Genomic DNA, 57,671 nt, shown 5'->3' on the forward strand with positions numbered 1-57,671 from the left:
TAGTGTTATTACCTATACCGTTAAACAATTCTTTTTGAACATATGGTATTAACGCTATACACATAGTATATAATAGTGAAAAAATAAGTTCTATTATAGTTGATGTTTTTATTTTTTCCAAAATTTTGATTTTAAATTTCATAATTGCCTCCTATTATATATAATGTTTTGCTTATTAATTCTCATTAGAATAAATATATTATAACACATTTTTTTCAAAAACAATATTTACTTACTTTTTAAATTTATTAAACGTCACTTAGCTTTATTTGTGCAAATAAAAAACTCTTGAGCCACGACCCAAGAGTTTCTTCATATAATTAAATCTATTATCTTCTTCTTCCAAAAAACATATTAACTATCCAAATTAGTACAACTGCACCGACAACGCCAACGATTACGTCATTAACGAAGCCTCCCTTTGCCTCAAAGCGTGCGATTTTGGCAATCCATCTGCCGATGCCGCCGCCTATAAGTCCAGCTAATATATTTTTAATCCAGCCCATTTGTTTATCGACCTTCATTATTAATGAAGCAATCCAGCCAGATAGACCGCCAACTATAATTGAATACATAATATCTCCTCCTTACTTTATTCTTACCCAAAAAATGATAATTTATTTACAAAACGCTATATTTATGATAATATTTTCTTGAGGTGATTAAATGATTGACATAAGTAGAGCGAATAATTTAAGTAAAGAGGATAAATACAAGCTTGCGATCGAGATGATTAGGCGTCAATTTCAAGAGGAAACGAATTTTATAGCAAATCTTGCGAATACGGCTGCCATCATATATCACTTGATTGATGGCGTGTCATGGTCAGGCTTTTACCTATATGACGGAACTAATCTTGTGCTTGGTCCCTTCCAAGGCAAACCTGCTTGTAACAGGATAATGCCCCACAAAGGAGTTTGCGGCACTGCTTACTCAAACAAAAAGACTATTGTCGTCGATGATGTTAATAGCTTTGCTGGTCACATCGCTTGTGATGCTATGAGCAAAAGTGAAATTGTCGTTCCTATATATAATATGACTCGTGGCGTTGGCGTTTTGGACATCGACTCGTATGAATATAGCAATTTTGATGCTATTGACAAAGAGTATTTAGAAAAAATTGTTGATTATATTGTAAAGCATAGTGACACGTCACTTAGATAAAATTAATATTGAAATTTTTTATAAATAAGCGATTTTTTATAGAAATATTTTATACTTATTGATTATTCATAGAGTTTTTGTTACAATGGCTAATGGAGGGATAAACTAATGAAAAGAAAATTTTTAGTATTGTTATCAATTTTAATCATGGCTTCACTAGTAATAGTTGGCTGCGGTAAAAAAGATAACAACGAAGAAAAACCAGCTGAAGAAAACACTCAAACTGAAACAGCTGAAAACACAGAAGAAAATAAAGAAGAAGAAAATAAAGATGCTCAAAACTTTGAAGGCAAAACTTTAAATGTTGTTGCTACAAGTGATTCTTATGTACCTTTATTTGATAAGTTTACTGAGAAAACTGGCGCTAAGGTAGAATTCTTATCTATGTCAAGCGGTGAAGTTATTTCAAGAACTAAGGCTGAAGGCAAGCCAATGGCTGATCTTTGGTTCGGAGGCGGACTTGACGCTTTCATGGCAGCAAGAGATGACGGTCTTCTAGAAAATTACACTTCTGATGTAACTGCTACTGTTCCTGAAGAATACAAGGACAAAGACGGCGCTTACATCTCTAAGGGTATCACTGTTGTTGGCTTCATCGTTAACAACGCTATCCTTGAAGAAAAAGGCTTAGAAGCACCTAAGACTTGGAAAGATCTTGCTGATCCTAAGTATGAACACTTAGTTATCATGAGTAACCCAGCTATATCAGGTACTAACTATGCAGCTCTTAAGGGCTTACTAGACATCTACGGAGAAGAAGAAGGCTGGAAAGTATTTGAAGGCATCAACCATAACATTGACTTCTACTCAAAGAGAGGTAAAGACCCACAAGAAAAAACTGTTCAAGGAGAATTTGCCATCGGTATAATTCCTGCTGATAAAAAAGCATTTGACGCAGCTAAAGACAATAACTTAACAGTTATATATCCAGAAGATGGCGTTTGCTGGGTACCAGAAGGAGTTGCTATATTCAAAGGTAGCGAAAACGTTGACGTTGCAAAGGCTTTCATCGACTTCATGTTAAGTGAAGACGCTCAAAAGATGATCGCTGAAATCGACGGAAAAGACTCTAACCAACTTATCGTTCCTGGCATCCAAGGCTACGACCTAGGTTTACCAAAGGACAGACTAGTTAAGGAAGATCTATCAACATTCGGCTCAGACAGAGAAAGAATATTAGAAAAGTTTAACGAAATTTCAAAAGGTAAAACTGAAGACAAATAAGTTAAATAATACTATAGTGTGATAGTTTTTACTGTCACACTATTTTTTTACATATTAGGCATGGTCCTAAATTATTGATATAGAGGAGTTTTTTATGAAAAAGATTAAATCATCTAAGTTAATAGACATAGCACTAGCATCTGTGCTATCGGCACTAGTCGTGATCTTTATACTCATTCCATTCTTGGCAGTTTTTAAAGAGAGCTTTTTTGTAGATGGATCTTTTTCGTTTGAACACTATCAAAAAATTCTCTCAAACAAAAAACTTATCATAAATACATTTAAGATGGGCGCCTTGACTACCGTAGTCGCGACACTTTCCTCATCTTTCGTAGCTATATATTATTATCTATCGAAGAAAAAAATAAAAACGCTAATCATACTAATACTTTCAATCACGCTGATAAGTCCGCCCTTTGTCTCATCGCTTAGCTATATAACTCTTTTTGGCAGACGCGGGATAATCACTTACAAACTCTTGGGTCTAAACATGAACCCTTATGGCATGTGGGGCATAGTATTTATGCAGGCTCTATCGGATTTATCGCTAAACAGTCTTTTGCTCATAGGTTTTCTTCAAAGTCTTGATAAAAATATAATTAATTCGGCAAGAAGCTTGGGAGCTAGCACTAATGACATAATCATGGATATAATTGTTCCAGCGATGAAAAATGGTATCAAAGCTGTCATGATGCTTAGCTTTTTTAGAAGTGTAGCAGATTTCGGTACTCCAGCCATAATCGGCGGCAATTACGAAGTTTTAGCTCTTGAAAGTTATTTCGAGGTAATTGCCAATGGCAATCTTGGCAGAGCGGCTGCCATGAACGTGTTTATACTAGTTCCAACACTAATTATATTTTTATTTTCATCAAAGATAGTTAAATCTGGTACACTCGCAAGCGGCTCAGCAAGTAAAGAAGAGGTTCCTCTTAAAAGAAATGGTATTTTGTATTATATTATAAGTGCCTTTGCAATATTTTTTATTTTTTGGATAGTATCTTTATATGCGTCAATAATTTTAAACGCTTTTACTAAGATGCGTGTCGGCGAACTTGTATTTACTCTTGATAATTTTAAAGATACCAAGGTTTTTATAGGCGGAGTCGCACTTAGAAGTATTATTTATAGTATAATTTCAGCTATTGGCGGCACTTTTATAGGTCTTTTGATCGGCTATTATTTAATAATTAAAAGGTATAAATATATGAAGGTCATTGATACGATAGCAAATCTGCCATACATCATACCAGGAACATTTTTTGGTCTAGGTTATCTATTGTTCTTCAGGTCGCCTCCTATTGCAATAACTGGAACAGCGGCGATAGTTGTGCTTAATGTTTTATTTAAGCAGCTACCATTCTCTACAAGGGCATCGGGTGCAGCAATGCTTGACATTGACACGAATACGCTTAACTCGATTAGAGACTTGGGCGGCTCATCCATAAACGAAATTACTGACGGAGTTTTGCCTCTTTCAAAAAATTCTATAATGATTTCGATGATTAATGCATTCACAACGACGATGACAACTGTCGGAACAATAATTTTCCTTGTATATCCTGGCAAAAAACTGATGACGCTAGTTATGTTTGACGTTATTCAAAGCGGAAAATATGGCGTCGGCTCAGTTATTGCCTTCTACATCATACTAATTTGCCTTGCTTTTAACGTTAGTTTAAGGCTATTGATGAGCAGAAATTTTAGAGAAAATATTAAAAATAAATTTAAAAAAATATTTTTAAGAAAGGATGTGAAGTAAATGTTTTTAGAAGTGAATAATATTTCCAAAAAATATGATGACAAATACGCGATAAAGGACGTGAGCTTCTCTTTGGAGGAAGGCAAGTTCCTTTGTTTGCTTGGACCATCTGGCTCGGGTAAATCAACTATACTTCACTCAATTGGGGGCTTTATCAAGCACGATGGGGACATAGTTTTAGCTGGCAAGAGTATAAAAGACCTTTCACCTGAAGATAGAGACGTTTCGACCGTTTTTCAAAGCTTCGGCCTCTTCCCTCACATGAACGTTTTAAAAAATGTTATGTATGGACTTAAATTTAAGGAAAAAGATAAAACCAAAAAAGAAAAAGAAGCTGAAGCTAGAGAAGTTTTACGCGTCGTAGGCCTTTCTGGATACGAAAAAAGATACCCATCGGAGCTATCGGGCGGAGAAAAACAGCGTGTTGCTCTTGCAAGAAGCCTTGTAATTAGGCCAAAACTCTTACTTATGGACGAGCCACTAAGCTCTCTTGACGCAAAACTTCGCACTGAAATGCAATTTGAGATAAGACGAATACAAAGAGAGTTTAACATAACAACCATATTCGTAACTCATGACCAAAAAGAAGCCTTTGTTATGGCAGATGAGATTATCATCATTAATCATGGTGAGATAGCTTCCCAAGGCACTCCAAAAGATATTTACAATCATCCTAAAAACGAATTTACTCTTGATTTTATCGGCAATAAAAATATTATCAAGGGTAAATATGTAAGGCCTGAAAAAATTCGCCCTGATGCAAATGGCGAAGAATTTATTATTAAAGACATAACTTTTAATGGCGAGACAATTGAACTTGATATAGAAAATGATGAGCATAAGCTAGAGATGCTAATTTTAAACGACGACGTCGATTATAAACTTGGTGATAAAATTAAGGTTAAATATGAAATGGAGGACATAGATGAGAGTACTACACGTCTTGACACAGCTTCCTGCTAAAACTGGTAGTGGTGTTTACTTTGCAAATTTAATATCTGCCTTTAAGGCGGCTGGCACTCAAAACGCTGCCATATACGGCGCTGAAGAAAAGCACAGAGACTTAATCGATGTAGATGCGGATGTGATAGAAGAAGTTTTATATGACACAGATGAAGTGCCTTTCCACATCTGCGGTATGAGCGACATCATGCCATATAAGTCGACTGTATATAGCGAGATGAGTGAAGATATGATAGATACAATGCTTAATGCCTTTCGCAAGAGACTTATTAAGGTAAAAAATGAGTTCAAGCCAGACATAGTTATCTCTCACCACCTAATGTTTTTGACAGACCTAGTTCGTGAAATTTTTGATAATGTAAAAGTCGTTGGCATCAGTCACGGAACTGACATGAGACAAATTATACAGCACGAAAGATTTTTAAAGAGGCTTACTCATCTTAAGAGCCTTGATCAAGTTTTGACCGTAACACCAGCTGAGCACGAGCAAATCGAAGAAATACTTGGCATAGCTAAAGAAAAAATTCACTTAGTTGGCGGCGCTTATAACGACAAAGTCTTCTACCCTAATAAAAATCATAAAAATGATGGCAAGATAAGACTCATGTTCGCTGGCAAAATCGTTGAATCAAAAGGCGTTTTTGCCCTAGCAGCGACACTTCCATATTTAGAAAAAAATCATGACAATGTTGAGATGCACATCATAGGAAACGCATCAAAAGAAGATAAAGAAAAGATGATGATGGAGGCAAATTACTCCAAAAATTTATATATAAGAGACGCTGAAAATCAATTGCTTATGGCAAAAGATTTAAGACGCTCAGATATATTCATCTTGCCGTCATACTTTGAAGCCCTTGGTTTAGTTGCGATAGAGGCACTTGCCTGCCACAAATTAGTAGTCGCTTCAGAGATAGACGGACTAAGACAATTGCTTGGAGAAAAACTTGTAAATAGCGGAATAATCGAATTTACAAAGCTTCCTCGTATACGTGACGTTGATAAACCATATACAGAGGACATACATGCCTATGTCGAGAGACTTGCCGCAAATATAGAAAAACAAATAGCTAGACTAGATGATAATTTATTTACAGAAGAAATATCAAAAGATTTGCATGAATATTCATGGGCAAATTTAGGAAAAAGAATTCTTGGGATAATTAAATAATAATTAAATAGTTACTCACAGATAAAAACGCCTCATTATCGAGGCGTTAATTTTTTCTTATTTCAAAAAAACGCTAGTTTCTGAAATAAGAAATATATTTTCCATTCCTTATTTCAAATAATCAACATTTTCTGAAATAAGAATCATTTTTCTCTTCCTTATTTCAAATCAAAACAAAAAAACAGAGTACGAAAATCATACTCTGCTATATGTTTTAATAAAATTTCTTTATAAATTTTATATATAAATATTTTTCTTTTATATTTTTTGAAAAATTATTCTTCTAGTGCTTTTACTATGCCATCTAATTCATTCTCGATAAGTATATCTGCTTGACCAAGGTCTATGTACCTTGTGTTTTCTGGTTTTAGTGCTAGTGCCGCATAATCTTTCACGCCAAATTTCTCAGCTAGTGCCGCTGCTTTTGGCGCGCCAAAGATGTAATGCTTCTTTTGGCACTCGTCGCAGATGAAGTAAGCCATGTTCTCAACTAAGCCATATACCTTGATGTGCATTAAGCCAGCCATCTTAAAGGCTTTTTGTACTATCATATCAACAAGCTCTTGGCTTGATGTAACTATAACTAGTCCGTTTAATGGATACAATTGATATATACTTAGCTGTATATCTGATGTTCCTGGCGGCATATCAACTAATAGATAATCAAGTTCGCCCCAGTTAACGTTTTGGTAGAATTGTCTTAGAACGCCCATCAGCATAGGTCCTCTCCAAACGAGTGGATCTGTTTCGTGCTCCATAAGTAAGTTCATTGACACGACTTTTACTCCATTAGCCGCTTCAGCTGGCTCGATGTTTACGCCATCTTCAGAATAAATCATGCCATGAAGACCGTAAGATGCTGGTATCGACGGTCCTGTAAGATCCGCGTCAAGTATACCAACCTTGTAGCCTTTTTTTGCTAAAGCGTTCGCAAGTAGCGTTGTTACATAGCTTTTGCCAACTCCGCCCTTTGCGCTCACGACACCTATTACCTTATTTATCTTTGATTTATCATTCGCTTGTAATTTTTCAAACGCGCATTTATCTTTGCATGCCTTGCAATCACTATCACAGCTCATCTAATCCCTCCTATAGTCTATACGCTATAGATAAAAACGCTTTTACGCCATTCTCTATAGCCTCGTCATTAAATTCATACGCCTCGTCGTGAATGTCCTTATGATCCTCTCCCACACCAAGTAGGAAGAATAATTCTCTCGCCTTGCGCCTATAGTAGCCGAAGTCCTCACTGCTTCTGATTATCTCTTTTCTCTCTTCAAATGGAAGTCCATCCGCATCTATAGCTTTCGTAAAAGAATCATAAAGCTCTTCGTCGTTCACGACCGATAGAAACTCATCCGTACTATTTAATTCTACCACAAAACCCATCTCTTCTAAAGTGTTTTTATATTTATTTTCAAAAATATTTTTAAGTTTTGATAGGTCATCGTCCTTATATGCTCTCAAGGTTAAATCTAGCTCCAAATTTGCTGGCGACACGCCAAAATTTTCTCCGCCAAGCTTTACGCCAACAACGGTTATGAAAATGTTATCAGAAAATTTTTCGCCTTGAAGATTAAAATCTTTGTAAGCGTCTTTTTTAATAAATGGCTCTATATCTTTAATAATTTCGCTGCAAGCGTATATCGGATTTAGCGAATTTTCTGGTATAGACGCGTGCGACTGCCTTCCCAGTATATTTAATTTTAAGCCAAAGGACGATAAAAACAATAGTCCTTTCTTTGTAGATATAGTTCCCGTCTTGATTCCAGCGTAATTATGAAGGCCGTAAGCCTCAGTGATTTTGTATTTATCAAAAATCTCAAGAGCATCAAGCGCTCCATAACCAGTCTCTTCAGCCGCTTGAAATAAAAAATATACGTTCTTATCAAGCTTAGCCATATCCATTGAAAGTATAGTGCCAAGCATTATCGCCATGTGTCCATCGTGACCACAGCCGTGAAAGCGTGTCTTTTTGCTATTTACAATGCTATCCATATCACAACGCAAAACTATTGACTTTTTGTCCTCGCCCTTAAAATATCTATAGAGTAAATAAGATTTGTCCTCCACAAGCTCAAGACCATTGACATCTTTTAAATCATTTTTAATAAAAGCTCTAGTCTTATCCTCTTTAAAAGCCTCCTCGGGCATCTTGTGAAGCTCTTTTCTAAAACGAATAAACTTTTCTATATCCATTATCTATTTATAGACGCAGCCATAAGTTTAAATGTGTGTCTATCTCCTCTTAAAGTTCTTGAAAGTTCAAAAATATTCTCACAAATGGCAAGTCCGCCGTAACCAGAGTCGCCTATATGCTGAATGTCAGCGCCTAAAATTTTATTTCTAAGTGCAATGTCCCTAATGACTTCCTTTGGCGAACTTTCTTGCGAAGTGCCGATGGTAGTCATCACAAGAGCGCCGTTTTTGTGCGCAAGCTCTACGATAGCTCTTACGTCTTCATCGAAAACGCCTGGACATGTGCCAACAGCTGGTACAGAAAGTACATCAGCGCCGGCAATTAAAAAGCCTTCATAAACATCATGGTCAGCAATCTTTTCATCAACGCCCGATGAATGCATCTTGCCAGCAAAGATAAGTCCGTGGAAATATTTTTTCGCAAGTTTTATCGCCTCGTTAATACCTTCGTTGTCAACGCCAGTACCAGGGTTTCCAGTAAACATAACGAAGTCGAAGCCCATCTCATCAAGCTTTTTAATATTTTCTTCGCTCGCCTTTCTTCCCTCACTGATATTTTTCTTTTCACTAAACATATTCTTGTCTTGAACTGGTTCTAGATTTAAACCGATAGGTCTCTTAACAAGATTTTTTAGCTTTTTAATGATGTCGTCACCACTATAATCAAAGCCCTTGATTTTCTTTTCATTTACATCAAAGAAATTTAATAAAATTAGGTCAGCGCCAAAAGCCTTAGCAAGCTCAGACGATGTCACGCCATAAGTCGCAGGCTCTTGAACCACAACATTCTCAGACAAAACTATCCTCGCTTCACAAGACTTAATCGCTTGTTTCAATTCATCTTTATTTAAATTAATGATCTCGTCACCACTAAGATCAAAAAATCTCTTTAGCATATAATCACCTCTTATATATATGTACCCATTATGATAAAAAAATAGGTGAAGATTTCTCTCCACCTACAGTAATATTATCTATATTGCAACTTTTCTTTCTAAATATATAGTCTCTACATTATTTAATTTATTCATAATGTCTTTATCATGTGTAATCATTATAATTATCTTTCCTTTATCATGTAGATCAGATATAAGCCTTGAAATTGCTTCTTTATTCTCAAGGTCTAAGAAGTTTGTTGGCTCATCTATTATATACACACTCTTATCTGTTAATAGTGATAAATCAAATTGCGCCTTCTTTCTTTGTCCTGACGACATCTTAGATTTGTCCTCAAGCACGCCAAACTTTGATATCAAGTAATCTGCTGGTATATAAACTATGTCTGAGTATGAAAGGTCTTTTAATTCTTCACCGTTAATATATATCTTGCCCTTATATCTCTTGTTATAATTAAGTATTGCCTCGACTATAGTTGTCTTGCCAGTACCATTGTCCCCGCAGATTATATTGATATGTGATGCATCAAAGCAAGCGTTGACTTTTTCGTTCAAAATAGTATTATCTTTACTTAAACACTCAAAATCTTTTAACTCTATAATTTTTATCTTATCATCTTTATACTTAGCAGCTTCTATCTCTAAAAATTCAGCAAAGTTATTGATAGCTGGTTTATCACTTAAATACTCATTTCTTATATCAAATAGCTCTTGCACTGGTCCCCAAAACTGTGAAACGTACAGCTGTGAAGCAAAGAATGCACCTATACTTATACTGCCATTGAAAACAAAGTAGCCTGATAGTATGGTCATCATAAGTATAACGCCATTTAAAATAAAATATATCATCCAATTTTCAACTAAGGATTGTAATTTGAATTTTTTAAACAAAGTGTTCTTATACTTTTCTAAATAATCTTTAATATTAAATAGCTGCTTCTTATCTAAAAGCCTTTCAGACTTGTTTATCTCGTACTTGTCCAAGATGTAGCCATTGATATTTTGTGTGTTTTGAATATTTTCTTCAGAATAATCAGAAATTTTATCACCAAGCTTGTATGAAACGTAAGCACCTACTGGCACACTTATAAGCATGACAAAGGCAAGTGGCACCGATATAGTAAGCATAATCACAAAGATGAAGACCATCGTGATGAATTGAAAGACTACATTGACTGGCGTCTTGAATATGTATTTACTAACAGCATCAAGATTATGTGTGATCTCTTGATTTATCTTGTCACGGCTAATATTATTAGTTTTGAGATTGTATCTTAATAGATTATCATCAAGTTTTTCATATATGTTGATGGTCGAGCGAGTACTTGCCTCTCCCTCAATGATGTCAAAAAAGTACATAACTCCCTGTCCTGCCACAAACAAAATTATATTGTATATAGCGTATAAAATCATCTTGTCAAAGTCCTTCGCAACTGATGCATCTATAAATACACCAGATAGATATGGACTTAAAAGAAAAGTTATTTTATATAGTATATATATTATGATGTAGCTAAATAAATCTTTATTCGAAACATATTTTCTTAATTTCCACATAGTTTATCACCCCCAAGCCTATATATATGATATCATGAGCTTAAATAAAGTGCAATACCTTTATTTATTCAATAAAATAGGTGAAGATTTCTCTCCACCTATAATTAATTTATTAAGCACAAACTTCATTCATAAATATTACGCCATCGAACTTCTTTAGATATTCTTCGTCGTAATCGTGTGTAATGACAAGTCTTAGTACGCCTTCAAGGTTTGTAATTATCTTCTTTACTTCTCTTGCGTTGTCTGGATCAAGTCCTGTCGTTGGCTCATCTAGTATAAGTATCTTTGGTTTTCTAATCATGGCTCTGGCTATGGATATTCTTTCTTTTTCTCCGCCAGATGCTTGAAGCACATCAAGTGTACCCTCTTTTTCTTTCTTTGCTAAGCCTTCGAGATTTAATTTCTTAATTATCTCTTTGTATTCTTCGCTCTCTTCTTTTATAGAGCTGTCATACATTGTGATGTTATTAAATAAACTGTCTTTAAATATCATGGCTTCTTGTGGTACTACTGCGACGCTTTGGAACAAGGACTTTTCTGATATTTCGTTTAAGTCTTGTCCATATACTGTTACTTCTCCTTTGTATCCGTCAAGCTCTTTTGTCAATAGTCTTGCAAATGTTGATTTACCGCTACCGCTCTCGCCTATAACTGCATAAGAGCCTCCGTCAGCTAGTTCATATGAGAAGTTTTTAAATATATCTCTATCGCCAAAGGCAAAGCTAAAATTATTAACGCTTACTCCATCTTTCACTTTTCCTGCTTCTAATGCTAAGGCTCTTCCCTTTGGAAGCTCTTCGTTACTCTTAAGCATATTTAAGAATTTATCTCCAACACCTTTAGTCGATTTTATATTGTTATACGTCTCTATGGCATTTCCAACTGCGTCTGAAACTGATGTTATGAAGAACATTGACATAATTAGGTCACCTGTAGTAACTGTTCCTTTTAGTATTAATAAAGCACCTAAAGATAATATTACTAATTGGCTCAATAAACCTACTCCACGCATCGATTGATTAAAAATATTCATTTTTATATTTGACTCTTTTATTGTCGATAAGTTTTTACCTAAGACTCTTAGATATCGATTGATAAAAGTTTCTTCATTGCCTGATTGTTTTATAGGGTGTGAGCCAAAAACAATTTCTTTTATTCCGCCAAATTTTTCTTCATTTGACTTAGAAACTTCCATTTGTAGCGCTTGCAACTTTTTAGTAACAAACTTACTTATGAAGAATGGTAAAAGTGAAAATACTAAGCTAAGTGCACAGAAGTATGGACTTATAAGGAACAAAGCTACTAGGAAAACTATGGCTTGTATTACATAGCTTGCAAAATGGCTAAGAGTTAAAAAATAATCTCTTCTAAGTATGTTTAAGTCTTCGTTCATTAAATTTATGTAATAATCATTTGATTTCTTGTCATATATAGCTGTTGGCATTAAAAATACTGCTCTGCAATAATCTCTATTTAATGATAAAGCAACGTTATTTGAAAAATTGTTGCTTGAATTAAGCATAAGATAAGAAGTAAAAATCCATAGAACTATAAATAAAAGTGCATATAAAGAACTTTCTTTAATAATTTCAAAGTTTCCTACTCCTGCTGCGTCAACAACTTTACCCATATTTCTTGTTATAAAATAAAATGATATAGTGCTTAGTAGTGCAAATAAAATTGACAGGATCAAATATTTTAAATTTGCTTTAATGTACTTCTTCATAAATTACCTCCTAATAATAAACCTCTCTTCTTTAAAGTCATTATATCTATATTAACCCACCCAATATTATTTGTCAAGTTTATATAATTTATTTTCATGCTAAAGCAAAAAATGGAGCCTCATCATAAGGCTCCATCCATATACATAATACTAAATTTTATAAATTTTTATCCATTTGGAAAGTTAATTTTGAAGTGAACAAAGCTCTTGTTGCGTAATCTTGTAATTGTTTCTTTGTTTCTTCGATGAAGTAAGTTGCTGTCTTTTGGTTTTCTTCTGTCAAGTACTTCATAAGTTTTTTGTCGTCTAAGCCCTTTGCTCCTTTTTGAATTTCCATAACTCTTTGTCTACCATAGATTGCCATACGTTGTAAGAACTCATGTGTATCTCTATTGAATAACTTGTAGTGTTCTTCTGCGTAGTATGCGAAGACTTTTGCTAGCCAGTAAGCGTTATCGATGTCCATCTTTTCAGGAACTGTTCTGTATTCTTTTGGTGTGTCTTCTACGTAGTTAAAGAATGGTACGTATGGGTTGAATGCTGTTGTTCCGAATGATAACCAAGTTACTCCTCTAAGTTTTTCATCTAGGTCTGGATATACTTGTAAGATGTGTGAGTGAGCTGTTCTTGAAAGTGAGATGCATCTGAATCTCTTCTTTTCTTGCTCTGTTCCTTGCCAACCTATTGGGTCAAATTCAGTTTCATTATAGTGTGAACCTAAAACTTTAGCGCAGTCTTCTACTGAGATCTTTCTTGTAGCTTTCTTAATAAATGGTATGTCGCCGCAAGTTGGGCCCAAGTCGCATGAGGATAATAATTTATGTGCGTACCAAGCTCTTGGTGTATTATAAACTCTGTCTAGCTCTCTATATGTGCCGAAAACTTTTCTAAAGTTAAATCCTTCGAAGTCTGGATTTAAGTTATTTTCTTTAACAAATTCTTCCATACCTTCTGACCACATATAATTTTCTTTGTCATTAAAGTCTATTTGTTCGATGCATACGTGGTTTGGAGCAACTGCGTAGCAATCATCAGGTATCCTAACTGCTACCCAATGATGTCCTGTAGGTATCTCCATATACCAAGCTTCGTCTTTGTCAGCAAATAATATACCATTGCCTTCAGCTGAACCATATTTCTTGATAAGTTCACCTAAGAATTTAATTCCGTCACGAGCTGATTTTGCATATGGTGTAACTAAATCATTTATAGCGTCTTCTGCGATACCATCAAGTACTAGTGGGTCAAGAGCCAAAACTCTTTCGTTGCCGTATAAGCTTTCAGTCGAGCTAACTGCAACGCCTAGTTCGTTAAAACCTGCTTCAGCATATTGGCCTGGTTCGTTCTTGTCATCTGATGGGATAGCTGTATATCTCATTGCGCCCTTTGGCAATTTAACTTTAACCTTTGTGTTATCTGATTCATAAGTGCTTCCATTTGGTTTATCTTCATGAACCACAAATTTCTTTAAGTTTATAGCGTCATGATAATCTTCATTTCTCGCGATGATGATAGTTCCATCTATAGACGCTTTTTTACCAACTAATATAGTTGTACACTCTGTTTTTCTCATTAAATAACCTCCTTTATTTACACACATAGTTTTGCCTATATATTTATTATACATCTAAATATATTAATACGTCAAGCGAAATATCCCTTTATCTTGATAATTTTTTAAAATGACCTAGACGTAAAAAGAGTAGGCATAGATGCGCCTACTCTTGTAAATATCTTATATTGTACCTACTAGGTCCATGCCTGGTGTAAGTGTGTCTTCGCCTGGCATCCAGTTTGCTGGACAAACTTTGTCTCCGTGTTCGTTAACGAATTTTGAAGCTTCTACCTTTCTTAGTAATTCCTTAGGGCTTCTGCCTATACCCATGTCATGGATTTCATAAGCAGTGATAACACCGTCTGGATTGATTACGAAAGATCCTCTGTATGCTTGACCTTCTTCTTCGTTTAAAACTCCAAGCATTCTAGAAAGTTCAAATGCTCTGTCAGCAAGCATAACGTATTTAGCTTTTGAAACTGCTGGAGATGTTTTTTGCCATTCCATGTGAACAAATTCAGAGTCAGTTGAAACTGAATATACTTCGCAGCCAGCTTTCTTAAAGTTTTCATATTCTTCAGCAAGTGCTTCTAGTTCTGTTGGGCATACAAATGTAAAGTCTCCTGGGTAGAAGAAAAGTACGCTCCAGTGACCCTTTAGGTCTTCGTTTGTTACTTGAAAGAAGTCCTTACCAGCTTGAAATGCATTTACCTTAAATTCGTCTAATTTTTTACCTATTAAATTTGTCATTTTTACCTCCTTATTATAAGCTTTTTTCGCTCAGTTCATATATACCCAAAAGATATAAATAAATAACAAAAATATTATATCAACTTTATCCATTTTATGGTAAAATATATATAAGAATTTTAAGGAGGCGCATACAATGATTAATCTGAGTGATTACAAATATAAGTACTTAATTTTATATATATACGCCATATTTTTATTCATAACAGGCTTTGCCTATAATACACCCGATGAAATTTATGCCGGTTTAAAACTAATATCCGTCTCATCCGCATCGCTTGTGACAGACTATATGAAGCTTGCAAACATCGGCGCCGCCCTTGTCAATAGCTCCATCGTAACACTATTTTCAATCATGATGATGAATATTAGAAAGATAGATTTAAAAGGGATACATATAGCAGCAGTCTTCGTTGTATCAGGCTTCTCTTTGTTCGGTAAAAACCTATTCAACTCAGTACCGCTTATGTTTGGAGTCATGACATTTACAAGGCTATATAAGATAAAGGTCGAGGACAATATCGCAAATGCTCTATTCGTTACATCACTTGCCCCTATGGTGACAAACGTCTACCTCTTAGTCGGCGGAGCCTTTGGCGTTGTCTGCGCATTTTTCGCAGGTTTTTTAGTTGGCTTTATATTTACACCACTGCTAAAGCCATTCAAGGCATTTCATAAAGGCTTTAACCTTTACAATGGCGGCTTCACAGCGGGTATCATCGCTATGTTTTACTCAGGATTTTTAAAGACCATAAACATAAATCTCCCACAAAAAAGTATAGTCTTAAGCGGCTACAACGATAAATTCATGCCACTAATCATGCTAACATCAATACTTTTCATAGCCTTGGGACTTTGTGAACAAGATGCACTAATAAATTATTTTAAACTGCTTAAAAGAACTGGACCCATGCTTCAAAATTACGAGGCAGAATTTGGTAGCGGTGCTTGCCTAATAAACGCAGGCACACTAGGCATAGTATCAACACTTTATGTTCTACTTGTCGGCGGCGAGCTAAACGGGCCAATCATCGGAGGTATACTGACAATCATGGGCTTTGCCTTCATCGGTAAAGACATAAGAAACGCACTGCCAATATTTTTAGGCATATACGTTGCGAGCCTGATCAACGTCTACAACCCGCATGACACAGCACTTTTACTAGCAAGCCTTTTCGGCACAACACTTTGTCCAATCTCAAATTACTACGGTAGCTTCGCAGGCTTCTTGGCAGGTTTCTTGCACATGGCGCTTATAAACAACGTTGGCGGCCTTCATGCAGGACTGAACCTTTATAACAATGGCTTCTCCGGTGGCTTTATCGCCGCCTTCATGGTACCACTACTAGATACCTTTTATAAAAGGCCAAAGTATTTACAAGTAAAAAATAAAAAATAAATGAGAAGCATTAACTTGAATTAAATATAAATATGAAATATAATATTGTTAAGATAAATTTATTATGGAGATGATTTTATGATAGAACTAGCAGCCAAAAATTATAATATAGTAGAAGATTTAGAGGTCGCTAAGCCATTTTTAAAATGGGCTGGAGGAAAAAGCCAATTATTAAAAAATTTTAATTTATATTATCCAAAGTTTGATTTGAAACTAAAAAAATATGTTGAACCATTTGTAGGTGCTGGTGCCGTTTTATTCGATCTTCTTAATAAATTTACCTTTGAGGAAATATATATAAGTGATATGAATAAAGAGTTAATAAATACATACATTAACATACGTGATAATCCTAATCAGTTAATAGTTATTTTAAACAAACTTGAAATTGAGTACAAAAAACTAAATAATGAACACAGAAAAATATATTACCTGAACAAACGTGATGATTATAATAAATTAATTATTAACACAAATAAAAGTACAAATATAAAAAAGGCAGCCTTAATGATGTTTCTAAATAAGACTTGCTTTAATGGCCTCTACAGAGTTAATAGGAAAGGCATGTTTAATGTGCCTATAGGCTCTTATAAAAATCCAAAAATTTGTGATATTAAAAATATATTAGCTGTATCTAATAAATTAAAAAATGTAAAAATACATTGTGATGACTACAAAAAATCATATGACTTTATAGATGAAACTACATTTGTTTATTTAGATCCACCTTATAGACCACTTAATAAAACATCAAGTTTTACTTCCTATACTGAAAATGATTTTGATGATAAAAAACAAATTGAACTTGCTGAATTTGTAAATAAAATAAATAAGAAGGGCTGTAAATTTATGCTAAGTAATTCAGACCCAAAAAATATTGATCCAAAAGATAATTTTTTCGATGATCTATATAAAGACTATGATATTATTAGAATTGATGCAAGTAGAATGATTAATAGCAAAGCAAGCAACAGAGGGAGAATAAAAGAACTTTTAATAAAAAATTACTAAAGAGGTGTGTTATGGAAAAAAGAGATTTCAATAATTGGTTAAAAACATTTAAAAAAAGCATATCAGACTATTCTTATTATATTGACTTTGAAAAAGTATATAAAAATGTTGATAATATAAAAATACAACTTAATATATTAAATTCATTAATTGGTTCTAAAGATATAGAAAATGATTTTGAAAATTTAATAAAAACGTACCCAGAAGTTTTAAACTGTATTCCTATACTACTTGCAATAAGAAGCCATGAGATATACGCCATAGATAAAGATGGAGAATATGTTTATAATTTTAATAAAGCCAATCTATCAATTGAGCAATATAAAATATTTATGAGAAAAACGGGATTATTTAAACTTATTAGTAATCATTTAATAAGTAATCTATTAGATTATGTTACAGGCGTTGAAACAGGATTAGATTCTAACTCGCGAAAAAATAGAGGAGGACATCTCATGGAAAATCTTGTAGAATCTTATATAAAAAAAGCGGGATTTATTAAAGGTGAAAATTATTTCAAAGAAATGTATATTAGTGATATTTCAAAAAAATATAATCTTGACCTTTCCAACATATCTAATAAGGGCAAAAGTGAAAAGCGTTTTGACTTTGTTGTTAAGACAGAGTCTATGTTGTACGCTATAGAAACTAATTTTTATGCATCTAGTGGCTCAAAATTAAATGAAACAGCAAGAAGCTACAAAACATTAGCCTTAGAGTCAGCCCCAATAAATGGATTCTCTTTTGTATGGTTTACTGATGGTTTTGGCTGGAACAGTGCTAAAAATAATTTGGAAGAAACATTCGATGTAATGGATCATATATATAATATTAAAGATCTAGAAAGCGATATAATAAAAAAGGTATTTATATAGTTATGAAAAATAATATTTTTAAATATGATGTAAACTTAGTGCCACTAACAATTGAAAATAAAGAGCAAGATATTTTCAGAGATGAGCTCAATAACATACCATATCTATTATATAAAGTTGAAGATTTGTCAAATGGAAGCGTAATTGCAATAAATAAACCAGGCGGGAAAAAAATTATAGAAAGTTTTCGCAAAATGACTTGATGGTTTTTATATTTAATAAAGAAGAAAAAACCTTATGGTTAATTAGTCATGACGAAATTAGTGATGATATCCAAGAAAAATTTGAGTATAACGAAAAACAAGCAAAGTTACTCTTAGAAGCTCTTTATAATGTTTGCTGTGGTAATGAACCAGATAGAATTATTAAAAAATTAAAATTATATGATACCGTCGGACTGCCTGTAGAAACTTTATTAAAGGCGTATAAATGGATATGGGGCCAAGAAGATTGCAATTATCCAAAAGGAAAAGGAAGATGGCTTTCAATGGATGGTTTAATGAAAAAATTTAATTTGAGTTATGAGGATTTTAAATAATGACAAACACAAAGATTAAACAGTGGGAACCCGAAAATTTCGAACTACAAATGACAACACATTGGTCATTTCCGCAAAGAGGGAACTGGGCGACACACGATGCAAAATGGAGAGGCAATTGGTCGCCATATATACCAAGAAATATAATATTAAGGTACTCTAAGGAAGGCGACTTAATACTTGACCAGTTTGCTGGTGGTGGTACAACTCTTGTGGAAGCAAAACTTTTAAATCGCGATATAATAGGAGTCGATATAAATGAGCTTTCTATTGAAAGGTGTAAAGATAAAATTAACTTTGATTATGAAAAAGCTAAAGGAAGAGTGAGAATCGAAAAGGGTGATGCTAGAAACCTTAAATTTATTAATAATGAAAGCATAGACTTAATATGTACACATCCGCCATATGCTGATATAATTAAATATAGCGAAAATATAAATGGAGATTTATCATTATTAAAAACAAAAGATTTTTTAATAGAAATGGAAAAAGTAGCCGCTGAAAGTTATAGAGTGCTTAAGAAAAATAAATTTTGCGCCATACTTATGGGTGATACAAGAAAACAAGGAAATATGGTTCCTATGTCATTTGAAGTAATGAAGATTTTTCAAAATTGCGGATTCACTTTAAAAGAAATTGTTATTAAAGAGCAGCATAACTGTAGAGCAACAGGCTTTTGGAAAACAAATAGTATAAAATACAATTTCTTGCTAATAGCTCATGAATATTTGTTTATATTCAAAAAATAAAATTTACATGAAAAACAAAAATAAGCAGGTGTACTAAAATGTGCATCTGCTTTTGTATTAAATCAAATTTATTTAATTCTTATCAATTTTTTATTCTTTATCTCATATACTTTATCAGCAATTTTTTCTATGCTCTCATTATGTGAGACTAAAATTACTGTTTTATCTTTTGTAAAATCTTTTATGCAATCTATGACTAGTTCTGAATTGTTTTTATCTATATAATTAAGCGGCTCATCAAAGATAAATACTTCTCCTGTGCTTTGAAAAGCTCTTTCAAGCTCTATAAGCTTCTTCTCTCCACCAGATAGATTGTTCATACTTGAAGCAAGAACTGTATCTAAGCAAAGATTGTTTTTCTCTAAGGCTCTAATTATTTTTGTATCTTTATTTACACTTTTATTTGAAAACATATTGATGTTTTCTTCTATATTTCCATAGAATATATCTGCTTTATCTGGAACTAGCCTTATAATTTTATTTAATATGTTTGATTCTTTATCTACTTCACAGCCATTTAAAAATATTTCTCCACCATAATCAGTCTCAAGACCTGATATAGCTCTAAGTAGGCTTGTCTTGCCTGAGCCATTGCTTCCCTTTATCAGTATCTTCTCGCCTTTTTTTATCTCTAAATTAATTTTATCTAAAATAAGTTCATTGTATTCTATGGATAAATCTTTTAGCTCTAGGCTTTCAAAATCTTTTGCTTCTTCATCTATAAATTTACTTTCAAAATTAATTACACTATCCAATCTTTCTTTGTGCATTTCATACAAGGACTTCTCTCTTGGATATGACATGTAAAACTCAATCGGATTCCAAAGCTTTGATACGTATTGACTGAATAAAATCAAGGTACCTATGCTGACTGAGCCTTTAAAAACTAAAAAGCCACCGAAGATGTATATGATTAGGTCGAGCACATTTAAAAGTCCGTTCGACATAAAATAATCATAAACTATATCAATCTTGAGTCTTTCAAAAACTTTTTCAAGATACTTATCCAAACCCGCTTCATTTTTTATAATTGTATCTTCACTAGAATTAAATGCTTTTATCGTGTAATTATAATTATAAAACTCTTCGATATTGCCATTGAGCTTTTCGTTTGCTTCTTCTATATCCTTGTTAACTACAGCTTCTTTCTCGCTCATCTTGTTTTGTATGAAGTAAAATATCGGTAGTATTATGAGTATAGATGCGCTCAGATAAATATTTTCTCTAAGCATAAGTATTATAATTAAAACCAAATAAATGCCTTTAACAATTCTTTTGTATGGTATTTCAATTATAAAGCTTCTGATGCCTTCAAGATCTGAATTAAAAAGCTGTATGATAGATCCTAAAGATTTGCTCTTTAAATTATTTAAGCTTTCAAAACCAAGATAATTGTAAAATTTGCTCCTAAGCCTTCTTAATTCCTTCTCTTCATAATAAATCATGAAGTAATATGAAAGAGCTAATGTGCTTATAAAAGCTAATATCAAAACCCAAAATATTATAGCATTAAATTTGAATAAAGTATAATCTTTATCGCTGACTGCATCAACTATCTTTTTAATAAAGATAGGTACTGCAAGTGATATGAGCATATTTATGCTTTGAAATATGTAATATAAATACTTAATAAGTTTATTATTTTTCTTCATATAAATCACCTCTTACTGTGAACTAATTTAATTATATACCTTGTCGATAATTTTATCAAGATTAGCACAAAAAAAGATAAGCTCAATTGAACTTATCTTATAATTTATCTTCCGCCATAAAATTTCATCTTTATTAATCTAGCTAGGCTTGTTGGAACAACTTTTTCGTCTGTGCCAAGTATCATGGTAAGTGCGTGCTGATTTGCTATGCCGTTTTTTGTGAACTGTATCGAGCAGCTCGCGCAATATGTTGTGACCATGCTATCATAATTTTTTAGTCTAGATAAAAATGCTTTCGCTATCTCTGGTTCGTCGCGGCTCGCAAGTCCGCCTAGGCCGCAGCAAAGAACATCTTTGTAATCGCTTTTGGCGTTTGGCATGAAATATTTTAAATCTTTAAACATCTCTTTATGAACTTTGTCTGGGCATGGGTGGTAGATGTGAAATTCGTCTTCTAAAACCTTGCCTACGCCTAGCTCATGAAGCTTTTCATATATTGTTATAACGTTTATGTCTGTGTAATCTTTAAAGAAGTGGTAGCAGTTTGGGCAGCATGTAACGACTCTCTTTACTTTTTTCTTAAGTAAAAGCATTTTGACGTGGTCTATGTTTTTTTGCGCTCTATCTTTGTCACCGCTCTCAAAAACTGGCTTACCGCAGCAGTCGATTGAGTAATCGCATCCATCTTCTCTAAATATTTCTATCATCTTCTTAGTTGTTTCTGGAAAGGCTCTTGGAAAAGCGCAGCCAAGCCACAAGAGATCCTTGGTCTCTTTATTTGAGTTATTTCTAAATTTATATAGGGACTTCTCAAACTTCATCATGCCGAAGCCCTCATTTTTCCTATGTATTAGTGAGATCTCTCTGCCATCTAAATCAACGGGACAGACCTCATAGCATCTACCGCATAAAAAACATGAGTAGGCTAAGTCATCTCTAGTCGCAAATTCTGCTAGGTCAAGGCCGTACTTCGTTAGAAAATCGCAGTTTTGTGTGCATAGCGAGCAGTCGAGGCAGGTTTCTTTGACATATTCTAAATAATTTTTATTATCATCTTTCATCTCTGTATCTCCTTGTGATCTCTTCAATCGGGCACGCAAGCAAAAACATAAATTTTAATTTTTTCATTAGTATTATGGTTTTAAGTATACCCGTCTGTTCAAATCGTCTTGCATCTGTCGTAACGTATGAGTCTATAGCCTTTATCTTTGTTCCTTCTTTTTTGAGTCTCCTAGACATTTCGTAGTCTTCCATAAGTGGCAGCTCTTTGAACATGCCCATGTCTATGAATTTCTCGCGCCTAAATGACATAACTTGGTCGCCATAGGCAATATTATATAGCTTTAGTCTTAGATTTGATCTAAAGGCAACGACTTTCATTAAAAATCTTTTGCTGTTAAATTTTATCTTAATGGCTGCAGCGCTGTATTTATCAAGTGCCTTATCCATCTTGACTATGGCGTCCTTATCTAAATAAGAGTCTGCGTGCAAAAACATTATTTTTTCTTCTGTAGTTTCTTTAAAGCCTGTATTCATCTGAATTGAGCGTGATTTTGCGCTCATAACTATCTTAAATGGAAATTCCTTATTTAATTTTTCTAAAACTTTAAGGGTTTTGTCTCCGCCATCGGCATAAGCTATATAGACTTTGAAGTCTCCATCTAAGCTATACAAATGCCTAATGAAGCGCTCTATGCTTTTTTCTTCCTTATATACTGGAACTACTATTGCTATCATTTTTCTTATTAACGTACTTTGTTAGTAAAATGGAAATAATTACAAGAGCAAGCATTATTAAAACTGCAATCAAAAACTCTTTTGATTTGTAATCTTTAATCTTGTCGCCTAGGTTTAAGTAAACAAGCGTTCCTGGTGCAATGCCTACGAATGAAACTATCAAATATTTCCAAAATCCTATATCTGTTAATGGATAGGCATAATTAAGTATATTGTATGGGATTATTGGCGTAAGTCTCACTAAGAATAGTCCTGATGCGATGTTCGCGTCTTTAGAAAAATATCTATCGTAAGTTTTTTTGCTCACATGTTTATGCACCATGGCGCTAACAAAGTCTCTGCCAATGTATCTTGCGATGACAAACATAATTGACATATTTAAAATCGCTCCGACCATGGTCAAAAGGCTTCCCTTTACAAAGCCAAATAAGGCTGCGGCTATAAGTGCAAGGACTGGCACTGGGAAGAAAAATACTGGAAGTATCGCAAAAGCTGCCACGTATAAAACTTCTGATAGCTCTCTTCGCTCTTCGATGAAGGCCTTGAGCTTCTCCATGGGCACGTACTTTATAACTAGAACGGAGCCTATTATTATAATTAATAGGCTCAGTATCTTAATTGGATTTATTTGCTTTTTTCTTGTCATTATAAATTTTACCTATCATGTAAACTAAAGCACTTAGAGCAACTACACACACTATAGAAATAAATATAGTTTTTGTAGAGCCAGCCAAATTGCCTAAGTATGAGTAAACGATAGTTGCTGGTAATTGTCCAAGGCCTGTTGCGATGAAAAAGTCCCAGAATTTTATAGGTGTTAGGCCTGCTGCGTAACTAACTATATCGAAGGAAACGAAGGGTAATAGTCTACAGATAAGTATTGAGTTTTTGCCGTATCTTTCGAAAAATTCGTCAACTTTAGCAAGTCCAGTCTTAGTCGTAATCTTTTCAACAACATCTCTACCAAGTGTTCTAGCGATGTAGAAGCATAGTGCTGCTCCTACCATTGATGACCAGAATGATAGAAGTGCGCCCTTCCACCAGCCAAATACAGCTGCATTTGAAAGTGTAATTAGTAGTGCTGGTATTGGTGACAAAATTGATTGAAGTATCATTAAAAAGAACGAAACGACTGCTGCATAAGCACCGTAACCCCTGATTAACTCGATAACTGATTCAAGATTCAAGCTGCCTAATTTTGAAACGAAATTGTTCATAGTCGCGTTAAAGCTTGGTATTGCAAAGTATAAGACTACTGTTAAAACAATGATTGCAATAAGTACTATCTTAGATATTGTTTTTTTCTTCATTATTATTCCTCCAATTGTTAATATTTATTAAGTCATGAAATATTTTCTCGTCTAGCCTAATTTTTTTGCCATCTAAGATAATCTCATCCTCACTTAAAAATTCTACATTTTTGCCAAAGTAATTATATAATAGATCCTCTTTAGTGTCAATATCATCAATGATTCTAAGGCACTTTATACGTGAACTATTAGAATTTTTGATAGTTTCATCAAGTATCATTGATTTATTTATAAAATCTATATTAAGTTTGCCTTTAAGATTTATTTTGGACGCGACTAGCGAATAGCCGCCATCTGATGACGGATTAAAAACTATATCGTTATCATCAAGTGCATCAAAAGCATTTTTTATATCTTTTGCGCTGATGTCATATATGTCTGAACCGATGATAGCGACCTTATCATAAGTCTTAAGAGCCGTGTCAATGGCAATTTCCATCTTTTCAAAAAGATTCGCATCAGCTTGCGCCTTGTATCTTTCATTTGGCAAAAATTCTTTTAGTATATTAACTTTTTCAAAAGGCGTCACATGCACTTCTAAATCCCATTCTTGAGATTTGACATCACTTATTAATCTTTTAATAAGATTCTTGTGAAATAAAACTATATCTTTCTTGGATAAAAAGTCCTCTAGACGCGTCTTTGTGTGCCCTTCAATAGGCACTCTTGTAAATATAATAAGTAAGTTCTTCATATATATCTCCTTAAACGCAAAAAAATGTGTAAAGCAGTATTCGCTTCACACATCTTTTATACCCAATTAATATTTATTTACTTATCTTAATACAGTTATTAAATCAAGTGGCGTATCCAAAACAATATCCGCATCCTTCATAAGCATCTCTTTTGTGCCTACGCCGCACGTGACGCCAACAGCAAGCCCAGCTACTTTACCTAGCTCTAAATCTATTAATGAGTCGCCTACAACGGCTACTTCTTTTCTACTTAGTCCAAAGTTTTTACAAAAAGCATCTAATGATGATGGATCTGGTTTATTTGGATAAAAATCAGCTGCTGCTAAAAAATCTATTTCATCATATACGCCAAGCATCTCAAAACTTAGTTTAGCTTGCTTAAAGCTGTCAGCTGTTATGACAGCTACTTTGATATCAAGTTTCTTTAGCTCATCAAAACATTTTTTAACATCGCACGTCCCCATAATCAATTCTGGGTGCTTAGCCAAATAAGCTAAAAAGAACTCACTTATCTCTTTATCAAGAGCTTCTTTACTTTTGTCAATATATTTACTAAATACTTCTGCTAAATCATCTATAGTCCCTGAGGCAAGTAAAGAATTTTCTCTAATACTGCGGTCTTCATTCACTCCTACTACCTGTCTTATATCTAGCTTATCAGCTTCACTAAGCTCATAATAATCAAAGAGATCTTCTAAACTAAGCCTCCAAATGTCAGTAAATTTTAAAAGCGTTCCGTCTTTATCAAATATTACGCCTTTTATATTATTTTTCATTTGACATCTTCTCCATCAAATCTCCCCAGACTTTCATCTCGTGCTCCTTAGTCTTTCTATTGAAGAAAATGGGATTAGTGTATCCATAAAGATTGCCATCTTCGTCCCAAACATCTACTCTTATCCAGTGGTAAGCGCTGTCTATTTCAATACTGAACATCGACTCTTTAGCCTTTTCATCTTTAACGCACTCGCCATCGATTAGCCAAGATATATGGAGAGCTGATGAATGAAAATTGTTTTCGAGTAACTCCGCTCTTAGGCTTGCTCTTCCAGTGAAGTTTTCATTTTCTCTTGCTAAGCCATTGGCACTAAGCTTTATCTCTTTTGATCTAGTCACAGACACTTCTCCATCCAGCATCGCGTCTTTAAGCGCTTCGGCTGTGTTCTCTTTTGCGTAAACTATGGTTTTTGGATCTCCTAAAAGCGATGGATATGCTGAACCTTCATATTTTTCTTCTGGAAGTAAGTGTGAGTCGCTTCCGCCTATGGATATGACTCTGTAGCCGTCGTTCAATAAGTAGTTCCAGGCTTTTATGGCGTCTTTGATTGCCTTTTTAGATGTCATATATGTCGGGTCATTGATCACTTCCATAAATGTGATTAAGTCAAGCGGAAATGATTTTGCATGAAAGTCCCATGGCGGCATACATGGATGGTTCACTGAAATCAGTGAGTAATCCTTTGCCTCTTTTATTATCCTTACAAGCGCTTCTTCGTCTTCAATCTCATATATTGCATGCTCTGCAAATGGCGTTTTTTCTGTAAATAATAAGTTGATGTGACCAAGGCTAGATGTTATCTCTATACCTGGGTAAACTTTTAAACCCTCATGCTTTGGCCATGTGTAGTGATAGACATTGTGATCCGTAGGCACAAAGAAGTCCAGTCCTTGCTTTATCGCTACATCATTATTGGCTTCTCTAGACATTTTACCGTCTGAATATATGGTGTGAGTGTGGAAGTCCGCCGCATATGAAGTTTTCTTAGGTCCATCGTCCTTCATCATTATGCTATCAAATAAATTTACTTCATTAAATCTATTTTCTTCACTATCTAAATCTCCTTCATAAATTTCAAGACTGATATCATCTGCGTCACACATATTTAGAACGCCATATTCAAGACTCCAAACGCCCTTAGCTATATTAGGCTTAAAGCTTTGGCAGCAAGGCGAACAGCTAGATTGGATAGTTGCTATGTGCCTTTCGCCGCTATCCTTCGCAGCTATTACCTGTGCATAAAGCTTCTTATCTGGGCCGAAAACGTAGGCGCTAAAAAACTGTTTGTTATTGCTCCACTTAATTGTTAGGGCCTTGATATCTTTATCAATAGTGAAATTTACTACGTCATAAGCCTTATTTAACTTTATATTTAAAAATTTCTCTCTTTGCATATATACCTCTCATTAAAAAATAAGCGCCTCATATAGAGACGCCCAAATTATAATCTTACTTATTTAGTACTTCATCAAGTGCTTTTTGAGCTACTTTTTGTGCTTCGTCAAGTGCTTCCTTAGCTGGAACGTTTTGTAATTCAACTTTATCTGCAGCTATCTTTAAAGCGTCTATGATTTGTCCCTTAGTCGGATCTACAAACACTGGTGTAGCTGTAAGTGCTTGTTCATATGGTACCTTTGCATATGGACTTTCTTCTATAAACTTCTTGTACTCTTCGATATCCATAGTACTCTTTCTAACAGGTATATAACCAATCTTCATTGACCACTTAGCAGATATTTCAGGACTTGTGAAGTATGCTATCCATTCATAAGCAGCTTTCTTTTGTTCTTCTGATACAGCTGCTGGAACTAATAAGCTGTGTGCGCCTGCTTGAGCTTTACCATTTTTATCGTGTAATGATGGTTGAGGAATTGAGTCAATCTTTGTAAAATCAAGGTCGCCCTTATCTCCTGATGAGCCAGTATAGCTCATTGCAGTACCATTCATAACGTTATCGATAGTTCTGTACCAATATTCCCAGCCTTGTCCTCCTGATTCAATCTTGGTAGTTTTATTGTCAAAAATTTGCTTTCTAACAAAGTCCCAAGCCTCAACCCATTCAGGCGAGTTGATAGTTACTGTCTTACCATCTTCTGACAATACAGTTCCGCCATTGCTATAAGCAATGTCTGATAGGTTATCTGGGCCCCACATAACTAGGTGACCCCAGTCAGCTATGCCTTTTTCTTGCATTGTCTTTGATGCTTCAAAAACTTTGTCCCAAGATGAATATACATCTTGAGGATCTAATCCAGCTTTTTCAAGTAAATCTTTTCTATAGTAAATAACTTGAGTTGTGCCATAAGCTGGGAAGGCATATACTTTGCCATCGATTTGATCTGGCTTCATGAATACATCTAGATAATCATCAAGAGGTGTTCTTTCGTCGATATATGGTGTTAAGTCAGCCAATAGACCTGCTTCACTCATTTCTTTAATCTTGCTACCTATAAAAACTGCTGGTGCTTGATTAGCTGCAATAGCTGCTTGAACCTTTTGATAAGTTTCGTCGTAGTCGGCTTGTTGAACGCCTGTTACCTTTACCTTGTCTTGTGAATTGTTAAAATCATTAATAATTTCTTCCATAGTTTCTCCAGCTACAGAGCCTAATCCATACCAGAATTGAATTTCAACCGGCTTATCGCTAGCTGTTTCATCTTTCTTTTCTTCGCTTTTCGACTCATTTGCTTCAGCGCTTGTAGTCTTATCTCCTTCGTCCATAGCTTCCTTAGCAGCTGGTGAACATGCTGTAAATACTAGTGATAATACTAAAAGTATTACAGCTAAACTTCTTAATTTTTTCATTTTTTTCCTCCTATAATGATAATTTTAGCCTTTTATGCCGTTGTCACTGATGCCTTTGATAAACCACTTTTGTAATACTAAAAATAATATTAACAGCGGAAGTACCGCAATCGCATTAGCTGCCATGAGCATAGGTAGGTTTTGAGTGAAATTTCCTCTTGAATTAAAGAATATATTTAAGCCAACGCTTATTAGATAATTCTTTTTGCTGTTAGTTATAAGTGATGGCCACATGTAGTTATTGTACATCGCCACAAACTGAATTAAAGCAGTTGTAAGTATTGTAGACTTTGCTACTGGTACCAAAACTCTCCAAAGAATCTGCCAGTTATTTGCTCCGTCCATCTCAGCAGCTTCGATAAGCTCCTTTGGTATGGATGAAAATGTTTGATAAATCATATATATGGCAAAGACGCTCGCCGCGTTTGATATTACGATGCCAGTTAGTGTATCTATTAAATTCATCTTAGCAAGTATTACATAGCTCGGTACATAAGTCGCCGCAGCTGGCAGCATATACGTTAATAGTATTGCCCCAAATAAAACTTTCTTTCCCTTGAACTTAAAGCGTGACAAGCCATATCCCATGAGTATAGAAGTTAGCATTTGAAGTACAACTATCGCGATGGATGTGATTATACTGTTAAAAATATATAGGTCAAATGGTGCTTGCTCTAAAACTCCTCTAAAATTTCTTAAGTCAAAGAATTCTGGAGCTAATTTCATCGGCTCTCTGATTATGCTTTCCGCACTCTTAAATGAGTTTGAGAACATCCATAAAAGTGGGAAGAAGGTAATGATACTTACTATTGTAACTATTATTATATTTACTGATTTAATTTGTTTTTTCATCTTTATCACCTATTTGCAAACTTCTTTTGCAAGATAAACATAAGTCCAGCGAGTATACCAGTAATGACGACCATAATCATGGTTACCGTTGTCGCCTTCCCCATGTTGAATTGCTCGAATGCCATTTGATAGAATAAATAAAGCAGTGTTCTTGTTGATCCTGCTGGGCCGCCACGTGTTAGTACACTGATTTGGTCGTAGGCTTGTATTGAGTTAATTAGGCTTATAACCGCTAAGAACAGTGTTGTCTTTGCTGTCATCGGCATATAGATGTACTTTATCTTTTGCCAAACACTTGAGCCTTCAAGTTCATATGCTTCGAATAAATCCTTTGGTATCTTGCTGATAGCGTCTGCGTAATAAAGCATACACCAGCCCGATGTCTTCCATACGGTTACTATCATTACAGCGATGAGCGCTGTGTTTGAGTCTGTTAACCAGTTTGGTCCACTTATGCCAAAAATAGCTAGCCCTCTATTGATAAGGCCGATATCTGGTCTAAACATCCAGCTCCATACTATAGACATAGCAACCATCGGTGTAATCCATGGTGCGAATAAAAAGCCTTGTATAAGCTCTTTGCCGCGTCTAAACTTATCTATGAGTATTGCCATCAAAAAACCAAAGATAAGTGTCGGAACTACTGTTCCTATACCGAACAACAAAGTATTTTTAAGTGCTTGCCAAAAGGCATCGCTACTAAGTATGTCCTTGTAGTTTTGTGCACCAACAACATTAAATGTCGGGCTGATATAGTCCCAATCTGTAAAACTTAGTAAGAATGACGCTATCATTGGGATGAACCAAAACACCAAAATCGGTATTAGTGGCAAAACTATATAGACAAGAAAGCCTGAAAAGCTTATACTTTTTATTCCACGAACTCTTTTTGCTTTGCTTTTATCTTTTGCTTTGCTTACTTCTCTACTTAACTCCATCTATTGCCTCCCAGAAAATTCTGTTTTGTGTCTTAGCATCAAATAGCAAGATATTTTCTGTCACAAAAGCAATGTGTATCTCGCTTTTTGACTCGATATCAAGCTTCGCATCTGCTCTAAGAGTTATCTCATCTCCATCTAGCTCGCCATGTATATGGTAATCTGCTCCTAATAGCTCTACCATCTTAATCTTTAATGCTAAGTCATCTTCATTATCTGTAATTCTAATGTGCTCAGGCCTAATGCCCATGATTACATCTTTATTGTCAACTTTAGAATAATTTGCAAGAGCCCTTCCTTTGCTATTATAAAGTTTTCCGTATCTAATTTTTCCTTTGATAAAATTCATTGGCGGTGCTCCTAAAAAGCCCGCAACAAAGACATTGCTAGGGTTTTCATAAAGCTCCTTTGGAGTGCCAACTTGTTGAATCACGCCATCTTTTAAACAAACTATCCTTGTAGCCATAGTCATAGCCTCTGTTTGATCGTGAGTTACGTATATAACAGTTGAGCCCAGCTCCCTTTGTAGCTCAACAAGCTCTTCTCTCATGTGTATTCTAAGCTTAGCATCAAGGTTCGATAGCGGCTCATCCATTAAAAAGATTTCAGCATCTCTAACTATAGCCCTGCCTAAAGCTACCCTTTGCTTTTGTCCGCCTGACAGCTCAACCGGCTTTCTCTTTAGGTACTCAGTTAAACCAAGCTTTTCGGCAGTTTCTCTAATGCTTTTATCTCTAGTATCTTTGTCAATGCCGCGTATCTTTAGCCCGAAACCAATATTGTCATAAACATTTAAGTGTGGGTATAGAGCATAATTTTGAAAGACCATTGCAGTGCCTCTGTCTTTTGGTGCTACTTCATTCATTCTCTTGCCATCGATTAATAACTCGCCTTCACTAATATCTTCAAGTCCAGCTATCATCCTAAGCGTTGTGGACTTGCCGCAGCCTGATGGTCCAACAAAGACTATGAACTCTTTGTCTTCTACTTCAAGATTAAAGTCTTTGACAGCGTTATCGATTCCATTATCATACTTTTTATATACATGTCTTAAAGAAATCTTACTCATACATCCTCCTAAATAATTTTCATATCTCATTTACTTGTTTATGATACATTAGCTTTGTTAATGTTGTATGTGCAATATGTTAAGTGTGAGTAAAGTATTTGGTTTTTATTTAATATAATTTTACAAAGAAATACCCTCCTTACTCATTCATCAAGTAAAGAGGGTAGATATCAATTATTCTTAGCTATATCTTATTAAAAACTAATTGTTTAGTGCAAACTCAACTATCTTATCAATTGCGTATGCAAAGTCAGCACGACTCACTTCTTTATCGTATCCAAGTTTGCCATCTTGATTTAATTCTAACAAGCCTTTTCTAACTACGTCTATAACTGCATCGCGGCTCCATGCTGGTAGATAGCTATATGCGCTATAGTCAACGTCAACTACATTAGGCATGTTTATATTATATAGTTTAAGAAGTCCTTCAAGCATAACGGCTAATTCTTGTCTACTTACTTTTTTCATAGGCTTGAATGATCCGTCTGAGTATCCGGCTACAATACCATGTGTCATTGCCCACTTAACTGAATTGAAGTACCAGTCTTTCATTGTGATATCTTTTGCGCTCATACTTGTGTTTATAAACTTATCTATTGATATTCTCATGAAGACTGCAGCTACCATGGCTCTAGTAACTGTTGTGTTTGGCATAAACTTATCTTTTTTAATGCCTGCTAAAACGCCTCTTGATGCAAGATTGATGATTGCATCTCTTCTTTTTTCATTGACTATGTCTGTAAAATTAACTGGCAAGGCTTTATCAGCTACTTCTATTGGACTAAGTTTTGTTTTTTCTATAGGTTTTGTATTTGTTTCAATAGTCTTTGTTTCTTCTTTCTTTTCTTCTTTTTTCTCTGCTCTTGGTCTTCTTGGTATATAGCTATGCTCATCTCTATTATCAGGTTCATATGGCGGTATAATTATAGTATTATCGTTATCAGGATTTGGTTCTGGTTGTGGGTTTGGTTGAGGATCTGGATTTGGGTTTTGAGTTTTTTCTTTCTTAAGTGTTACTTCGTCAACTACTGTTCCATCACTTGTCCTATATGTTACTACTTTAAAAGTATTATCTGTAACAGTTATTTCTGAATAGTTAGGAACTCTTTCTTGGTTTTGTACTGCTGCATAGTCAAATTTTTCTTTTTGTATTCTATAGAATTTTGATCCTGAACCAGAGTTTGCTGTAATGTATAGCGCTCCCTTAGGGTTAATATACTCACTTGGTGCATGTCCTTCTACACCATCTTTCCACTCAACTAATGGATTCGTTCCGTCCATCAAGTGTGTTCTTACATATACGTGATCGTGTCCCATAAGAACTGCATCGATACCATTATCTTTAACTAGCTTTGGAATATATTGTCTTCTATCTAGTATGTCTTTATCAACTGCATGTGTTGCGACTGAATAGATTGCATGGTGGAATGTTAATACTTTCCAGTCTACTTTTCCTTCATATTTTTTTACTGTCTTTTTTACAAAATCGTTGTGTCTTGCAGCATCCCATCCATAAGTAGAGTCTAGTGATATGAATAAAGTATTGTTATAGATGTATGCATAGTCTGCTCTACCTTTTTCGTTTAAATCTGGCAATGCAAAGTGTTCGAAGTATCCACTTCTTGCATAGCCTTCTCCGTCGTGGTTACCAATAACTGGTGCTAAGGTCATTCCTTTTAGTCCAGCTCTATGAATATATTGTTTGTATTGATCTTCGTTGTCGTCATAATCATTGATTTGGTCACCTGCACTTAGCAAGAAGGCAACGTTTTTATTAGGGTCTTGCATTTTTTCCGCCATGATGTTTAGTGTATCATCCCAACCTTGTGCATCGCTTGCTGTGTTGCCACTTGCGCCTATTTGAGGGTCACCTACTAAGAAGAATGAGAAGTCTCCTTCTTTAGCTGTCTTGAAATTTACTGCTTCTGACTTAGTGCCATTCTCTCCATTCCAATATACTAGTTCATACTCTGTATCTGCTTTTAAGCCTTTAATGTTTGCTTTGTAGTTTGCGTAGCCTTTTTTTCTATTGTCTTCGTGTGCATCGCACTCTATGCTTTGTACGCTTTCTGGATTTTTAACTTCTTTTACTTCTACATGTCCTTTATCAAGTGATTCGCTATACCATGTGAAGTTTCTTTCGCTTTGATCCTTTCCAATAGTTAGAACTGGAGCATAAGCTTTTTCTTTTTTAAGTGTTACTTCATCAACTACTGATCCATCACTTGTTCTGTAGGTAACAACTTTAAATGTAGTATCTGTAACTGATATTTCTGAATAGTTAGGAACTTTTTGTTGGTTTTGTACTGCTGCATAATTAAATTTTTCATTTTGTATTCTATAAAATTTTGATCCCGAGCCAGAGTTTGCTGTAATGTATAGTGCTCCCTTAGGGTTAATATACTCGCTTGGTGCCTTACCTTCTACGCCATCTTTCCACTCTATTATTGGCTCTGTTCCGTCCATCAAGTGTGTTCTTACATATACGTGATCGTGTCCCATAAGAACTGCATCGATACCATTGTCCTTAACTAATTTCGGAATATATTGTCTTCTATTTAGTATGTCTTCATCAACTGCATGTGATGCGACTGAATATATTGCGTGGTGGAATGTTAATACTTTCCAGTCGACTTTGTCTTTATATTTTTCAACTGTTTTCTTTACAAAATCATTATGTTCGGCTTCATGCACTCCAAAAGTAGAGTCTAATGAAATAAATAAGGTGTTATTATATACATAAGCATAATCTGCTCTACCTTCATTACCGAATTCTGGAAGTGTATAGTGTTCAAAAAATCCATTTCTAGTAGCATTTTCTCCATCGTGGTTACCAATAACTGGTGCCAACGTCATTCCCTTTAATCCGTCTCTTTCAGTAAAGCCTACGTATTCATCCTCATTACTTGAGTAGCTATTAATTTGATCACCAGCACTTAGTAGGAAGGCAAAATTTGTTCCTTCATCAGTCATTCTTTTCTTCATGATGTTTAATGTTTTGTCCCAACCTTGTGCATCGCTTTCTTTGTTGCCGCTCGCACCTATTTGTGGGTCACCTACTAAGAAGAATTGAAAGTCTCCTTCTTTAGCTGTCTTAAACTTCACTGCTTCTGACTTAGTGCCGTTCTCTCCATTCCAATATACTAACTCATATTCTGTATCTGGATATAGTCCATTTATATGTGCTTTATAGTTAACAAAGCCTTCTTTGCGATTGTTTTCGTTAGCTTCTGCTTTAAATATTTCGCCTTCGCTGTCTCCAAACTCTTTTACTTCTACATATCCAGTAGCATTAACTTTGTTGTACCATGTGAAATTTCTCTCACTTGGATTGCTTCCTATAGTTAATACTGGTGTAGCAAATTCATTCTCAGATGTGGCTTTTTGTGCTTCATCTTCAAATCTGATGTTTTGCATGTCAAAGTAGATGTCTGAACTCTTATCAGAGTATTGGTGCAATTCTACAGCTAGATAGTTTACACCACTTGTTAATTTTCCTTGTAAATCAGAGAATGGTATAGAAACTTCTGCTTTTACAGGCTTACCTACTTTTTCTTTGCATCCATACTCAACACTTTGTGAATATCCTGCATCAGGAACATTGGCCTTATATATAACTTCTCTGTTTAAATAGATGATAACTGCATCATCATAAGCTAAATCAAACTTTAGACTCTTATCCCAAAGTGACATTGTATCTTCTAAATTGAATTTATTTACGAAAAAATATGTAGGAACAGTTTTGCCATCAGCCATGTGGTGTTTTAACAAAGTCTTAGTTGTAAATCCACCTTTAGTATATTCTTGATCATCTTTTGCTCCAAAAGGTGCTTGTCCAGTTTTGGCAGCAGCATCTTTATTGTATTGACCAAAGGCCCACATATTGGATCCTGGAGTTGATGATGGATTTACTCCATCTTCAAAATATGTCCAATTATCATTGAAAGAAACAGTATCATCACTAGTCTCTTCACTTGATTCGTCCTCTTTTTCTTCTGATAGACTTTCATCTACTGGTGAATTTGCTTCTTCTTCATTTGTTTCATTTGAAAGCTTTTCTTCATTATCTTCTCTTATGACTTCTTCATTTGTGACAGCATCACTTGCTTTCAAATCGAATGAAAAAGTACTTAATAAGATTAGAAAAACTAATACTAAGCTTACAATTCTTTTTGTTTTCATTTTTTTCCTCCTTAAAACTTGATATGAATTTGAATAGAATTGATTTATTTTGTTAAAAATTTCCTTATCATGCTCTTATCTTCAATGTTGTATACTAGACTCGAAATGTATGCCGATATAGGTACCATCATAACTACAACACTTGTAGCAATCAAACCATTGGCAAGTTCCATGCTAAAGAAGTTACTGCTAATAAGCTGATTGAATTGCACGCCGTATGACATCAGTGAAAGTACTGTTGTAAGAGAGCTACCTATAAAAGCAAATATAAGTGTATCCACCATGGTAGCGATTATGTCTTTACCTATATTCATTCCTGATTTAAACAAGTCTTTAGAGCCCATATTTTTGTTCAAAGTTTTTATTTCTAGCAAAGCTGAACTTATTGACACGGACACGTCTTTTGCTGCTCCATATGTCGATATTGTAATGCCTGCAAAGAAAAGATACTGTAATTGCATCCCAGTTTTTTCTACTATATAAAATAAGCCTTCAGCATTTGGGTCAACAAAGCCTGTTAGATGTGCCGTTATCGATACCAAATATGATAAAACTGCGACTATTATAAAAGATATAAATATCGAAATTATGTTAACCAAACCTATTAGCGAATAACCAAATATTATTACTGCTGAGTATATGCTTGCTAATAAGATAGTCACTAAGGTAACAAGTATTATTGGTCTTCCTATATATATAGAAGGAAGCATATAAAGTGCTATGATATATATACTAATAATCAGGGCTAATGCACTCTTTAGTCCATTTTTCTTGCCTACAGCATAAAGTAGGAGTATAAAAAGTCCTATGTATATGGCTATAGCAATGCTTCTGTCATAGTTATACACTGTATAATATGGATCAACACCATCTGGTGAATCTATAAGTAATATAATTCTTGTTCCTTTTTTAGCAAGTATAGAGCTAGTGTTGAACAATGTGTTATCAATAATCTTCTCTTCTCCAGCTTCTTTTCCTTCTAGTATCTTAACTTTTAGTTTTTGACTTCCAACATTTAAGTAGTTATACTTTTTACTTAAATCTTCTTCTAAAACTTCTAGAACTTTAGCTTTAACGTAGTGGACGTTTTTGTTATCCCACCTTACTTCTCCAAAATCGACTTTTCTGTAAAAAATATATATTGCTATTAATATCAATATAAGTGCTATGTTTATTATCTTCTTCAATGTTTCCTCCTGTATCTTAGTAATCGTCAATTGATTATTGATAGAGGCTTTTCTCTGTCATAATCCTTGTATATGATACTAGTAATTTGTAAGAGTGAGATTAGATAATTGTAAATTGACTGTAAAATAAATACTGAGTCTTAGATTCAAAAAATATACCGAAGATCTCTCCTCGGTATATCTCTATATTTTTTGTAAATACTAATTATTAAGAACGAATTCTATAATTCTATCTATTGCGTATGCAAAGTCAGCACGACTCACTTCTTTATCGTATCCAAGTTTGCCATCTTGATCTAATTCTAACAAGCCTTTTCTAACTACGTCTATGACTGCATCGCGGCTCCATGCTGGTAGATAGCTATATGCGCTATAGTCAACGTCAACTACATTAGGCATGTTTATATTATATAGTTTAAGAAGTCCTTCAAGCATAACGGCTAGTTCTTGTCTACTTACTTTTTTCATAGGCTTGAATGATCCGTCTGAGTATCCGGCTACAATACCATGTGTCATTGCCCACTTAACTGAATTGAAGTACCAGTCTTTCATTGTGATATCTTTTGCGCTCATACTTGTGTTTATAAACTTATCTATTGATATTCTCATGAAGACTGCAGCTACCATGGCTCTAGTAACTGTTGTGTTTGGCATAAACTTATCTTTTTTAATGCCTGCTAAAACGCCTCTTGATGCAAGATTGATGATTGCATCTCTTCTTTTTTCATTGACTATGTCTGTAAAATTAACTGGCAAGGCTTTATCAGCTACTTCTATTGGACTAAGTTTTGTTTTTTCTATAGGTTTTGTATTTGTTTCAATAGTCTTTCTTTCTTCTTTCTTTTCTTCTTTTTTCTCTGTTCTTGGTCTTCTTGGTATATAGCTATGCTCATCTCTATTATCAGGTTCATATGGCGGTATAATTATAGTATTATCGTTATCAGGATTTGGTTCTGGTTGTGGGTTTGGATTTGGATTTGGATTTGGATTTGGGTTTGGATTTGGATTTGGATTTGGATTTGGTTGTGGGTTTGGTTCTATTGTATTTTCTTTAATCAATACATTGTTTGATGTATAATTTAATGTATATCCGTTAGGAAGGACTCTTTCTAGTTTAATAGTAAATTCTTTATCATAGGCAAAGTTTGCTGTATGATTTTCATCAAGTGCAATTTCTTGTCCATCTTGCAATAGTTTTCCAGTATAAGCATCTTTCATTGTGCTCAAAACTGTTATTTTGTTTCCAACTATAGCTGCTGTAAATTCTGCTTTATCGAGATTTGCTCTCCAAGAAAGTTTTGTATTATTATCTTCTTTGTATGAGTATTCTTGATAAGCAGCTTGATCTTCGCTTGTGAAGGCATCGACTATGTCAACTATTGCACCATCAGCAAAAGTTAATCCGCCTTTTACTGCATCTATAGCAAGTATTTTATCTAAATCTAAGGTATATTTTCCATTCTTTCTATTTAAAAAATTTAAGCCTTTAAGCGTGCTCTTTACACTGCTTCCAATCTTCATGCTTATGCCCATTTTTACTATGCCACCTGTTGGCATCTTGCTAAAATCAATTGCATCTGATGGCTTTGGATTATATTTTAAATCTTTAGTAAAATCATCTACAATTTCTGAAAGCGGCTCTTGAATTTGTTTAAGAATATTTTCAATAGCGCCTTCATCGTTTATCTTCTTAAGTGCATCTTGCATTTCAGAACTAAGTTTTTCATCTCCAGCAAGGTGAGAAAGATATGCATAGTTTGCCAATTCTTCCACTGTAACAGTATCTGTGATCTTAGCTTTCAACAGTGGTCCAGCTAACTTTTGAACGTAGCTTTTGATTAGCTTTTCATCTTTTAATTTATCATTTACTTGTGTCAAGATGCCTTCGATTAAACTAACTAGATTTTCTTTTTTAATGCTTACATCTAGTTTATAAAAACTTGTCTTAATAAATAATACGTCACCTTCTACATGTGCTTCAAATGTAGCATTTGGATCCTTTGCTTTTACGAGCTCTTTAAGTTTTGGAATTATCTTATCATCCAAGTGATCCCATAAGTATTCACTTAATTTTGCATGTCTTTTTTCTGGATCAGGTTCATTCTCTAAAAGTCCAGTTATACTTGCGCTTAAATCAGTAGATATCTTCTTATAAAGCTCACTTGTAAATATTGCTCCACTTGCACCAACAATTAAGTCTTTGTTAATTACATTACGTTTAGCAAATTCTGTTAAATCTGTAATATTTTTTTGACTTCCATCTGAATCTGTATAAGTAACATTTTTAATTAGTTCTGTCTTAACATCTAAAGAATGTTCAGGATCTACAGTATTAATTGCATTTTTAAGTGAGATGTGACGGATTGGACATGGATAAGTTACAGTTGAGCCTGTTTCTATATCATATATTGTATTTCCTTCTTTACTTACTACTTTAGCAATATCTTGTGCATGCATGTGACCAGTGAATACATATGAAACGCCTAAATCAGCAAAGGCTTCTGCAGGCCTTTTACCATCGTAGCACTTTTCGTCCCATTCATTTAATAAGTATTCTTTTAATAGTTCAGGTTCTTTTACAAAGTGAGGAATGTATCCGTGGTGACTTAGTAAAAATACTACGTCATTTCTCTTCTTAGCTTCTATTATTTGCTTCTTGGCCCATTGATATAGGTTTTCTCCCATAGTACCAGCAGTGATGTGTGAAGCGCGTCCATCTGGTGTTACATCTTCTGTGTTAATTGTTGTGTCTATACCAATAACAGTAAGACCGCTTTTGCCTGAGGGAGCATTTTCTAAATCAATGTGCTTTGCGTATGAAGATGAGCCATGACCTTCTTCAAGGTTTGGATATTTTGACATGTAATTTTTATATTCTTCAGAATTGATATATAGCTCTGCTCCTTTGTATAAAGAGCTATACATAGAATTAAACATCTTATGAGTAGTAAGCCCTGCAAGTTCTGCTGTGTCAGTGTCTTTATTATATGTTGTAAAGTCATATCCATCGTAGTTATTGATGTCGTGGTTACCTGGTATTACAAAGTATGCAGCCTTTTTGCCTTGAGCTTCTCTTGCTTTTTTCCAAGTTTCAAGCTTAGAGCTAACATATTCATGAGATTGTTTTTCGCCATCTTTTGTTAAGTCGCCAGCTATCATTATAATTTCTGAATCATTATTCTTTACTAAATTGATAGCTTCGTCAAATATGCCTTGGCTTTGAGTAAATAGCTTCCTATCCGAATGCATAGCTCTTGTGTAAGCATCATTTTCAGCTATAAGTGTCGTTGGCAATACATGTGTATCTGACATAATAGATATCCTTAAGTCGCCTTCGCTTTGTTCTTGCGTGAACTTAATGTCTTCTGCGCGATTAACAGCATCTTTTGCATTTTGCAAATTGCTAAGTGTTACTGAATGATTAGCGTTTTCTATGCTAGTATCATCACTGTCTAATACGATTGCTTCATCGGCATTTTCGCTGCTAGTCTCGCCGCTATTTAGTACAATGGCTTCATTAGTACTTTCTGCTATGACTCCATTGAGTGGAGAGATAAACATAAGTATCGCCACAAGTAGCAATAATGTTCTTTTAAATAAATTCTTCATTTTTACCTCCAGTTAATAAATATTTTCTACGAGACCTATTCTATGAGATAAATATTATAGGAAGAATATATAGATGTAAAAATAATATAAATTTTCAGAAGATAAATGTGTTTTTACCATATTTATAAGTACAATTGAATTTTCATTTACTATTTACAAAGAAATACCCTCCTTACTCATTCATCAGGTAAAGAGGGCACATATAATAAAATCTTATTAATATTAATAAATTTTTGCATTAAAAAAGAGCGATCACTCGCTCTTCTTCATTCAATAGATTAAATACTATTCAGTTACTAATTCGTATTCATAAGTCTTAACGCCGTCAGCATTAACTACGTCAGTGTAACCTGCTGCTAGTAAAGCATCTTGAGCTTCTCCAGATTTTTTACCAGAGTTGCAATATAAAACGATCTTTTTGTCTTTGTCAGCTTCTAGAACTGATGGATCGTTTTTGATGTCATCTAGTGGAACGTTCTTTGCATCTTTGATGTGACCTGCAGCGTATTCGTCAGCGCTTCTTACGTCAACGATAACGTATTTGCCTTCTTGTTCAGCATCGCCTTGTAGTGCTACTACTTCATCACCTGTCATAGTTGCTTTTTCTCCTGTTTGAACGCTATCAGCTTGGTCTGCTGGAACGCTTTCAGTTGCATCAGCATTTTCTGCTGGTTTGTCTTCTGCTTTCTTACAAGCTACTAGTGAAAATGCTAGTACAAGTACTAAAGCTAATGATAATAATTTTTTCATGTGTATTACCCCCTTAAATTTTTACCATAGATATTATACCACTTTTAAGCATAATTGTAAAATTATTTAACATTATCTTAATTTTTTCTTAATAAATACTACTTTAGTAGTATAGTGCTTGCCATACAACTAACGCCTTCTTCTCTTCCTTCGAAGCCAAGTTTTTCTGTAGTTGTAGCCTTTACACTCACTCTATCTATGTTTAATTCAAGGTCTTTCGCAATATTTGCCCTCATTTCATCAATGTGTGGTCTTAATTTTGGCCTTTGCATCATTATAGTCGCGTCTATATTTGAAATAGTGTAGCCTTCTTCCTTGACCATGGCATAAACCCTTCTAAGTAGTACTCTTGAATCAATATCAAGGTACTCATCACTAGTGTCCGGAAAGTGATAGCCTATATCTTCTTTAGCCATTGCGCCTAAGATGGCATCCATAATCGCGTGTACAAGCACATCTGCGTCGCTGTGACCAAGTAGGCCCTTTTCGTGCTCTATCTTTACGCCGCCAAGTATTAAATCTCTGCCTTCGACAAGTTTATGAACGTCAAAGCCATTACCAATTCTTATATCCATTAGAACGCTCCTGTGCTCTTCAGCTTTTTCTTCCAATTAGTATTGAAGATCTCAGCTATAACTAAATCTTCTGGCGTAGTTATCTTGATATTGTCGTAATGGCCTTCAAGCATCTTTACCTCAACTCCAGCAAATTCAACGAGTGCTGAATCATCTGTTGCTAAGATATTTTCTTTTATCGCGTGCTCGTAGCCTCTAAGCAAAATGTCTTTTTTAAAGCATTGTGGGCTTTGCGCTTGCCACAAAAGTGATCTCTTTGGCGTATGATGAACTGTATCGTCTTCGTTAACTGACTTGATTGTGTCTTTAACTCTAACTCCAACAACGCAGGCGTCACAATTTAGAACGGTTTCAACAGCCTTGTCAATAGTCTCAGTCCTTATAAATGGTCTTGCTCCATCGTGTGTTAAAACTATATCAGCATTAACGCTAATGGCTTTGATGCCGTTATAAACTGAATCCTGTCTTTCCTTACCGCCTTTAACAATGTTAACGACTTTAGTAAATTTATATCTATTAACAATTTCGTTTCTTGTGTAATCTATCTCGTCTTTTTTACAGACAATAATTATCTCGTCGATGTACTTTGATCTTTCAAACTTTTCTATGGTATGAGCAAGTATTGGCTTGTCATTTATGCGCAGAAAAGCCTTGTTAATCTTAGAGCCCATCCTGTTACTCATGCCAGCAGCGGCAATTATAACCGAGACGAACTTATTCTCTATCATGAAATTTCCTCCAACTATTCTTTAATTTTCGCAAACATCATCTTACCAGCAGCTGTTTGAAGCACTGTTGTTATCTCAACTTTAAGCTTTTCGCCTATCCTCTTCTTAGCTTCTTCAACAACTATCATGGTTCCATCAGATAGATAGGCAAGGCCTTGGTTCTTTTCCTTACCTGCTCTAACTATCTCAACTTCAAGCTCTTCGCTTGGAAGTATCACTGGTTTAACTGCATTAGCAAGCTCGTTGATATTAAGCACCTCTATGCCTCTTACTTGAGCTACTTTATTTAAATTGTAGTCATTAGTAAGTACTTTTGCGTTCATCATAGATGCTAGTTCAAGTATCTTGTCATCAATCTCTTCTACATTATCTATCTTTTCACTAGAAACTTCTATATCAACTTTTGCTTCATTTTGCATTTGCTTAAGTATATCTAGACCACGTCTACCTCTTTTTCTTCTTTGATCGTCCGCCGAATCAGCTATGTGCTGAAGCTCTTGCAAGACAAACTTTGGTATAACTAGTGTACCCTCGATGAAACCTGAGCTAGCAATGTCTTTAATCCTACCATCTATTATAACAGATGTATCAAGAATTTTATATAGTTCTGTGTCTTTTTTCTTTGATTTTTTTACAGTACTCTTTTGAGTAAATTTCTCACCAATATTTGAGATATCCTTTCTTCTAGTTGTAACTATAATCCCTATATATGGGAAAAGTATATAGAATATAACGGATAAAACCGGTCCAAGTACTGGTATGCCTATGTTCATAGCGAGCTGCGATAGCAAAAATGCTATAACAAGTCCAACTAATAAACCTACTAAACCTAAGATAAGGTCCAAGCTGGTGAACCTTCTTAGTTCAATCTCAACCCTGTCACCAACATTTATAATTTTGTCGAATACAGTATCTGACAATAAATAAAAAATAATTGCAAATAAAACAGATAAAAATACCGATACATAGATACTGTAATCATGAAATGCTGGGACAAGGCTTGTGGCTAATAAACTTACGCCATAACCTGCTGCTGCTCCTATGAGGAACATGACAGCTTTCATAATTTTTTTAAACATTTTTCCTCCTACTCTACTGCCTCGTAGATAATTTTGTCAATTTCTTCGTATGATTTGCCGGAAGATAGTATCATTTCACTAATCAAAATGTTTTTTGTGTCATGAAGTATCTTTTTTTCTCCGGTGGAAAGATTCCTCTTATCATCTAAACTTTTTAAGTTACGGTAAACTTTAGCGACTTCGAAGATGTCTCCGCCCTTCAAAATCTCAGTATTATCCCTAACTCTCTTATTCCAGTTAGTGCTCATCTTTGTCGGTTCTTCTTTTAATACTTCAATGACATCTTTTAACTTATCTTTATCAATGATTGATCTTATCCCTCTTTTTTCCGCATTTTTTACAGGTATCATAACCTTCATAGCGCCAATAGGTAATTTCACAACAAAATAATCTTCTTTTTTGCCTAAGATTTCCTTTTTTTCTATGTCAACTATGATGCCTGCTCCATGCATTGGATAACAAACCATATCTCCTACTTCATACATACTTTTCGCCTCCCCTTCCTTTAGATGATAATTTCATACCTATAGTATATTATATCACAAGAGAGACAAAAAGTAAAGTTTTATAATATCATATTATATAATCTTTGTCAAGCCTTTTATTGATTTTTTTTAAATTTTCAGAATTTTAGTGCATCTATTAGCGAAGAACACTTAATTAGCTCTAATTTTGTGAATTTTGTCGATAATTTTGCTTCGCTGCTAATCACCGCCCTTTTATAGCCCATACGTTCAGCTTCTTTGAGTCTTCTTTCGAGCTGAGGCACTTTTTTTAATTCGCCCGTTAAGGATATATCAGCTATATACACAGTGTCCGAGCTTAATACCTTATTTACTAGCTGTGAATAAATTGCCGCGATTAACGCAAGATTCGATGCGTCTTCTTTAAGCTTAAGTCCTCCCATGGACTTGATTACGACGTTTTTATCAAACATATCAACATTTAATCTCTTCTCCATGATTGAAAGAAGTGTATTTAGTTTTTCTCTAGACATATTCTCGCTTATACGCGATGGATATGGTGTATATGACTTAGTTACAAGTGCTTCTACCTCAAGTATGACTGGTCTAGTGCCCTCCATATTTACGGTGATGGCGCTGCCAGGAAAATTATTTTCTTTTCTCGCAGAAACAAAATACTCGCTTGGATTATCAATAGATACAAGGCCTTTTTCTTGCATATTCATAAAACCCATCTCGCCTGTGGCTCCATAACGGTTTTTGCTCGCAACAATGGTCCTTAGCGAATCATTTTGATAAGTATCCATAATTAAAACGGTATCTACAAGGTGTTCTAGAGTTCTCACACCTCTTAGCTCATCATCTTTTGTCATTTGACCAACAATAAATACTATACGTGGCCTTTGTATATTTTTTGCAAGATTAACTAATTCATATGCGCACTCAACTGTTTGTGTTGGTGAAGCTGGTCTAGATGGCTTGTACTCATCAAGCTCGACAGTTTGTATCGAGTCAACAACTACCATGTCAGCGTCAACTCTAAGGACTTCTTCCTTAATATTGTCAAGGCTCATATCACTAATTATATATAAGTCATCCTCGATAGTATCAAGTATCCTGTCTGCCCTTTGCTTTATCTGGCTCTCAGACTCTTCGCCTGATGCGTATAAAACTTTAAGACCTTTTTTACAAGCATCGTTCGCTATTTGCAAAAGAAGTGTACTTTTGCCGGCGCCCGGTTTTGCTGTAAGTATGGTAACTGAGTCTTTAACTATGCCTTCGCCCATAACTCTATTGAACTCTTCGAAACTTGTCTTGAGCCTATCTGAGTTTGACGAAGTTACAGTTTTTAACTGCATTGCCTTGCTTTTTATGCTTTTTTCTTTTTTTACCTCTTTTTTCGTATCCTCCATGACTTCTTTTAGGCTGCCCCAAGAACCACACTCAGGACATTTACCTAAGTAGCCGCTAGATTCGTAGCCGCACTCGCTACACTTGTACAAGCTCTTCTTCTTTGCCATTTTTAAATTCCAATTCCTTACCATTGTAGTAAATAGTGATGCTCTTGTCCTTAGAAACATTATTTTTCAAAATTTCTTCAGACAATCTATCCTCTATCATCTTCTTAAATGTTCTCTCTAAAGGTCTTGCTCCATATTCAAGGTCAAAGCCCTTCTTAGCGATCTCGTCTTCAACAGACTTGTCGATCTCGATAACTATGCCCATCTCCTTAAGCTTTGCCTTAAGGTCTTCCGCCATCAAATGAACAATTTTTTCTATATCATTTTCTTTTAATTGATTAAATACAACGATGTCGTCAACCCTATTTAAAAATTCTGGTCTAAATGTCTTTTTAAGCTCTTCATTTGCAATTTCAGAAATTTTCTTCTTTTCACTTTTTTCTTCGCTAGATGCATCGCCAAAACCATAAGTATTTTGCTTTTTAAATCTATTTGCACCAACATTACTTGTCATGATTATGACTGCGTTTTTAAAATCTACAGTTCTTCCCTTTGAGTCAGTTAATCTGCCATCGTCAAGTAATTGTAATAAAGCGTTAAAAACATCTGGATGTGCTTTTTCAATCTCATCAAATAATACTACTGAGAATGGTTTTTTTCTAATCGCTTCAGTTAGCTGTCCGCCTTCATCGTAGCCAACGTATCCCGGTGGCGAACCTATAAGCTTAGATACGCTGTACTTTTCCATGTACTCACTCATGTCTATACGTATCATGGCGTTTTCATCGTTAAATAAGCTCTCTGCAAGTGCTTTTGCAAGATAAGTTTTACCCACACCAGTTGGTCCGACGAAGATAAAGCTTCCTATAGGCTTGTTTTTGTCTTTAAGGCCAACTCTCGCTCTCTTAATTGAGTGACTAAGTACGTCTATCGCCTCATCTTGTCCAATTACTTTTGCTTTTAAATTCTTATCAAGATTTAAAAGTTTTTCTTTTTCTTCTTCACTAAGTTTTTCAACAGGAATGCCAGTCCATTTTGAGACAACTCTTGCTATATCGTCAAAACCTATCTTCATGCTGTTTAGCTCTGATTTTTGCTTCCACTCAGTCCTGTCTAGGTCCATCTTATCCTTAAGTTCGCGCTCCTTGTCCCTTAATTGAGCTGCTCTCTCAAAGTCTTGGGCTTGTATCGCTTGAATTTTTTCAGATGAAATTTCTTTAAGCTCGTCCTCTATCTCCTTAAGTGATAGTGGTCTTACATAATTTTTCATTCTAACAAGTGATTGAGCCTCGTCGATTAGGTCTATGGCCTTGTCTGGCAAATATCTATCTGAAATATATCTCTTTGATAATGTCACAGCCGCTTCGATGGCTTCGTTTGAGATTAAAACTCTGTGATGCGCTTCGTACTTGTCTTTAAGACCTTCTATGATCTTAATAGCATCTTCTTCACTTGGCTCTTCAACTAAGATAGTTTGTAGTCTTCTTTCAAGTGCCGCATCTTTTTCGACATATTTTCTGTACTCATCAACAGTAGTTGCGCCAATTATTTGTATCTCGCCTCTTGTAAGATATGGTTTTAGTATGTTTGACGCGTCAAGCGAGCCTTCAGACGAGCCTGCTCCAACTATAGTATGAATTTCGTCAATAAATAAAATTACATCGTTTCTTTGTCTAAGCTCTTCAAGTAAATTCTTGATTCTGCTCTCAAACTCGCCCCTGTACTTCGAGCCAGCAATTAGACTAGTTAAGTCAAGTGAGAATATCTTTTTATCTCTAATAATTTCAGGAACATTTCCCGAAACAATTCTTTGCGCAAGACCTTCAGCGATGGCTGTCTTGCCGACACCGGGCTCACCAATTAGAACTGGATTGTTCTTTGTCCTTCTCATCAAAATTTGAATAAGTCTTTCAATCTCAGACGCTCTGCCAATTACAGGATCTATCTTATCCTTAATCGCAAGCTCATTTAAGTCCAATGTATACTTTTGAAGCGCTTCGCCATCACCCTCTGCATCTTCATCAAAGCCATCATCTTCTTGATAGCCACCTTGATTAAAGCTTCTAAGGCTATTTAGATAACTTGATAATGATGATAAAACCTTATCTTTATCTACACCAAATCTATCTAGTATGATAGATACAGGCGCTTCGTTCATTTTTACAATTGAATATAAAATGTGCTCAGTCGTTACAATTGGCGCACCAGATTGATTCGCCATCTTGATGGACTCTTCTATCACATATTTTAAACTTGCCGAATAATATATGTCCTCTTGCTTTTTCACGTCAAGCACTGATAATTTTTCAACCATTTCTTTAAGAGCTTCCATCTCAAGACCATTTTGTCTTAAAATTTCGGATGCCTTAGTCGTGTTTGCGCTTAAAATGCCGATTAAAACGTGAGAAGGATCAACTTCACTTTTAAACATCCTTCTAGCTTCTTCCTCGGCTATTTGAAATGAGAATCTTGCATTTCTAGTAAATCTTCCAAAAACTGCCATATTTATCTCCTTTCTTTATATAATTCTATAAATTTTTATTTTCTTCTTCATTAATATCCTTATCAATAAATTTTATCTTGCCAAGCTTTTCTCTAAGTATAGTCGCTCTTTTTTGGTCAATTTCTGACTTATCGCTAATGGAGTAAGTATACTCAATAGCTTCAGGCGTTATCATTAGATAAAGACTCGCATCAATGCTTGCTTCAGCTGGATCGAGAAGGTCCATGCTTCTTGCGAACATCAGATTTGATAGATATATTAGTGCCTCGTCATAAGTGATAAGGCTCGCCACCTTAATCATCTCCAAAGCCTTCATAATTCTGTCTTTCATCAAGATGTAGTTTTGCTCAAGATATCTGCGTCTATTTTCATTCTCGTAGACAATGATGTTTTGGTCAGTCAGCATGGAAAGCTTTTTAAATGACTCGATATTAGTAAATTTATTGATGTTCGCGTCTAAGATGTAGATATCCTCTATCTTAGAACCATCAGGTCCAATAAGTGGAGTAAGTCTAATTTTTTCCATGTCATCGCTTATTAGCTCATCCTTCTTAAACTCGTCTCTTCTGTATAGATGCACAATCTTAGCAATGTTTATACCGTTACCAATATTAACAGGGTCACTAGTCAAATAACCGTAGTCTTCATCAAATTGGAAGTCTATCGACTTATCAAGCTCACGCTCTATATCTATGGCGATGTCTACAAGCTCGTCAGCACTTGCTGTTCCAAGCACTCTAATCTCGATATGGTCGTTGTTATTTATAACTATGGCGATGGATTTGTCTTCATCAAGCAAAAGTTTAGTTCTCGTGATATTCTCTTTCACTGACTCATCCATAAAACCCTTTGATAAAAAATATTCAAATTTTTCCTTATCCATGTTTGACACTTCATAAAGCATAAAACTGTAGCTAGTGTTTTTTAACGCTTCTAAAACCATGTTCAAAATTTCGTTAAGCTTTGACCACATCAGCATGTCAGGGTACTTGTATCCCTTGATATTTCTCTTTAACGAGACTATGGTGTTTAAGATGTATTTATTGTAAATCGTCATTGTTCTCGCCATCTTTCACTTTTTCATTTGAAGTCTTAGCCTTGATTTCATCTCTGAGCTCAGCCGCTCTTTCATAATTTTCTTCTTGAATTGCATTGTCTAGCTCTTTCTTAAGAGCAAGTATCTCTGTATGCATTGGATTTGCATCGATATACCTCTTAGGTAATAGGCCTTCATAAGTTTTTTCGCCTCTTAATGAGTTCAAAATCGGTCTGATCTCGTAGGCAAATGTTTTGTAGCACTCCTCGCAGCCAAGCGTTCTATTCATTTTGAAATCACTAAACTTCATGTGACAGTTTGGACACTCTTTTTCTTCAAATTCTTCAGTTTCAAAAGTTCCAAAAAGCTTTTGCAAACCCTCAAAAAGACTTCTTATATCACTTTCATTTATATTCATATTCGTATATTCTCCGTATTCTCCTTGATTCATTTCATTAAAATCTCTTAGTGCACATTCAGTGCATAAGTGTTTTTCAATAACTTCTCCATCTAAAATTAATTTTAAATTAATCATCGCTTCATTCTTGTGGCATTCATCGCATAGCATTTTACTACCCCCTTTTAAGTAAAACTAGTAGGATGTTTTTTAATATATCACTTCTAAGTGCATTTCTCTTATCTATATCAATAGTTAGAGCCCTGTCATCAATAGACGCAAGAATTATTTCTTTCTCGTCTTTTGTAATGATTTCGTCATCACAAAGCTTTCTGATGATGTCATGAGCTTCTTTGATGGTGATGCTCTCGCCAATGGCGTCCATAAGTATCTCTTTGTACTCGTCTTCATCCTCTAAAAGATCAAGCTTCTCGATCTTGATATAGCCGCCCTCGCCCCTTCTTGATTGAATATAGTAACCAAAGTGAGGCGCAAACCTTGTCGTTAAGACATAGTTAATTTGACTTGGCGAACAGTTAAATCTTATGGCAATGTCATTACGCTTTATAAGTATGCTGCCACCCTCTTTGTCAAGTAAATTGTTTAAAAAATATTGAATTTCATCGCTTAACATATTTCTCACCTTTGACCTTCTTTGACTATTATACCATAAGTACCCAAGATGTGCAATGGATAAACATTAAGTGTAACTATTTTGTTAAAATTTCCACCAGAATTGTGCCTAGCGCTCGTTCGTTCGCTCACTCCTGTCGTGTACCTAATAGTACAGCTCAGTCGTTCGCTCATTCCACTTCGCCCTATACATCAATTCTGATTGAAAATTTAGTATTGGAACCGCACTTAAAAAATTCAAAAGAAAAACACATAAGTAAAACCTGTGTGTTTCTCTAAGAGAATAAGAACCCGACCCTATCTCAACACTTCGTGTTGGATGGGTGCCCCGGAACCTTGCAATTGCCTTCGGCAATTTAAAATATGAAAAATTTTACATAATTATAAAATATTAAATACACTAAATAAGAAAGACGTACCCTAATCAGTACGTCCTCCTTAAGAGAATAAGAACCTGACCCTTGCACAACGCTTCGCGTTGGCAGGGAACCCCAGAACCTTGCAATTGACTTCGGCAATTTAAAATATGAAAACCTTATATAGTTTTTTTAACTTATCACAAATTAAATAAACTTTGGTACTTTGTGCTTGAAAAAATATTGCAAAGAAAAACACACAAGTAAAACCTGTGTGTTTCTCTAAGAGAATAAATATGAAAAAATATATTAAATATCGTATATTCTATTTATTATAAAATTTTTCCTTACACCCTCATCGCCTCCGGCAATGTAAGAGAATAAATAGAAGAACCCGACCCTTGCTCAATGCTTCGCATTGGCAGGGAACCCCGGAACCTTGGCACTCCGTGCTTGAAAAAATATATTTAATATTGTATATTCTTATTAAATTTTCTTCTTGCTCGTACCACTGCTTCTGGCAGCGGAAGAGAAAAAGAACCCCGTCCTTGCGGACGTGAACCTTGCCATCGCTTTCAGCGATGTAAAATAGAAGAACCCGACCCTTGCTCAATGCTTTGCATTGGCAGGGAACCCCGGAACCTTGGCACTCCGTGCTTGAAAAAATATATTAAATATTTGTATTTTATTCTATTTATTTATTTTTTTCTGCGTTGGCTGCTTCTATAATCTTATTTGCTTGGTCTTGTGGTACTTCTTCGTATCTAATGAAGTCCATTTGGAAGGAGCCTCTTGCTTGTGTCATCGCTCTTAGGTCTATTGCGTATCTAAACATTTCTGAATGAGGTACTTCTGCTGTAATTACTTGTGTACCGTCATCTTGTGAATCTATGCCTAAGATTCTGCCTCTACGTTTGTTCATATCGCCCATAACGTCGCCTAGGTAGTTTTCTGGCACTTTTATTTCTGCCTTAACTATAGGTTCAAGCAAGATTGGTTTTGCTTCTTGCATACCCTTCTTAAATGCTAATTGTGCAGCAATCTTGAATGCCATTTCGTTTGAGTCAACATCGTGGTATGAACCATCGTATAATGTTGCCTTAACATGAACTACCGGATAGCCTGCTAAAACGCCATGTTCAAGTGATTCTCTAAGACCTTTTTCAACTGCTGGGAAGAAATTCTTTGGAACTGCTCCACCGAATACCTCTTCTTGGAATACAAAGTCGTCGCCATCGTTTGGCTCAAATCTTACCCAAACGTCACCATATTGACCAGCACCGCCTGATTGTTTCTTGTGCTTGCCTTGAACTTCAGCTTTTTGTCTGATAGTTTCTCTGTAAGCAATCTTTGGATCGTCAAGTTCAATCTCAACGCCAAATGTGTTTTTCAATTTATCTTTAATAACTGTTAATTGCATATTACCTTGACCGCCGATTAGAAGCTCTTTAGTCTCATGATTTCTAAGCACTTCAAATGTTGGGTCTTCTGCAGTCATCTTGTTAAGTGAAACGCCTATCTTTTCGTCTTCGCCTTGTTTTACAGGTCTTACTGACATATATAGAGTTGGCTTTGGATACCTAATTCTCTCGAATATAACAGGATTAGCCTTGTCACATAGCGTATCGCCAGTACGAGCGTGTTCAAGTTTACTTGTAGCACCTATGTCTCCTGCGGTGATGGTTTCAGTATCGATTTGAGTCTTACCTCTTAAGTAGAATAATCCACCAAGCTTTTCTTCTACTTCTTGACTTGCATTGTATAATGGTGTTGATTTTGTAAGCTTACCAGATATAACTTTGAATAGAGATAATTTTCCTACGAATGGGTCAACTATAGTCTTGAAAACAACTGCTGAGAATGGTTCATTTGTGTCAACTTTTCTCAATTCTTCTTTATCTTTCCATGTGCCAGTGTATGCGCCTACTTCGTTTGGAGCAGGGAAATATCTTTGAATCTTATGAAGAAGTAGCTCCATGCCTATGCCTTTTTCAACGCTACCTACCATAAGTATAGTTAGTTCACCGTTTCTAACAGCTTGCTTTATACCTTCTTTAAATTCAGCGTCAGTAAATTTTTCGCCTGCAAAGAATTTTTCCATAAGTTCCTCAGATGTTTCAGCAACAACTTCATTTAATTCGCCTCTAAGCTTTTCAATGTAGCCATCCCACTCAGCTGGAACAGGAATTTCAGTTCTCTTTCTATTTTCATAGCTATATGCCTTATCTTGAATTAAGTCAACCATGCCCTTGAAGCCTTCAGCTTCGCCAATAGGCATAACTAGTGGAACTATGTGTCCACCAAGTTTTGTTCTTATCTCGTCCAAAACTTCATCAAACTTAACATTTTCCTTATCCATCTTATTTAAAAAGATAAATCTTGGAGTGTGATATTTATTTAAGTTTTTCCACGCTTTTTCAGTACCAACTTCAACACCTGCTTGTGCGTCAATAACTAGTATAGAGCCTTCAGATGCTCTCTTTGCACCGTACATCTCGCCAATAAAGTCAAAGTAACCAGGTGTATCAAGAAAATTGTATTTAACATCATTATATTCTACAGGAATAACCTTTGTATTAATAGAAACCTTTCTTTGTTTCTCTTCTATAGAGAAGTCTCCAACAGTATTTCCGTCTTCAACCTTGCCCATCCTAGAGATAGCGCCTGTTGCGTATAAAAGTGATTCAACTAGCATAGTTTTACCACTGCTACTGTGTCCCAAAAGGGATACGTTTCTGATTTTGCTTGCATCGTAAGCCTTCATATTTTTTCCTCCTCATATATAATATAGTTATTTTATCAATTTACTTTGTAAAAGCGTTTTGAGTAAAAAAATTTAGTGTGAAGACAAAATCCCTTCACAAAAATATTATAACATATATAGATTTTTTTTGCAATGATTTTATTGTGCTGATATGCAAAAATTATAAAGAGATTAAAAAGAAGAGCTCATCACTCTTCTTTCATCTCATCATATGCAAGTCCTATAGCCTTGTAAAAATATTCAAGATCATCTTCATCAAAATCAAATACATCGCTGTGATGAGGTCCTTTTAAATTTGTTCCCAGCATTAAATGCATGGCAGGAACCTTCTTTTGCTTAAGCTTTTTAAGATAAGTGGTTACATCTTCACTTGCGCCAAAACTTGGCATCCTATCAGTTTTTACATCGTTTTTATTAAGCTTTTTAATTATTCTATCGACAAGATTGATATTTTCTTCCTTATATGCACTAGCCCTTGCGATTATATCAAGCTCGTATCTTGCACCCTTCGCCTCAGATACACATTTTGCAATGTTTTCCATCGCTTCAAGCATCTCATCCATCGCCTCATCACTATCACTTCTAAGGTCCATGCCTAAAGTAATTTTATCCATGATGGCATTTCTTTGACCTCCACCATTAATAATGCCAATGTTGATAAGTTTTTTGTGATGAGCATCTACTGTTAAGTCCTTAATCATGTCTATAAAAGCCATGGCAATGGTTAGAGCGCAGATGCCTTCTTCTGGTGCATTCGCCGCGTGAGCTGACTTGCCAAAAAAGTTCATATCAAGCTTAGTAGTCGCCATAAAATCGGTAGTTCCAACACCGATATAGCCTTTTTTCTCGCCTAAACCGATGTGATAGGATAAAAATCCATCTACATCCTCTGTAATGAAGTTCGCCATGCGTCTTGCGCCTCCAACGCCTTCCTCGGCTGGCTGAAATAAAACTCTAACAGAGTCACCAGACTCACTAAATCGCTCGCATAAGCTTAGCGCCAAGGCTATGTGTCCATCGTGGCCACAGGCGTGCATATTATTATTAGTCGAAGCAAATCCAAAAAGGTTCGGTATATGAGTTACATCCTTTGTCTCTTTTATCTTAAGTGCATCGATGTCCGCTCTAAATAAAAAGTATGGGGCCTTGCCAAACTCAGCCATTACCCCAGTATAGCCCTTGTTAATATCACTCATATCGCTTTCTGCACCATCTTCATAGATGGCTTTACCATAATAAAGCTTACAATTTAAATTTTCTAATATTTTAATAATTTCCTTCGTTGTCTTAACTTCTTCAAAGCCAAGCTCAGGAATTTTATGAAATAATCTTCTACATGAAATCAAATCCATAACCATCACCTACTTGGCTCAATCTTACAACAAGCAGCGGCTTTTGTCAAGCTTGACAAAAAGGCTTATATGTAGTAATATATCTAATGTTGAGGTGAATTATGAAAAAGAAATTTATTTTATTTATAACTATGGCACTAGCTGCTATCATGCTTTTAAGTGCATGCTCGGAAAAGCATGAAAAATTTACAAAAGAAATGATTAAAGAGTGGAACGTTAGCGAGAAAAAAGAACCAAACGCTGACGATATAAACGATGACTTCGTTAATGAGCTTAAACGCTTTATTAAAAAGAGCATTGAAGATAAAAATTACGAAGCATTCTCAGAAATGGTTTGTGATGAGTATTTAACAGCAGTTGATATCACAAGAGACGCCTACAGGGAGCATAACAAAGAGCTTTCTGAAGCTTTGAAAGATATAAAAGTTGATGTATCGGACGTTGAGGCAAAACAAGTTGACGAAGATGCAATAGAACTTAGATACACACTTAGCTACAACGATTCAAAAACAGTGCAATACATCTATATCTACAAAGACAAAAACGGTGTATTCAAGTTCTCGCCATCAATATACGAACCACACGCTTGGGGCGATGAAAACTATAAAAAAGACTCCATCAACATAAAATTCATATCCATAGGAAAAGTTACTAAGGGTATGGAAGTCAGAGCAAAGCTTATGAACACTGAGAAATGGGATAGATCACTACTTAGTGCAACGCTTTACACAGACAGAGGTAAATACGATGCAGCCAAGTTTAAGATAAATATTGCAAGCGGCAAAACAGAACATGTATTATTTTACTTCGATCACGCAAAAGGCAAAGCAGAAAAGTTCGAGCTAGTCTACAAAGGCGATGGCGGCGAAGAAAAGACGACTACATTTGAATTTAAATAATATTTTGATATAGTAGGAAGAAATGCTTCCTACTATTTTTTTGCAAAAAATATCTGCCAGGACGCGCCTAGCAGATATCTTTTATAATAGATTAACTATTTACTTTTTTTCAAAATATACTTTTTCTTGATATATACAAGTCCAATTAGAATCATTAAAGCTAAGAAGATTCCTAAAACATCTTCACTAACACCAGTCTTTGGTATTATGTGTTCTTCTGGTGGTGTTGGTGGTGTTGGTGTTGGTGGTGTTGGTGGTTCTGGTTCTGGTTCTTCAGGCTCTTCAGGTGGTGTTGGTGGTTCTTCTGGTGGTACTTCTTTATTTACTATAGTAAATCCATTGTACATATCACCAGAGTAGCTAACTTCAAACTTTCTTTCGTCAATAGTATAAACTTTATCCTTTTCGCCTACTTCTTTAACAGTGTAGATATATGCATTACCCATATCATCTTCAATGTCAAGATTTGTGAAGCTTGCGCTCCAGTCATTTGCTTCGTTTAAAGTAAGGAATTTGCCGCTTGCTTCTCCATTGATATATAGCTCAACTTTTATATCTTTAGTTTCGCCAAGAGCTTGCCAAACTTTTCTAACTCTGACAAATGTCTTTCTTGGTGTAGGTGGTTCAGGTGGTATTTCTGTGTTAGTAATATTAACAGCAAATACTTCTGTTAGCGTTATATCTTTTGCATAGCGAATGATATATCTACCATCATTTTGTTTTTCAACTTTGATAAAGGTATTTAAATTAGCTTCATTAAATTCTTTATTTTTATCTTCTTCTGAAAGTTCAAATACTTCATAACGATAATTTCCCGCTGCTAAAACCTTTTTAATTTCATCGGTCATATAGTTAAGGATAATCTCTTTGCCATCCTTATCCTTGCCGACTACTTTTAATCCAGCTTTTTCTGTATTAATGGCGCCAGTATAGCCAGGAACTTCCACTTCTTTGATGGAATATCCCTGCTTACGAAGAGTTCCCTTTAAGTTTTCTATAGTCTCTTGCCACTTGCCTTCCTTAGTAAGTTTGATCTCTTTAATCTCACCTTTTTCGTTAGTAACAATAACTGTAATTTCGTCAGGAATATTGCTATCTCCACCAAGCCATTGCTTCAAAAATTCAATCATATGATCTGGACCATAGTGGTTTTCAGCCTTTATTTGCCAATCTTCTTTAGCTTCTTGTGGACTAATAATCGTTGTCCTCTCGTGACTATCATAAGGCGGATTAGGCTCTAACTTTTCAGCAATAAATAAATCTGCATATGGTACACCATTAATGACTAAGCGTGGAAGATAAAGCGCATAAGCCCCATTTTCATCTCTCTTTAAATAGAAATTGTATTCATAAAGATTTGGTTCATTGCTAATAACGTCATAGTATCTAACTGGAATACCTTGACCATAAGTTTCTGCTTCAAGCTCTTTAAAGACAACATTTTTCTTAAGGTCGTAAAAAGTTAAATTATATTCAGGCATATAATCGACAGTAAAAGTAAATTCTTGAGTATCCACTTTTTTACCATCAAGGTATAAGTTCAATTTTATGCCCTTTATAGTTCCATCTTCATTTTTATAGTTATATCCTCTAAAATGTCCGCCCGTAGAAGTTGTTTCGTTTTCTGCTTGACCTTCTTCATGAAAAGTATTAGCATAGCCTATACGAATTCTAAATTTTTCTTTATTATTAATAAACTCTGGTGCAAAAATATCTGAATCTTCTTCAAGACTATATTTGCCAGCAGCCAATGCTTTTGGATCAAGCTTTTCAAAGCTTCCCTTCCATTCGTCTTTTTCCCTTAAGGTAAGTTTTTTATAGATAGGCTTTCCATTCTTATCATAGTCATCTATAACACGTTTACCATCTAATAGCAAGTAAAATTCAATAGACTTAGGTTGATCTTCTTCTTTAATATTCTTCCAAGACTTTTCTACATCTAATTTGCCCCAAGGTGAGTTCGATAGAGTAAAGCTATGGTTTTTATTTCCTTGAACCTGATAATCTTGAGTCTCTTCAGTTTGAATTGCCGTAAAACCTACATTTTCATAGTAGTCGTTAAGCCATAAATATGGTACTTCTACAGTTAATGTGCCGTCTTTATTTTCTGTTAAAACAATAGCATAACCGTGATTCCTATTGTGATAGCCTTCAACATCGCCCCAACCTTCATATTCAGTAAATTTACGGTAAGCTCCATAATATTTATATTCTGAAACCTTCTTTATTAGAAGTGGATGAACAATTGTAGCTTTTCCAAAACCCTTGCCTACTCCATTTTCATCTTTTTCTTCATGGATTTTTGTTTGACCAATACGAGTT

General features: G+C 35.0%; 49 protein-coding genes (2 of these 49 running past the window's edge). 12 read left to right on the forward strand and 37 right to left on the reverse strand.

Annotated features, from left to right (window positions below; translation table 11 throughout):
- Both M1R53_RS06265 and M1R53_RS06270 read right to left on the reverse strand, forming a co-directional pair.
- On the reverse strand, positions 1–142 hold the 5' portion of the coding sequence (locus M1R53_RS06265; protein WP_249242391.1) for a hypothetical protein. The gene continues 80 nt to the left of window position 1, outside the view; only the first 142 of its 222 coding nucleotides appear in the window; it begins with the start codon at positions 140–142; its stop codon lies beyond the left edge, outside the window.
- 187 nt (positions 143–329) lie between these two features.
- Positions 330–575: a GlsB/YeaQ/YmgE family stress response membrane protein gene (locus tag M1R53_RS06270; RefSeq protein WP_249242392.1), complete on the reverse strand. Its 246-nt coding sequence runs from the start codon at positions 573–575 to the stop codon at positions 330–332.
- A 91-nt stretch (positions 576–666) separates the two neighbouring features.
- Between M1R53_RS06270 and M1R53_RS06275 the strand changes: the two genes are divergently transcribed.
- From M1R53_RS06275 to M1R53_RS06295, 5 genes are all read left to right on the forward strand, one after another.
- A complete protein-coding gene (locus M1R53_RS06275; RefSeq protein WP_249242393.1) occupies positions 667–1,164 on the forward strand; it encodes a GAF domain-containing protein in 498 nt (165 codons plus the stop codon).
- 108 nt (positions 1,165–1,272) lie between these two features.
- Entirely contained in the window at positions 1,273–2,388 is a 1,116-nt protein-coding gene (locus M1R53_RS06280; RefSeq protein ID WP_249242394.1) for an ABC transporter substrate-binding protein, read from the forward strand.
- A 94-nt stretch (positions 2,389–2,482) separates the two neighbouring features.
- Positions 2,483–4,147: an ABC transporter permease gene (locus M1R53_RS06285; RefSeq protein WP_249242395.1), complete on the forward strand. Its 1,665-nt coding sequence runs from the start codon at positions 2,483–2,485 to the stop codon at positions 4,145–4,147.
- Positions 4,148–5,110, forward strand: coding sequence for an ABC transporter ATP-binding protein (locus M1R53_RS06290; protein ID WP_249242396.1), 963 nt, complete (start codon positions 4,148–4,150; stop codon positions 5,108–5,110).
- A complete protein-coding gene (locus M1R53_RS06295; RefSeq protein WP_249242397.1) occupies positions 5,073–6,281 on the forward strand; it encodes a glycosyltransferase family 4 protein in 1,209 nt (402 codons plus the stop codon). Before M1R53_RS06290 ends, M1R53_RS06295 begins: the two co-directional genes overlap by 38 nt.
- A gap of 275 nt (positions 6,282–6,556) precedes the next feature.
- Here the strand turns inward: M1R53_RS06295 and M1R53_RS06300 are convergent, their stop codons facing one another.
- From M1R53_RS06300 to M1R53_RS06330, 7 genes are all read right to left on the reverse strand, one after another.
- A complete protein-coding gene (locus M1R53_RS06300; protein ID WP_249242398.1) occupies positions 6,557–7,360 on the reverse strand; it encodes an Mrp/NBP35 family ATP-binding protein in 804 nt (267 codons plus the stop codon).
- Between the two features lie 10 nt (positions 7,361–7,370).
- Complete coding sequence (locus M1R53_RS06305; RefSeq protein ID WP_249242399.1) at positions 7,371–8,480, reverse strand: M20 metallopeptidase family protein; 1,110 nt, start codon at positions 8,478–8,480, stop codon at positions 7,371–7,373.
- The gene (locus M1R53_RS06310; RefSeq protein ID WP_249242400.1) at positions 8,480–9,376 is read right to left on the reverse strand and encodes a DUF7916 family protein; all 897 of its coding nucleotides are present in this window, start codon (positions 9,374–9,376) and stop codon (positions 8,480–8,482) included. Before M1R53_RS06310 ends, M1R53_RS06305 begins: the two co-directional genes overlap by 1 nt.
- Positions 9,377–9,454: 78 nt before the next feature.
- The gene (locus tag M1R53_RS06315) at positions 9,455–10,933 is read right to left on the reverse strand and encodes an ABC transporter transmembrane domain-containing protein (RefSeq protein WP_249242401.1); all 1,479 of its coding nucleotides are present in this window, start codon (positions 10,931–10,933) and stop codon (positions 9,455–9,457) included.
- Positions 10,934–11,045: 112 nt separating this feature from the next.
- Positions 11,046–12,662 (reverse strand): ATP-binding cassette domain-containing protein, encoded by a 1,617-nt coding sequence (locus tag M1R53_RS06320; protein WP_249242402.1) that lies wholly within the window; start codon positions 12,660–12,662, stop codon positions 11,046–11,048.
- Between the two features lie 157 nt (positions 12,663–12,819).
- Positions 12,820–14,235, reverse strand: a complete 1,416-nt coding sequence (locus M1R53_RS06325) for a C69 family dipeptidase (RefSeq protein WP_249242403.1) — start codon at positions 14,233–14,235, stop codon at positions 12,820–12,822.
- Positions 14,236–14,397: 162 nt separating this feature from the next.
- Positions 14,398–14,967 carry a redoxin domain-containing protein gene (locus M1R53_RS06330; RefSeq protein WP_019214074.1) on the reverse strand — a complete coding sequence of 190 codons (570 nt, stop codon included), beginning with the start codon at positions 14,965–14,967 and terminating at the stop codon, positions 14,398–14,400.
- Between the two features lie 136 nt (positions 14,968–15,103).
- Here M1R53_RS06330 and M1R53_RS06335 point away from each other — a divergent pair, with 136 nt between their 5' ends.
- The 6 genes from M1R53_RS06335 to M1R53_RS06360 all read left to right on the forward strand — a co-directional run bounded on the left by M1R53_RS06335 (position 15,104) and on the right by M1R53_RS06360 (position 19,539).
- Entirely contained in the window at positions 15,104–16,366 is a 1,263-nt protein-coding gene (locus tag M1R53_RS06335) for a DUF1576 domain-containing protein (protein WP_249242404.1), read from the forward strand.
- A 78-nt stretch (positions 16,367–16,444) separates the two neighbouring features.
- A complete protein-coding gene (locus M1R53_RS06340; RefSeq protein WP_249242405.1) occupies positions 16,445–17,377 on the forward strand; it encodes a DNA adenine methylase in 933 nt (310 codons plus the stop codon).
- Positions 17,378–17,388: 11 nt separating this feature from the next.
- Positions 17,389–18,252: a type II restriction endonuclease gene (locus M1R53_RS06345; RefSeq protein ID WP_249242406.1), complete on the forward strand. Its 864-nt coding sequence runs from the start codon at positions 17,389–17,391 to the stop codon at positions 18,250–18,252.
- Positions 18,253–18,254: 2 nt separating this feature from the next.
- Complete coding sequence (locus tag M1R53_RS06350) at positions 18,255–18,455, forward strand: hypothetical protein (protein WP_249242407.1); 201 nt, start codon at positions 18,255–18,257, stop codon at positions 18,453–18,455.
- Positions 18,455–18,790 (forward strand): hypothetical protein, encoded by a 336-nt coding sequence (locus tag M1R53_RS06355; protein WP_249242408.1) that lies wholly within the window; start codon positions 18,455–18,457, stop codon positions 18,788–18,790. Before M1R53_RS06350 ends, M1R53_RS06355 begins: the two co-directional genes overlap by 1 nt.
- Entirely contained in the window at positions 18,790–19,539 is a 750-nt protein-coding gene (locus M1R53_RS06360; protein ID WP_249242409.1) for a TRM11 family SAM-dependent methyltransferase, read from the forward strand. The genes M1R53_RS06355 and M1R53_RS06360 overlap by 1 nt, the downstream gene beginning before the upstream one ends.
- Before the next feature lie 68 nt (positions 19,540–19,607).
- Here the strand turns inward: M1R53_RS06360 and M1R53_RS06365 are convergent, their stop codons facing one another.
- The 27 genes from M1R53_RS06365 to M1R53_RS06495 form a co-directional block, all read right to left on the reverse strand.
- The gene (locus tag M1R53_RS06365; protein ID WP_249242410.1) at positions 19,608–21,191 is read right to left on the reverse strand and encodes an ATP-binding cassette domain-containing protein; all 1,584 of its coding nucleotides are present in this window, start codon (positions 21,189–21,191) and stop codon (positions 19,608–19,610) included.
- A 104-nt stretch (positions 21,192–21,295) separates the two neighbouring features.
- Entirely contained in the window at positions 21,296–22,252 is a 957-nt protein-coding gene (locus M1R53_RS06370) for a heterodisulfide reductase-related iron-sulfur binding cluster (RefSeq protein ID WP_249242411.1), read from the reverse strand.
- A complete protein-coding gene (locus M1R53_RS06375) occupies positions 22,242–22,928 on the reverse strand; it encodes a TIGR04283 family arsenosugar biosynthesis glycosyltransferase (RefSeq protein WP_249242412.1) in 687 nt (228 codons plus the stop codon). Before M1R53_RS06375 ends, M1R53_RS06370 begins: the two co-directional genes overlap by 11 nt.
- Positions 22,900–23,574, reverse strand: a complete 675-nt coding sequence (locus M1R53_RS06380) for a TVP38/TMEM64 family protein (protein WP_085839605.1) — start codon at positions 23,572–23,574, stop codon at positions 22,900–22,902. The genes M1R53_RS06375 and M1R53_RS06380 overlap by 29 nt, the downstream gene beginning before the upstream one ends.
- Positions 23,543–24,238, reverse strand: a complete 696-nt coding sequence (locus M1R53_RS06385) for a TVP38/TMEM64 family protein (protein ID WP_070600506.1) — start codon at positions 24,236–24,238, stop codon at positions 23,543–23,545. The genes M1R53_RS06380 and M1R53_RS06385 overlap by 32 nt, the downstream gene beginning before the upstream one ends.
- A complete protein-coding gene (locus M1R53_RS06390) occupies positions 24,216–24,932 on the reverse strand; it encodes a TIGR04282 family arsenosugar biosynthesis glycosyltransferase (protein ID WP_249242413.1) in 717 nt (238 codons plus the stop codon). Before M1R53_RS06390 ends, M1R53_RS06385 begins: the two co-directional genes overlap by 23 nt.
- 81 nt (positions 24,933–25,013) lie before the next feature.
- The gene (locus M1R53_RS06395; RefSeq protein WP_249242414.1) at positions 25,014–25,709 is read right to left on the reverse strand and encodes an HAD family hydrolase; all 696 of its coding nucleotides are present in this window, start codon (positions 25,707–25,709) and stop codon (positions 25,014–25,016) included.
- Complete coding sequence (locus M1R53_RS06400) at positions 25,699–27,105, reverse strand: CehA/McbA family metallohydrolase (RefSeq protein WP_249242415.1); 1,407 nt, start codon at positions 27,103–27,105, stop codon at positions 25,699–25,701. The genes M1R53_RS06395 and M1R53_RS06400 overlap by 11 nt, the downstream gene beginning before the upstream one ends.
- Positions 27,106–27,160: 55 nt before the next feature.
- Positions 27,161–28,516, reverse strand: coding sequence for an ABC transporter substrate-binding protein (locus M1R53_RS06405; protein WP_249242416.1), 1,356 nt, complete (start codon positions 28,514–28,516; stop codon positions 27,161–27,163).
- A gap of 24 nt (positions 28,517–28,540) precedes the next feature.
- Positions 28,541–29,368, reverse strand: coding sequence for a carbohydrate ABC transporter permease (locus M1R53_RS06410; protein ID WP_019214085.1), 828 nt, complete (start codon positions 29,366–29,368; stop codon positions 28,541–28,543).
- A 5-nt stretch (positions 29,369–29,373) separates the two neighbouring features.
- Positions 29,374–30,306 (reverse strand): carbohydrate ABC transporter permease, encoded by a 933-nt coding sequence (locus M1R53_RS06415; RefSeq protein WP_249242417.1) that lies wholly within the window; start codon positions 30,304–30,306, stop codon positions 29,374–29,376.
- A complete protein-coding gene (locus M1R53_RS06420) occupies positions 30,293–31,375 on the reverse strand; it encodes an ABC transporter ATP-binding protein (protein ID WP_249242418.1) in 1,083 nt (360 codons plus the stop codon). Before M1R53_RS06420 ends, M1R53_RS06415 begins: the two co-directional genes overlap by 14 nt.
- Before the next feature lie 201 nt (positions 31,376–31,576).
- A complete protein-coding gene (locus M1R53_RS06425; RefSeq protein WP_249242419.1) occupies positions 31,577–35,557 on the reverse strand; it encodes a metallophosphoesterase in 3,981 nt (1,326 codons plus the stop codon).
- A 44-nt stretch (positions 35,558–35,601) separates the two neighbouring features.
- Complete coding sequence (locus M1R53_RS06430; RefSeq protein ID WP_249242420.1) at positions 35,602–36,744, reverse strand: YibE/F family protein; 1,143 nt, start codon at positions 36,742–36,744, stop codon at positions 35,602–35,604.
- Between the two features lie 201 nt (positions 36,745–36,945).
- Entirely contained in the window at positions 36,946–40,353 is a 3,408-nt protein-coding gene (locus M1R53_RS06435) for an S-layer homology domain-containing protein (RefSeq protein ID WP_249242421.1), read from the reverse strand.
- Between the two features lie 285 nt (positions 40,354–40,638).
- Positions 40,639–41,103 (reverse strand): rhodanese-like domain-containing protein, encoded by a 465-nt coding sequence (locus M1R53_RS06440; RefSeq protein ID WP_249242422.1) that lies wholly within the window; start codon positions 41,101–41,103, stop codon positions 40,639–40,641.
- Between the two features lie 98 nt (positions 41,104–41,201).
- Complete coding sequence (gene ispF, locus M1R53_RS06445; protein WP_249242423.1) at positions 41,202–41,678, reverse strand: 2-C-methyl-D-erythritol 2,4-cyclodiphosphate synthase; 477 nt, start codon at positions 41,676–41,678, stop codon at positions 41,202–41,204.
- Complete coding sequence (ispD, locus tag M1R53_RS06450; protein ID WP_249242424.1) at positions 41,678–42,406, reverse strand: 2-C-methyl-D-erythritol 4-phosphate cytidylyltransferase; 729 nt, start codon at positions 42,404–42,406, stop codon at positions 41,678–41,680. Before ispD ends, ispF begins: the two co-directional genes overlap by 1 nt.
- Before the next feature lie 14 nt (positions 42,407–42,420).
- Positions 42,421–43,485 carry a PIN/TRAM domain-containing protein gene (locus tag M1R53_RS06455; protein ID WP_019214094.1) on the reverse strand — a complete coding sequence of 355 codons (1,065 nt, stop codon included), beginning with the start codon at positions 43,483–43,485 and terminating at the stop codon, positions 42,421–42,423.
- Positions 43,486–43,493: 8 nt separating this feature from the next.
- Positions 43,494–43,970 (reverse strand): CarD family transcriptional regulator, encoded by a 477-nt coding sequence (locus tag M1R53_RS06460; protein WP_019214095.1) that lies wholly within the window; start codon positions 43,968–43,970, stop codon positions 43,494–43,496.
- 137 nt (positions 43,971–44,107) lie between these two features.
- Positions 44,108–45,469, reverse strand: coding sequence for a DNA repair protein RadA (gene radA, locus M1R53_RS06465; protein WP_249242425.1), 1,362 nt, complete (start codon positions 45,467–45,469; stop codon positions 44,108–44,110).
- On the reverse strand, positions 45,438–47,912 hold the full coding sequence (locus tag M1R53_RS06470; protein ID WP_249242426.1) for an ATP-dependent Clp protease ATP-binding subunit: 2,475 nt from the start codon (positions 47,910–47,912) through the stop codon (positions 45,438–45,440). The genes radA and M1R53_RS06470 overlap by 32 nt, the downstream gene beginning before the upstream one ends.
- A gap of 25 nt (positions 47,913–47,937) precedes the next feature.
- A complete protein-coding gene (locus M1R53_RS06475) occupies positions 47,938–48,969 on the reverse strand; it encodes a hypothetical protein (RefSeq protein WP_249242427.1) in 1,032 nt (343 codons plus the stop codon).
- Complete coding sequence (locus M1R53_RS06480; RefSeq protein ID WP_085839618.1) at positions 48,953–49,516, reverse strand: UvrB/UvrC motif-containing protein; 564 nt, start codon at positions 49,514–49,516, stop codon at positions 48,953–48,955. The genes M1R53_RS06475 and M1R53_RS06480 overlap by 17 nt, the downstream gene beginning before the upstream one ends.
- Positions 49,517–49,520: 4 nt before the next feature.
- A complete protein-coding gene (locus M1R53_RS06485; RefSeq protein ID WP_249242428.1) occupies positions 49,521–49,979 on the reverse strand; it encodes a CtsR family transcriptional regulator in 459 nt (152 codons plus the stop codon).
- Positions 49,980–51,028: 1,049 nt separating this feature from the next.
- On the reverse strand, positions 51,029–53,098 hold the full coding sequence (gene fusA, locus M1R53_RS06490; RefSeq protein ID WP_249242429.1) for an elongation factor G: 2,070 nt from the start codon (positions 53,096–53,098) through the stop codon (positions 51,029–51,031).
- Positions 53,099–53,286: 188 nt separating this feature from the next.
- Entirely contained in the window at positions 53,287–54,450 is a 1,164-nt protein-coding gene (locus M1R53_RS06495; protein ID WP_249242430.1) for an amidohydrolase, read from the reverse strand.
- A 101-nt stretch (positions 54,451–54,551) separates the two neighbouring features.
- Here M1R53_RS06495 and M1R53_RS06500 point away from each other — a divergent pair, with 101 nt between their 5' ends.
- Positions 54,552–55,349, forward strand: coding sequence for a hypothetical protein (locus tag M1R53_RS06500; RefSeq protein WP_249242431.1), 798 nt, complete (start codon positions 54,552–54,554; stop codon positions 55,347–55,349).
- A 95-nt stretch (positions 55,350–55,444) separates the two neighbouring features.
- Here M1R53_RS06500 and M1R53_RS06505 read toward each other — a convergent pair whose 3' ends face one another.
- Positions 55,445–57,671: the end of a Cna B-type domain-containing protein gene (locus M1R53_RS06505; protein ID WP_249242432.1), read on the reverse strand. Its footprint extends 2,915 nt past the window's final position; only the last 2,227 of its 5,142 coding nucleotides appear in the window; its start codon lies off the right edge, out of view — the gene reads right to left on this strand; the stop codon is at positions 55,445–55,447.

Origin of the sequence: Fenollaria massiliensis (assembly GCF_023347705.1) — a bacterium.
In the GTDB taxonomy this organism is placed as follows: domain Bacteria; phylum Bacillota; class Clostridia; order Tissierellales; family Peptoniphilaceae; genus Fenollaria; species Fenollaria massiliensis.

Bases quoted from the DNA above. Each gene is read 5' to 3' on its own strand.
- M1R53_RS06270 (WP_249242392.1), bottom strand. From the start codon at position 575: ATGTATTCAATTATAGTTGGCGGTCTATCTGGCTGGATTGCTTCATTA.
- M1R53_RS06275 (WP_249242393.1), top strand. From the start codon at position 667: ATGATTGACATAAGTAGAGCGAATAATTTAAGTAAAGAGGATAAATAC.
- M1R53_RS06280 (WP_249242394.1), top strand. From the start codon at position 1,273: ATGAAAAGAAAATTTTTAGTATTGTTATCAATTTTAATCATGGCTTCA.
- M1R53_RS06285 (WP_249242395.1), top strand. From the start codon at position 2,483: ATGAAAAAGATTAAATCATCTAAGTTAATAGACATAGCACTAGCATCT.
- M1R53_RS06290 (WP_249242396.1), top strand. From the start codon at position 4,148: ATGTTTTTAGAAGTGAATAATATTTCCAAAAAATATGATGACAAATAC.
- M1R53_RS06295 (WP_249242397.1), top strand. From the start codon at position 5,073: ATGAGAGTACTACACGTCTTGACACAGCTTCCTGCTAAAACTGGTAGT.
- M1R53_RS06300 (WP_249242398.1), bottom strand. From the start codon at position 7,360: ATGAGCTGTGATAGTGATTGCAAGGCATGCAAAGATAAATGCGCGTTT.
- M1R53_RS06305 (WP_249242399.1), bottom strand. From the start codon at position 8,480: ATGGATATAGAAAAGTTTATTCGTTTTAGAAAAGAGCTTCACAAGATG.
- M1R53_RS06310 (WP_249242400.1), bottom strand. From the start codon at position 9,376: ATGCTAAAGAGATTTTTTGATCTTAGTGGTGACGAGATCATTAATTTA.
- M1R53_RS06315 (WP_249242401.1), bottom strand. From the start codon at position 10,933: ATGTGGAAATTAAGAAAATATGTTTCGAATAAAGATTTATTTAGCTAC.
- M1R53_RS06320 (WP_249242402.1), bottom strand. From the start codon at position 12,662: ATGAAGAAGTACATTAAAGCAAATTTAAAATATTTGATCCTGTCAATT.
- M1R53_RS06325 (WP_249242403.1), bottom strand. From the start codon at position 14,235: ATGAGAAAAACAGAGTGTACAACTATATTAGTTGGTAAAAAAGCGTCT.
- M1R53_RS06330 (WP_019214074.1), bottom strand. From the start codon at position 14,967: ATGACAAATTTAATAGGTAAAAAATTAGACGAATTTAAGGTAAATGCA.
- M1R53_RS06335 (WP_249242404.1), top strand. From the start codon at position 15,104: ATGATTAATCTGAGTGATTACAAATATAAGTACTTAATTTTATATATA.
- M1R53_RS06340 (WP_249242405.1), top strand. From the start codon at position 16,445: ATGATAGAACTAGCAGCCAAAAATTATAATATAGTAGAAGATTTAGAG.
- M1R53_RS06345 (WP_249242406.1), top strand. From the start codon at position 17,389: ATGGAAAAAAGAGATTTCAATAATTGGTTAAAAACATTTAAAAAAAGC.
- M1R53_RS06350 (WP_249242407.1), top strand. From the start codon at position 18,255: ATGAAAAATAATATTTTTAAATATGATGTAAACTTAGTGCCACTAACA.
- M1R53_RS06355 (WP_249242408.1), top strand. From the start codon at position 18,455: ATGGTTTTTATATTTAATAAAGAAGAAAAAACCTTATGGTTAATTAGT.
- M1R53_RS06360 (WP_249242409.1), top strand. From the start codon at position 18,790: ATGACAAACACAAAGATTAAACAGTGGGAACCCGAAAATTTCGAACTA.
- M1R53_RS06365 (WP_249242410.1), bottom strand. From the start codon at position 21,191: ATGAAGAAAAATAATAAACTTATTAAGTATTTATATTACATATTTCAA.
- M1R53_RS06370 (WP_249242411.1), bottom strand. From the start codon at position 22,252: ATGAAAGATGATAATAAAAATTATTTAGAATATGTCAAAGAAACCTGC.
- M1R53_RS06375 (WP_249242412.1), bottom strand. From the start codon at position 22,928: ATGATAGCAATAGTAGTTCCAGTATATAAGGAAGAAAAAAGCATAGAG.
- M1R53_RS06380 (WP_085839605.1), bottom strand. From the start codon at position 23,574: ATGACAAGAAAAAAGCAAATAAATCCAATTAAGATACTGAGCCTATTA.
- M1R53_RS06385 (WP_070600506.1), bottom strand. From the start codon at position 24,238: ATGAAGAAAAAAACAATATCTAAGATAGTACTTATTGCAATCATTGTT.
- M1R53_RS06390 (WP_249242413.1), bottom strand. From the start codon at position 24,932: ATGAAGAACTTACTTATTATATTTACAAGAGTGCCTATTGAAGGGCAC.
- M1R53_RS06395 (WP_249242414.1), bottom strand. From the start codon at position 25,709: ATGAAAAATAATATAAAAGGCGTAATATTTGATAAAGACGGAACGCTT.
- M1R53_RS06400 (WP_249242415.1), bottom strand. From the start codon at position 27,105: ATGCAAAGAGAGAAATTTTTAAATATAAAGTTAAATAAGGCTTATGAC.
- M1R53_RS06405 (WP_249242416.1), bottom strand. From the start codon at position 28,516: ATGAAAAAATTAAGAAGTTTAGCTGTAATACTTTTAGTATTATCACTA.
- M1R53_RS06410 (WP_019214085.1), bottom strand. From the start codon at position 29,368: ATGAAAAAACAAATTAAATCAGTAAATATAATAATAGTTACAATAGTA.
- M1R53_RS06415 (WP_249242417.1), bottom strand. From the start codon at position 30,306: ATGGAGTTAAGTAGAGAAGTAAGCAAAGCAAAAGATAAAAGCAAAGCA.
- M1R53_RS06420 (WP_249242418.1), bottom strand. From the start codon at position 31,375: ATGAGTAAGATTTCTTTAAGACATGTATATAAAAAGTATGATAATGGA.
- M1R53_RS06425 (WP_249242419.1), bottom strand. From the start codon at position 35,557: ATGAAAACAAAAAGAATTGTAAGCTTAGTATTAGTTTTTCTAATCTTA.
- M1R53_RS06435 (WP_249242421.1), bottom strand. From the start codon at position 40,353: ATGAAGAATTTATTTAAAAGAACATTATTGCTACTTGTGGCGATACTT.
- M1R53_RS06440 (WP_249242422.1), bottom strand. From the start codon at position 41,103: ATGAAAAAATTATTATCATTAGCTTTAGTACTTGTACTAGCATTTTCA.
- ispF (WP_249242423.1), bottom strand. From the start codon at position 41,678: ATGGATATAAGAATTGGTAATGGCTTTGACGTTCATAAACTTGTCGAA.
- ispD (WP_249242424.1), bottom strand. From the start codon at position 42,406: ATGATAGAGAATAAGTTCGTCTCGGTTATAATTGCCGCTGCTGGCATG.
- M1R53_RS06455 (WP_019214094.1), bottom strand. From the start codon at position 43,485: ATGTTTAAAAAAATTATGAAAGCTGTCATGTTCCTCATAGGAGCAGCA.
- M1R53_RS06460 (WP_019214095.1), bottom strand. From the start codon at position 43,970: ATGTATGAAGTAGGAGATATGGTTTGTTATCCAATGCATGGAGCAGGC.
- radA (WP_249242425.1), bottom strand. From the start codon at position 45,469: ATGGCAAAGAAGAAGAGCTTGTACAAGTGTAGCGAGTGCGGCTACGAA.
- M1R53_RS06470 (WP_249242426.1), bottom strand. From the start codon at position 47,912: ATGGCAGTTTTTGGAAGATTTACTAGAAATGCAAGATTCTCATTTCAA.
- M1R53_RS06475 (WP_249242427.1), bottom strand. From the start codon at position 48,969: ATGACGATTTACAATAAATACATCTTAAACACCATAGTCTCGTTAAAG.
- M1R53_RS06480 (WP_085839618.1), bottom strand. From the start codon at position 49,516: ATGCTATGCGATGAATGCCACAAGAATGAAGCGATGATTAATTTAAAA.
- M1R53_RS06485 (WP_249242428.1), bottom strand. From the start codon at position 49,979: ATGTTAAGCGATGAAATTCAATATTTTTTAAACAATTTACTTGACAAA.
- fusA (WP_249242429.1), bottom strand. From the start codon at position 53,098: ATGAAGGCTTACGATGCAAGCAAAATCAGAAACGTATCCCTTTTGGGA.
- M1R53_RS06495 (WP_249242430.1), bottom strand. From the start codon at position 54,450: ATGGATTTGATTTCATGTAGAAGATTATTTCATAAAATTCCTGAGCTT.
- M1R53_RS06500 (WP_249242431.1), top strand. From the start codon at position 54,552: ATGAAAAAGAAATTTATTTTATTTATAACTATGGCACTAGCTGCTATC.